Annotated in this window: 58 protein-coding genes (1 of these 58 cut by a window edge); 18 read left to right on the forward strand and 40 right to left on the reverse strand. The window is 59.9% G+C overall.

Going from position 1 to position 56,647, the window contains the following annotated elements:
• Positions 1–127 precede the first annotated feature (127 nt).
• From murI to KTN04_RS12145, 19 genes are all read right to left on the reverse strand, one after another.
• Entirely contained in the window at positions 128–1,009 is an 882-nt protein-coding gene (gene murI / locus KTN04_RS12055) for a glutamate racemase (RefSeq protein WP_217335483.1), read from the reverse strand.
• 4 nt (positions 1,010–1,013) lie between these two features.
• Positions 1,014–2,456 (reverse strand): ribosome biogenesis GTPase Der, encoded by a 1,443-nt coding sequence (gene der, locus KTN04_RS12060; protein WP_217335484.1) that lies wholly within the window; start codon positions 2,454–2,456, stop codon positions 1,014–1,016.
• Positions 2,457–2,532: 76 nt separating this feature from the next.
• Entirely contained in the window at positions 2,533–3,690 is a 1,158-nt protein-coding gene (gene bamB, locus KTN04_RS12065) for an outer membrane protein assembly factor BamB (protein ID WP_217335485.1), read from the reverse strand.
• The gene (locus tag KTN04_RS12070) at positions 3,687–4,352 is read right to left on the reverse strand and encodes a YfgM family protein (RefSeq protein WP_328515985.1); all 666 of its coding nucleotides are present in this window, start codon (positions 4,350–4,352) and stop codon (positions 3,687–3,689) included. The genes bamB and KTN04_RS12070 overlap by 4 nt, the downstream gene beginning before the upstream one ends.
• Before the next feature lie 38 nt (positions 4,353–4,390).
• Positions 4,391–5,632 carry a histidine--tRNA ligase gene (gene hisS, locus KTN04_RS12075; RefSeq protein ID WP_217335543.1) on the reverse strand — a complete coding sequence of 414 codons (1,242 nt, stop codon included), beginning with the start codon at positions 5,630–5,632 and terminating at the stop codon, positions 4,391–4,393.
• A gap of 61 nt (positions 5,633–5,693) precedes the next feature.
• Positions 5,694–6,665 (reverse strand): RodZ domain-containing protein, encoded by a 972-nt coding sequence (locus KTN04_RS12080; protein ID WP_217335486.1) that lies wholly within the window; start codon positions 6,663–6,665, stop codon positions 5,694–5,696.
• A complete protein-coding gene (gene pilW, locus KTN04_RS12085; protein ID WP_254262533.1) occupies positions 6,662–7,408 on the reverse strand; it encodes a type IV pilus biogenesis/stability protein PilW in 747 nt (248 codons plus the stop codon). Before pilW ends, KTN04_RS12080 begins: the two co-directional genes overlap by 4 nt.
• A 33-nt stretch (positions 7,409–7,441) precedes the next feature.
• Positions 7,442–8,575: a 23S rRNA (adenine(2503)-C(2))-methyltransferase RlmN gene (gene rlmN, locus KTN04_RS12090; RefSeq protein WP_217335488.1), complete on the reverse strand. Its 1,134-nt coding sequence runs from the start codon at positions 8,573–8,575 to the stop codon at positions 7,442–7,444.
• A 61-nt stretch (positions 8,576–8,636) separates the two neighbouring features.
• Positions 8,637–9,044 (reverse strand): nucleoside-diphosphate kinase, encoded by a 408-nt coding sequence (gene ndk, locus KTN04_RS12095; RefSeq protein ID WP_217335489.1) that lies wholly within the window; start codon positions 9,042–9,044, stop codon positions 8,637–8,639.
• 127 nt (positions 9,045–9,171) lie between these two features.
• Positions 9,172–9,372 carry a Fe-S cluster assembly protein IscX gene (gene iscX, locus KTN04_RS12100; RefSeq protein WP_217335490.1) on the reverse strand — a complete coding sequence of 67 codons (201 nt, stop codon included), beginning with the start codon at positions 9,370–9,372 and terminating at the stop codon, positions 9,172–9,174.
• Positions 9,373–9,382: 10 nt separating this feature from the next.
• Positions 9,383–9,721 (reverse strand): ISC system 2Fe-2S type ferredoxin, encoded by a 339-nt coding sequence (fdx, locus tag KTN04_RS12105; RefSeq protein WP_217335491.1) that lies wholly within the window; start codon positions 9,719–9,721, stop codon positions 9,383–9,385.
• Complete coding sequence (gene hscA / locus KTN04_RS12110; protein ID WP_217335492.1) at positions 9,721–11,601, reverse strand: Fe-S protein assembly chaperone HscA; 1,881 nt, start codon at positions 11,599–11,601, stop codon at positions 9,721–9,723. The genes fdx and hscA overlap by 1 nt, the downstream gene beginning before the upstream one ends.
• Before the next feature lie 10 nt (positions 11,602–11,611).
• A complete protein-coding gene (hscB, locus tag KTN04_RS12115; protein ID WP_217335493.1) occupies positions 11,612–12,142 on the reverse strand; it encodes a Fe-S protein assembly co-chaperone HscB in 531 nt (176 codons plus the stop codon).
• A 14-nt stretch (positions 12,143–12,156) separates the two neighbouring features.
• Positions 12,157–12,480: an iron-sulfur cluster assembly protein IscA gene (gene iscA / locus KTN04_RS12120; protein ID WP_217335544.1), complete on the reverse strand. Its 324-nt coding sequence runs from the start codon at positions 12,478–12,480 to the stop codon at positions 12,157–12,159.
• A 41-nt stretch (positions 12,481–12,521) separates the two neighbouring features.
• Positions 12,522–12,905 carry a Fe-S cluster assembly scaffold IscU gene (gene iscU, locus KTN04_RS12125; protein ID WP_217335494.1) on the reverse strand — a complete coding sequence of 128 codons (384 nt, stop codon included), beginning with the start codon at positions 12,903–12,905 and terminating at the stop codon, positions 12,522–12,524.
• 29 nt (positions 12,906–12,934) lie between these two features.
• The gene (locus tag KTN04_RS12130) at positions 12,935–14,149 is read right to left on the reverse strand and encodes an IscS subfamily cysteine desulfurase (RefSeq protein WP_217335495.1); all 1,215 of its coding nucleotides are present in this window, start codon (positions 14,147–14,149) and stop codon (positions 12,935–12,937) included.
• 20 nt (positions 14,150–14,169) lie between these two features.
• Positions 14,170–14,664 (reverse strand): Fe-S cluster assembly transcriptional regulator IscR, encoded by a 495-nt coding sequence (gene iscR, locus KTN04_RS12135; RefSeq protein WP_217335496.1) that lies wholly within the window; start codon positions 14,662–14,664, stop codon positions 14,170–14,172.
• Between the two features lie 75 nt (positions 14,665–14,739).
• The gene (gene cysE, locus KTN04_RS12140) at positions 14,740–15,585 is read right to left on the reverse strand and encodes a serine O-acetyltransferase (protein WP_254262534.1); all 846 of its coding nucleotides are present in this window, start codon (positions 15,583–15,585) and stop codon (positions 14,740–14,742) included.
• Positions 15,578–16,339 (reverse strand): RNA methyltransferase, encoded by a 762-nt coding sequence (locus tag KTN04_RS12145; RefSeq protein WP_217335497.1) that lies wholly within the window; start codon positions 16,337–16,339, stop codon positions 15,578–15,580. Before KTN04_RS12145 ends, cysE begins: the two co-directional genes overlap by 8 nt.
• Positions 16,340–16,467: 128 nt before the next feature.
• On the opposite strand from KTN04_RS12145, the gene KTN04_RS12150 reads away from it, so the two are divergent.
• Complete coding sequence (locus KTN04_RS12150) at positions 16,468–17,283, forward strand: inositol monophosphatase family protein (protein ID WP_254262535.1); 816 nt, start codon at positions 16,468–16,470, stop codon at positions 17,281–17,283.
• Positions 17,284–17,366: 83 nt separating this feature from the next.
• Here the strand turns inward: KTN04_RS12150 and KTN04_RS12155 are convergent, their stop codons facing one another.
• The 11 genes from KTN04_RS12155 to KTN04_RS12205 all read right to left on the reverse strand — a co-directional run bounded on the left by KTN04_RS12155 (position 17,367) and on the right by KTN04_RS12205 (position 29,989).
• Positions 17,367–18,662, reverse strand: coding sequence for an adenylosuccinate synthase (locus tag KTN04_RS12155; RefSeq protein ID WP_217335498.1), 1,296 nt, complete (start codon positions 18,660–18,662; stop codon positions 17,367–17,369).
• Positions 18,663–18,704: 42 nt separating this feature from the next.
• Entirely contained in the window at positions 18,705–19,886 is a 1,182-nt protein-coding gene (locus tag KTN04_RS12160) for an ATP phosphoribosyltransferase regulatory subunit (protein WP_217335499.1), read from the reverse strand.
• Between the two features lie 111 nt (positions 19,887–19,997).
• Entirely contained in the window at positions 19,998–20,882 is an 885-nt protein-coding gene (hflC, locus tag KTN04_RS12165; protein WP_217335500.1) for a protease modulator HflC, read from the reverse strand.
• Entirely contained in the window at positions 20,882–22,072 is a 1,191-nt protein-coding gene (gene hflK / locus KTN04_RS12170) for an FtsH protease activity modulator HflK (RefSeq protein WP_217335501.1), read from the reverse strand. The genes hflC and hflK overlap by 1 nt, the downstream gene beginning before the upstream one ends.
• A 36-nt stretch (positions 22,073–22,108) precedes the next feature.
• Positions 22,109–23,437 carry a ribosome rescue GTPase HflX gene (gene hflX / locus KTN04_RS12175; RefSeq protein WP_217335502.1) on the reverse strand — a complete coding sequence of 443 codons (1,329 nt, stop codon included), beginning with the start codon at positions 23,435–23,437 and terminating at the stop codon, positions 22,109–22,111.
• Between the two features lie 8 nt (positions 23,438–23,445).
• A complete protein-coding gene (gene hfq / locus KTN04_RS12180; RefSeq protein WP_209286407.1) occupies positions 23,446–23,685 on the reverse strand; it encodes an RNA chaperone Hfq in 240 nt (79 codons plus the stop codon).
• Between the two features lie 116 nt (positions 23,686–23,801).
• On the reverse strand, positions 23,802–24,707 hold the full coding sequence (miaA, locus tag KTN04_RS12185) for a tRNA (adenosine(37)-N6)-dimethylallyltransferase MiaA (RefSeq protein ID WP_217335546.1): 906 nt from the start codon (positions 24,705–24,707) through the stop codon (positions 23,802–23,804).
• 41 nt (positions 24,708–24,748) lie between these two features.
• Positions 24,749–26,635, reverse strand: a complete 1,887-nt coding sequence (gene mutL / locus KTN04_RS12190; RefSeq protein WP_217335503.1) for a DNA mismatch repair endonuclease MutL — start codon at positions 26,633–26,635, stop codon at positions 24,749–24,751.
• A 13-nt stretch (positions 26,636–26,648) separates the two neighbouring features.
• Positions 26,649–27,983, reverse strand: coding sequence for an N-acetylmuramoyl-L-alanine amidase (locus KTN04_RS12195; RefSeq protein WP_217335504.1), 1,335 nt, complete (start codon positions 27,981–27,983; stop codon positions 26,649–26,651).
• 8 nt (positions 27,984–27,991) lie between these two features.
• The gene (gene tsaE, locus KTN04_RS12200; RefSeq protein WP_217335505.1) at positions 27,992–28,471 is read right to left on the reverse strand and encodes a tRNA (adenosine(37)-N6)-threonylcarbamoyltransferase complex ATPase subunit type 1 TsaE; all 480 of its coding nucleotides are present in this window, start codon (positions 28,469–28,471) and stop codon (positions 27,992–27,994) included.
• A gap of 12 nt (positions 28,472–28,483) precedes the next feature.
• Positions 28,484–29,989 (reverse strand): NAD(P)H-hydrate dehydratase, encoded by a 1,506-nt coding sequence (locus tag KTN04_RS12205; protein ID WP_217335506.1) that lies wholly within the window; start codon positions 29,987–29,989, stop codon positions 28,484–28,486.
• Positions 29,990–30,055: 66 nt separating this feature from the next.
• Between KTN04_RS12205 and queG the strand changes: the two genes are divergently transcribed.
• The gene (queG, locus tag KTN04_RS12210) at positions 30,056–31,186 is read left to right on the forward strand and encodes a tRNA epoxyqueuosine(34) reductase QueG (RefSeq protein ID WP_217335507.1); all 1,131 of its coding nucleotides are present in this window, start codon (positions 30,056–30,058) and stop codon (positions 31,184–31,186) included.
• A 17-nt stretch (positions 31,187–31,203) separates the two neighbouring features.
• Here queG and orn read toward each other — a convergent pair whose 3' ends face one another.
• On the reverse strand, positions 31,204–31,746 hold the full coding sequence (gene orn / locus KTN04_RS12215; RefSeq protein ID WP_217335508.1) for an oligoribonuclease: 543 nt from the start codon (positions 31,744–31,746) through the stop codon (positions 31,204–31,206).
• A gap of 96 nt (positions 31,747–31,842) precedes the next feature.
• On the opposite strand from orn, the gene rsgA reads away from it, so the two are divergent.
• The 7 genes from rsgA (at position 31,843) to KTN04_RS12250 (ending at position 38,809) form a co-directional block, all read left to right on the forward strand.
• Entirely contained in the window at positions 31,843–32,868 is a 1,026-nt protein-coding gene (rsgA, locus tag KTN04_RS12220) for a small ribosomal subunit biogenesis GTPase RsgA (protein ID WP_217335509.1), read from the forward strand.
• A gap of 3 nt (positions 32,869–32,871) precedes the next feature.
• Positions 32,872–34,533, forward strand: coding sequence for an HDOD domain-containing protein (locus KTN04_RS12225; RefSeq protein WP_217335510.1), 1,662 nt, complete (start codon positions 32,872–32,874; stop codon positions 34,531–34,533).
• 65 nt (positions 34,534–34,598) lie between these two features.
• Positions 34,599–35,417 (forward strand): sulfurtransferase, encoded by an 819-nt coding sequence (locus KTN04_RS12230; RefSeq protein ID WP_217335511.1) that lies wholly within the window; start codon positions 34,599–34,601, stop codon positions 35,415–35,417.
• A 37-nt stretch (positions 35,418–35,454) separates the two neighbouring features.
• A complete protein-coding gene (asd, locus tag KTN04_RS12235) occupies positions 35,455–36,315 on the forward strand; it encodes an archaetidylserine decarboxylase (RefSeq protein ID WP_217335512.1) in 861 nt (286 codons plus the stop codon).
• 77 nt (positions 36,316–36,392) lie between these two features.
• Positions 36,393–37,388 carry a CAF17-like 4Fe-4S cluster assembly/insertion protein YgfZ gene (gene ygfZ, locus KTN04_RS12240; RefSeq protein ID WP_217335513.1) on the forward strand — a complete coding sequence of 332 codons (996 nt, stop codon included), beginning with the start codon at positions 36,393–36,395 and terminating at the stop codon, positions 37,386–37,388.
• Between the two features lie 311 nt (positions 37,389–37,699).
• On the forward strand, positions 37,700–38,245 hold the full coding sequence (locus KTN04_RS12245) for a hypothetical protein (protein ID WP_254262536.1): 546 nt from the start codon (positions 37,700–37,702) through the stop codon (positions 38,243–38,245).
• Between the two features lie 12 nt (positions 38,246–38,257).
• Positions 38,258–38,809 carry a FlgO family outer membrane protein gene (locus tag KTN04_RS12250; RefSeq protein ID WP_217335515.1) on the forward strand — a complete coding sequence of 184 codons (552 nt, stop codon included), beginning with the start codon at positions 38,258–38,260 and terminating at the stop codon, positions 38,807–38,809.
• Positions 38,810–38,871: 62 nt separating this feature from the next.
• On the opposite strand, the gene ung is transcribed toward KTN04_RS12250, so the two are convergent.
• From ung to prfB, 3 genes are all read right to left on the reverse strand, one after another.
• The gene (gene ung, locus KTN04_RS12255; protein WP_217335516.1) at positions 38,872–39,567 is read right to left on the reverse strand and encodes a uracil-DNA glycosylase; all 696 of its coding nucleotides are present in this window, start codon (positions 39,565–39,567) and stop codon (positions 38,872–38,874) included.
• A 180-nt stretch (positions 39,568–39,747) separates the two neighbouring features.
• Positions 39,748–41,250: a lysine--tRNA ligase gene (gene lysS, locus KTN04_RS12260; RefSeq protein ID WP_217335517.1), complete on the reverse strand. Its 1,503-nt coding sequence runs from the start codon at positions 41,248–41,250 to the stop codon at positions 39,748–39,750.
• 24 nt (positions 41,251–41,274) lie between these two features.
• Positions 41,275–42,369 carry a peptide chain release factor 2 gene (prfB, locus tag KTN04_RS12265; RefSeq protein WP_217335518.1) on the reverse strand — a complete coding sequence of 365 codons (1,095 nt, stop codon included), beginning with the start codon at positions 42,367–42,369 and terminating at the stop codon, positions 41,275–41,277.
• A gap of 150 nt (positions 42,370–42,519) precedes the next feature.
• On the opposite strand from prfB, the gene nhaD reads away from it, so the two are divergent.
• On the forward strand, positions 42,520–43,968 hold the full coding sequence (gene nhaD / locus KTN04_RS12270; RefSeq protein WP_217335519.1) for a sodium:proton antiporter NhaD: 1,449 nt from the start codon (positions 42,520–42,522) through the stop codon (positions 43,966–43,968).
• Between the two features lies 1 nt (position 43,969).
• Positions 43,970–44,647 (forward strand): cytochrome b/b6 domain-containing protein, encoded by a 678-nt coding sequence (locus KTN04_RS12275; protein ID WP_217335520.1) that lies wholly within the window; start codon positions 43,970–43,972, stop codon positions 44,645–44,647.
• Between the two features lie 61 nt (positions 44,648–44,708).
• Here KTN04_RS12275 and KTN04_RS12280 read toward each other — a convergent pair whose 3' ends face one another.
• A complete protein-coding gene (locus KTN04_RS12280) occupies positions 44,709–45,152 on the reverse strand; it encodes a c-type cytochrome (RefSeq protein WP_217335521.1) in 444 nt (147 codons plus the stop codon).
• 162 nt (positions 45,153–45,314) lie between these two features.
• Here KTN04_RS12280 and KTN04_RS12285 point away from each other — a divergent pair, with 162 nt between their 5' ends.
• Entirely contained in the window at positions 45,315–46,544 is a 1,230-nt protein-coding gene (locus tag KTN04_RS12285; RefSeq protein WP_217335522.1) for an MFS transporter, read from the forward strand.
• On the opposite strand, the gene KTN04_RS12290 is transcribed toward KTN04_RS12285, so the two are convergent.
• Entirely contained in the window at positions 46,517–47,032 is a 516-nt protein-coding gene (locus tag KTN04_RS12290; RefSeq protein ID WP_217335523.1) for a flavodoxin, read from the reverse strand. The genes KTN04_RS12285 and KTN04_RS12290 overlap by 28 nt on opposite strands.
• A gap of 75 nt (positions 47,033–47,107) precedes the next feature.
• The gene (locus KTN04_RS12295) at positions 47,108–47,425 is read right to left on the reverse strand and encodes a phasin family protein (RefSeq protein ID WP_254262537.1); all 318 of its coding nucleotides are present in this window, start codon (positions 47,423–47,425) and stop codon (positions 47,108–47,110) included.
• Positions 47,426–47,561: 136 nt separating this feature from the next.
• On the opposite strand from KTN04_RS12295, the gene gloA reads away from it, so the two are divergent.
• Positions 47,562–47,960, forward strand: coding sequence for a lactoylglutathione lyase (gene gloA, locus KTN04_RS12300; RefSeq protein ID WP_217335525.1), 399 nt, complete (start codon positions 47,562–47,564; stop codon positions 47,958–47,960).
• Positions 47,961–47,981: 21 nt separating this feature from the next.
• On the opposite strand, the gene KTN04_RS12305 is transcribed toward gloA, so the two are convergent.
• Positions 47,982–49,616 carry a methyl-accepting chemotaxis protein gene (locus tag KTN04_RS12305; RefSeq protein WP_217335526.1) on the reverse strand — a complete coding sequence of 545 codons (1,635 nt, stop codon included), beginning with the start codon at positions 49,614–49,616 and terminating at the stop codon, positions 47,982–47,984.
• Between the two features lie 256 nt (positions 49,617–49,872).
• Between KTN04_RS12305 and KTN04_RS12310 the strand changes: the two genes are divergently transcribed.
• From KTN04_RS12310 to KTN04_RS12320, 3 genes are all read left to right on the forward strand, one after another.
• Positions 49,873–50,679 (forward strand): tetratricopeptide repeat protein, encoded by an 807-nt coding sequence (locus KTN04_RS12310; RefSeq protein ID WP_217335527.1) that lies wholly within the window; start codon positions 49,873–49,875, stop codon positions 50,677–50,679.
• A 134-nt stretch (positions 50,680–50,813) separates the two neighbouring features.
• Positions 50,814–52,034 carry a YeeE/YedE family protein gene (locus tag KTN04_RS12315; RefSeq protein WP_217335528.1) on the forward strand — a complete coding sequence of 407 codons (1,221 nt, stop codon included), beginning with the start codon at positions 50,814–50,816 and terminating at the stop codon, positions 52,032–52,034.
• 84 nt (positions 52,035–52,118) lie between these two features.
• Positions 52,119–52,598: an RDD family protein gene (locus KTN04_RS12320; RefSeq protein ID WP_217335529.1), complete on the forward strand. Its 480-nt coding sequence runs from the start codon at positions 52,119–52,121 to the stop codon at positions 52,596–52,598.
• Positions 52,599–52,609: 11 nt separating this feature from the next.
• On the opposite strand, the gene lptG is transcribed toward KTN04_RS12320, so the two are convergent.
• Complete coding sequence (gene lptG, locus KTN04_RS12325) at positions 52,610–53,674, reverse strand: LPS export ABC transporter permease LptG (protein WP_217335530.1); 1,065 nt, start codon at positions 53,672–53,674, stop codon at positions 52,610–52,612.
• Positions 53,674–54,786, reverse strand: coding sequence for an LPS export ABC transporter permease LptF (lptF, locus tag KTN04_RS12330; protein ID WP_217335531.1), 1,113 nt, complete (start codon positions 54,784–54,786; stop codon positions 53,674–53,676). Before lptF ends, lptG begins: the two co-directional genes overlap by 1 nt.
• A 189-nt stretch (positions 54,787–54,975) precedes the next feature.
• Here lptF and KTN04_RS12335 point away from each other — a divergent pair, with 189 nt between their 5' ends.
• Both KTN04_RS12335 and KTN04_RS12340 read left to right on the forward strand, forming a co-directional pair.
• A complete protein-coding gene (locus KTN04_RS12335) occupies positions 54,976–56,505 on the forward strand; it encodes a leucyl aminopeptidase (RefSeq protein ID WP_217335532.1) in 1,530 nt (509 codons plus the stop codon).
• Positions 56,506–56,508: 3 nt separating this feature from the next.
• Positions 56,509–56,647, forward strand: partial view of a DNA polymerase III subunit chi gene (locus KTN04_RS12340; RefSeq protein ID WP_217335533.1) — the 5' end (the start) only. The gene runs 293 nt beyond the window's last position; only the first 139 of its 432 coding nucleotides appear in the window; its start codon is at positions 56,509–56,511; its stop codon lies off the right edge, out of view.

Here is a 56,647-nt window from a genome sequence, read left to right on the forward strand (position 1 = left end):
TCCCCGATGCAGAGTCAACACCCGTGCGCGTAAAAGTTTCAAAAAATGAAACCAAGCTAAAACCACCGCCCCTTAACGCAAACAGGCGCCCCTGATATTGAGGCGCCCATTCATGAACAAGGAAACACTATACGCAGTTTGCCGGTTTGCAGGCCGCAGCAACCGTACCCGGTGAGACATGCTGAATATCCACCAACTCTACAGCTGCCGGGTCAATCGTCTCATCAAAGAAGTTATTGGCCACACGTGCAAAGCGTTCCGGACCATCCGTGACCAAAAAAGTCAGATACCCCGGCTCGCTACCTGGGTTCAGTAGCCCTTCCTTCGCCAGTTGCTGCTTGACCACCACGGCAGTGGTCTGTGCAGAGTCCACCAAGCAGATCCCGTCACCGACTACTTGTTTGATGGCGTGGCGTAATGTCGGAAAATGCGTGCACCCTAACACCAGAGTATCCAGAGCCTCCTGTGATTCGACATCCAACAGCGGTGAAAGACAACGCGCCACGATTTGCTCTACCAGCTCACCCTTGTGCCACCCCTCTTCTGCAAGGGCGACAAACAATGAACATGCCTGGGCACGTACCCGGGCAGCAGGTAGCCGCTCGAGAATCGCTTTTTGATACGCCTGGTTATGCGTAGTGCTTTCTGTTGCAATCACACCGATATGGCCGCTTCGGGTGGTCTCACAGGCCGCATTTGCCCCCGGCTCGATGACACCTAGTACCGGTATATCCGGATAGCAGGCCTGCAGGTGCTCAAGTGCCATAGCAGAGACCGTGTTACACGCAATCACGATCGCCTTGATATGGCGACCATGCAGCGCTGCGGCCGCCTGCTCGGCATAGCGCATGACCGAAACCGCACTCTTGGTACCGTAAGGTACGCGTGCAGTGTCACCTAAGTACACCAGATGTTCGTTCGGCAGCACAACCCTCAGTGCATTCAGCACCGTGAGCCCCCCCACCCCCGAGTCGAACACGCCAATCGCTGCACCGGCGTCCAGCGACATTTGATCAGTCATTGCCGCGACGCGCCTTCTTCTTCGCCTTGTGCTTGAGTGTTTTGATATGCTGACGCTGACGCTCTTTCTTGGCCTGCTGGCGTGGCGTCAACGTGTTCTTGCGGTTAGCGAAGGGGTTCTCGCTGGTCTTGAACTCGAACCGGATCGGGGTACCGCGCACCTTCAGGTAACGGATAAAGCGGTTTTCCAGATAGCGTTTGTACGATCCAGGCAGCGCTCCAGTCTGGTTACCGTGTACGACAATGATCGGTGGATTGGAGCCCCCTTGGTGGGCATAACGCAACTTGATGCGTCGATTGTTGATCGCCGGCGGCTGGTGATCTGCCACCACATCTTCCAGCAAACGGGTCAGCTGGTTGGTCGACCATTTCGCCATCGCACAGTCGTAGGCTTCGTTGACCGAAGCATACAGATCGCCTACACCCGAGCCATGCAGCGCAGAAATGAAGTGGAAACGGGCGAAGCCGGCAAACTCAAGTCGGCGCTCCACCTGTCCTTTGACATGATCACGCTGATACGGGGTCATGCCATCCCACTTGTTCAGGGCTACCACCAACGCACGCCCGGAGTCGATCACGAAGCCGAGCATGCTCAGGTCCTGCTCCGTCACTCCTTCACGGGCATCAATAACGCTGATGACGACATTGGCATCCTTGATCGCCTGCAGCGTTTTGACGATGGAAAACTTTTCCACCGCTTCAGTGATGTGCTTGCGACGACGCACCCCGGCCGTATCGATCAGGGTATATTTCTGCTCATCCCGTTCATAGGGTATATAGATGCTGTCTCGGGTAGTGCCGGCCTGGTCATACACAACCACACGATCTTCACCCAGCATGCGGTTCACCAGTGTCGACTTGCCCACATTAGGTCGGCCAATCACCGCAATACGGATGCTGTCATCCTTTTCGGCCGCCTCTGCCGCTGCCAACTCTTCTTCGTCCGGCACGAAGGGCGCCAGTACTTCGTCAATCAACGAAGTCACGCCACGCCCATGTGCAGCTGCAATCGCTACCGGCTGACCGATACCCAGCGCATAAAAGTCGGCCATCGCCGTATCCGGGTCGATGCCATCAGTCTTGTTGACGACCAGCCAGCATTCCTTGTTGTTACGGCGCAAGTGATCCGCAATCATCTGGTCGGCCGGGTTCAGCCCGGCACGGCCATCAACCAGGAACAGCACGATATCAGCTTCATCAATGGCCAACAGAGACTGTTCTGCCATGCGCTGATCGATACCGGCCTCGTCCCCCGAGATTCCGCCCGTATCGATGACGATATAGTCACAGTCGCCTACCCGCCCTTCGCCGTATTTACGGTCTCGGGTCAGGCCCGGCAGGTCGGCAACCAGTGCATCGCGCGAACGGGTCAATCGGTTGAACAGTGTCGATTTGCCCACATTGGGACGACCGACCAAAGCGATTACGGGTAACATAGGGTTTCACCTGAAAACAACACGGCGGCACTCTGCACATTCACAGAGGCCGCCGCGGATGGAAATTCAATTTTGCTTACTGCAGCTTCAATGCGGTTAGACGGCCATCGTCGCTCAGTGCATAGAGTACATCATCTTTAACCAGCAGATCACTCTGCACGCCCGCTGAAGCCAGCTTATAACGGCCGGTAAAATGACCGTCAATCTGCGACAGCAAATGCAAATAGCCTTCACCGTCAGCAACGGCCAGACTGTTGCCCAGCACAGCCGGTGTCGTCAAACGCCGATAGGTCAAACCATCCTGGCGCCACACACTGGCACTGGTGCGGGCATCATACGCCAACAGGCTATCATCGGCACTGACAGCGTACACATTGCCGAAGCCTCCGGCCAACCCTCGATAACTGGACAAATCCTGTGCCCAGACCAGCTGACCATTGGCAGGGTTGACCGCAGCAAGGCGGCCCTGATAGCCCGCCACATACACCAGACGATTGTACACCAGCGGACGTGCATCGATATCAATGATCCGCTCCAGTTCCGAGCGCCCTTCTGCCAGTGTAATGCGCTGCTCCCATACCGGACGCCCGCGGCGGTTTTCCAGCGCAATCAGCTTGCCATTGGCAAAGCCGGCCAGGGTGATGTCGGCGGCCACGACAGGCGCTGCAGTACCACGCAGACTCAGACGCGGAATCTGGCTATCGTAGCTCCAGCGCAGCTTGCCACTGTCCTGCTCCAGTGCCGTCAGCTTGCCATCCAGCTGCTGAACTACAAGCAGATCGGCATTCATTTGTGGTTGGCTGACCACTTCGGATGACGCCTGATGACGCCAGCGCTCGCTGCCATCATCTGCCGACAGAGCCACGACCTCACCCGAAAGGGTACTGAACACTACCAGCCCGTTGCCGGCACCGACACCACCGATGATCTCTTCTTCAATATCCCGCCGCCAAAGTGCTTCGCCGGTTGCAAGATCGGCTGCCACAACAGTGCCCTCGGCACTGGCGGCAAAAATGCGATCATTGCTGATGGAGGCCACTAGCTGATGGTGCTTTTCACCCAGGTCCCCCCCCAGGCTCAGACTCCAGAGCTTCTGCAGTGTCTGTTCCTGCTCGAAGGAAACCAACTCCGCCGGCTGGCGTGTCTGTTCGCTGCTGAACATGCCACAGCCGGTCAAGCTCGCCCCCATCACGGCAACGGCCAGCAATGACTTGAGCTTACCGGTTGCCTTCATGAGTTTACTCCTGCCAAATCATCACGCTTGATCTTGATCAGCGGGCGGTTGGACTCACCCCCGGCAGCAACCAGTGCCGCATCATATGCCTGACGGGCCTCAACTGGCTTTCCCTGGGACAGATACAGATCGCCCAACAGCTCCTGCTTCTCAGCCTCATAGCTGCCGGCGTCCAGCGCCTCCAGCAGGGTCACTCCCTGATCTGCCTTACCCTGCTGCTGCAGAACCGCAGCCTTACGCAACGTCGCAACGCGTACCAGGCTATCAGTATTTTCAGCATCGGCCAGCAGCCAGTCGAGTTCAGCCAGGGCGGCATCATACTCGCCCTGTTTCACTTCCACGGCCGCCAACATCAGAGCTGCGTAGCGTGCGTAGCTGGCCTTGGTGAAGTCGGTTTTCAACTGCTCGGCCAGGTGACGAGCGGTCGCGGCCTGGCCCTCGTCAGCCGCACCACTTGCCTGCTGCAAACGGATGGCCTCTGTCAGATTCTGATACAGTGCCGAAGCCGTAGCCGCCTGCTGTTCCTGACGGGCCTGCCAGCCCTGCCAGCCCAGTACCAGTGCAACAGCCAGACCGACACCCAGCACCAGTGACTTGCCGTTCTCCTGCCACCAGCCTTTCAAGGCCTGCAGCTGCTCTTCTTCCGTTCGCAATTCAGCCACGCTTCGACTCCTGATTATTCTGTTGTCGCAGTTGTTGTTTAAGCACCGAACAGTACAAGCAGCCGCGCCTTCAGCTGCTCCGGCACCAGATCATACTCGGTCTCATCGTTACACCACAAAGAGCCCTGCAATTCACCACCGTCCAGCTGCTTCAGCAGGATAATGGCTGGGGCACCGGTCTGGCGCGCCTTGGTGGCAATGTTTTTCAGGCCGGCACAATGAGTGCGTACACGCAAACCCGGCACGGTACGGCGCAACTCTTCCGCCATCAGCATGACGGCGGTCTGGATACCCTTGTGCTCGGCAGCCAGGTATACATCGAATGTCTGACGCGCTGATACCGGAACCAACTCCATCGCCTCGAGCAACAGGATCAGGCGCTCCAGCCCCATGGCAAAACCGACTGCCGGGGTGGGCTTGCCACCCAGCTGCTTGACCAGCCCGTCATAGCGACCACCCGCACACACAGTACCTTGAGCCCCCAGAGCATCAGTCACCCATTCGAATACGGTCTTGCAATAGTAATCCAGACCACGCACCAGGTAGGGGTTTACTTCGTACTTGATTCCGGCTGCGTCCAGAATTTCTCGCAACTGAGCAAAGTCACGTGCGGATTCTTCATCAAGATAATCCGTCAGTACCGGCGCCTGTTCCAGAATGACCCGCGTAGCTTCATTCTTGCTGTCGAGAACACGCAACGGGTTACTGTCCAGACGACGCTGACTGTCTTCATCCAGGGCATCGAAATGTTCGCGCAGGTAGGTGACCAGAGCGTCGCGGTAGCGGGCCCGTGCCTCGTTGCTGCCCAGCGAGTTCAGCTGCAAAGTCACCGCGTCATTCATGCCCAGCTGACGCCAAAGTTCAGCGGTCAGCAGAATCAATTCGGCATCCACATCAGCACTGGCCATGCCAAAGGCTTCCACACCGACCTGGTGGAACTGGCGGTAGCGCCCCTTCTGCGGCTTCTCGTACCGGAACATCGGCCCCATGTACCACAAACGCTGTGTCTGGTTGTACAGCAGGCCATGCTCTTCTCCAGCCCGCACGCAGCAGGCGGTCCCTTCCGGACGCAGAGTCAGGCTTTCCCCGTTGCGGTCGTCGAAGGTGTACATTTCCTTCTCAACGATGTCGGTCACTTCACCGATGGAACGCTTAAACAGGTCTGTCTGCTCGACGATTGGCATGCGGATTTCAGAGTATCCGTACGCGCCCACTACACGCTTGATGGTGGCTTCAAGATACTGCCAGACTGGGGTGTGCTCCGGCAGTATGTCGTTCATGCCGCGAATGGCTTTAATCTTTGTCAAAACGTCAGCTTTCCTGTCATGTGATATGAATGGTTTACAGTGGGAGTCTCAGGCGGGCGACATTGTCATTGCTCAGAGGCGCCAGATCAATGGACTGGCCACCATACCGAATATCGGCCACGGCACTGACACGGCCAATTACCAGTGCCAACGGCTCGGCACCTTCCAGAGCCAGCGTACTGCCCCCCTTGGCTACGCCACTGTACAAGGTGCGACCTCGGGCATCCTTCACGCTCAGCCAGCAATCGTCGCTGAACGCCAGCTGCAGTGCCGGCTCGATGCCCGCGACTGGAGCGGCCTCGGCGCGCGCCTTTTCCTCAGCGGGAGTCGATGGCTGAGCGTCTGCGGACACCGTTTCAAGTGCAGACACTTCATCAGCCGGGAGATCAACAGGGCCCTCCGACACCACCGCATCGGCCTCGGGCAGGCGTACATCCTCCGCTGCCGGCAAGGGTGCCAGTGCATCATCCGTCAGTGCTGCCAAGGACTCATCGTCCGTGACAGACAGCTGCGGCAAAACCAGTGTTGTGCCGTCGGTCGTCTCTACCGATACGGGCAGATCATCAACCGCAGCACGACCGCTCTCATCAAAGCCGTACTGCGCTTGCCACCACCACAGACAAGCCGCCACCAGCACGAGCCCAAACAGCCAGCTGCCGATGCGCAGCAGCGGGTGACCTGGACGACGACCCGGAGTGGTCGATAGTGTACCGATGGCCCGTACCTGACCGGTCGTCATCAGGTTACCGGTTTGCTGGTTATAGGCTGCCACCATGGCGTCAGCGTCCAGCTTGAGAAATCGTGCATAGGCCCGAACATAGCCACGCGCAAAGACGGGGTCGCCAAGCGCATCCAATTCGCCGCTTTCGATATACCGAACAACCTCCTCGGACAGGTGCAATTGACGGGCCACCTGATCCAGCGACAGCTCCAGGCCGGTACGTGCCTGAGTAAAAAGCGCGCCCTGAAATAGGGGCTCGAAAACAGCCGGGGTTTCTTCACTCACTGGGCGCTCTCCTCATAGCGGCGATACTCCTCCGACTTGGGGAACATGTTCTTGAGCAGCAGCGCATAGGTCGTGGCCCGGGACACGTTGCGATCGAGGCGCGCCAACTGAATACCTACCCAAAGGCTCTTGGGGTAGTGCTCCACTTGCTTGCGTTCAACCAGCTGCCGGAAGCGTTCGAAGTAACGCCCCGCCATTACGGGGTCACCTTGGTCCAACAGCACCTGAGACAACTCAACCAGAGCTACCGGACGATTGCCGTTTATGGCGAGAGAACGCTTAAATGCCGTTGCAGCCTGGTCGGGCGCATCGATCAACGTGTAACAGCGCCCCAGGTTTTCCAGTGCCTGGGCACGCTGCGGGTAGAACGGGTCCTGAGCAGCCTGATCCAGTTGCTCACAGGCCTCGGGATAGCGTTGACGGGAAAAAAGGAAAGCACCGAAGTTGTTGCGCACCATCGCCGAATCCGGCTCAGCCGACAGCGCCTTGCGGAAGTATTCCTCTGCCAGGCCGTACTCCTGCTCGACCTGAAACACCAGTGCCATAGCGTTATAGGCCGGTGCATGATCCGGATCGATTTCCAACGCCCGTTGCAGGGACATCTTGGCATTCACGGTATTGCCGGATTGCAGGTACTGCAGCCCCAGCCCCGTGTATGCCTCAAGTGCTTCACCGGGCTCGCTGCGCGAACCACCCACCGACTGCGATGCGCAGCCGGACACCAACGCTGCTGCAAGCAGCAACGAAACCAAGCCGCAGCCTTTCACTCGTCCCCCTTAAACCCTGTCAGTCTTTCCGTGATCAGGCTCCTCTTGTACCACAGGAATGTATTTTTGGCTACGACGGGTACGGTCTTCAACTTGGCCCACCAGCTGCCCGCAGGCCGCATCCACGTCATCCCCGCGGGTACGACGAACGGTGGTAATGATAGACGCACGCACCATGATATCCTTGAAGCGCTGGATCGCGTCTTCGCTCGGGCGGCGGTAGCCGGAGTTGGGGAAAGGGTTGAATGGAATCAGGTTCAATTTGCAGGGCAGCTGTTTCAACAGCTTTGCCAGTGCACGCGCGTGTTCCGGCTGGTCATTGACACCATCCATCAACGTATATTCGATCGTGATCACACGCTTGTCATTTAAGCTGCTCAGGTAGCGTTGACAGGCCGCCACCAGCTCCTCGATCGGGTAGCGCTTATTGATAGGCACCAGTTCGTCACGCAGCGGGTTGTTCGGTGCATGCAGCGAGATTGCCAGGGAAACATCACTGACTTCACGCAAACGATCGATCGCCGGCACTACGCCGGATGTACTCAGCGTGACTCGACGTTTCGAAAGACCATAAGCGTTGTCATCCATCATCAATTCAATGGCGTCGACAACGTTTTCAAAATTCATCAACGGCTCACCCATACCCATGAAGACCACGTTACTGACGCGGCGTTCGTTGGGGTCAAAGGGGCCAAAGGCGCGAATGGCAACGCGCAGCTGAGCAATGATCTCAGCCGTTGACAGGTTACGGTTGTAACCCTGCTTGCCGGTGGAGCAGAAACTGCAGTCCAGCGAGCAGCCGACCTGTGAAGAGACACACAGCGTGCGTCGGTCACCATCGGGGATCAACACCATTTCGATTGCAGAACCACCATCCATGCGAATGACCCACTTGCGGGTCCCGTCCTTTGAGGTCTTGTCCAACAGCACTTCAGGCTCACGCACTTCGGCCACTTCGGCAAGCTTGGCACGCAAAACCTTGCTGATATTGGTCATTTCATCGAAGCTGGAGGCACCCTGCTGATGCAGCCACTTCAGTACCTGGGTGGCACGGAATCGTTTTTCACCCAACTGATCGAAGAAGGCTTCCAGCTTGGCCGGCGACAGTCCCAGAAGGTTGATTTTGGATGGGGTCTCAGACATATCGTCGCATTACTCATTCAGGATGGAAGGCTGCCCGGACGGGCAGCCCTGGGGGTATCGATCAAGCGCCGAAGAAGTAGGCGATTTCACGCTCTGCAGAAGCGGCAGAGTCGGAACCGTGAACGGCGTTGGCGTCGATGGATTCAGCGAAATCACGACGGATGGTGCCTTCAGCCGCTTCTTTCGGGTTGGTTGCGCCCATCAGATCGCGGTTCATGGCGATAGCGTTCTCGCCTTCCAGTACCTGAACAACAACCGGACCAGAAGTCATGAAGGCGACCAGGTCAGCGAAGAAGGGACGTTCTTTGTGCTCGGCGTAGAAACCTTCAGCGTCTTCCTTGCTCAGCTGCTTCATCTGCATAGCAACGACTTTCAGGCCGGCTTTTTCGAAGCGTGTTACGATTTCACCGATCACGTTCTTAGCAACGGCGTCCGGCTTGATGATGGAAAGAGTACGTTCAACTGCCATAGGTAAAATCCCCAATCTTAAATGCTATAGGTCAATAAGGCGCAACATTATACGCAAAGCACCGGGCAGTGAACAGACAACACACTGACGTAAAAAAGCCCGTCCGGGGACGGGCTTGCTCACGCACTTATTCAGCTTCCTCAATCCAGGCCATCTGAATGGCTTCCAGGATTTTTTCACCGCAGTGATCCGGGTCATCATCGAACTCATCCAGCGCCATCACCTTGGCATACAGGTCCGGAAAACTGATCTGTAACGGATTTACGTCCGGGTATGCCTCGCACAGTTCGATCGCAATATCGTTGACGTCTACCCATTTAAGGCTCATGGCCATCACCTCAATGCTGTTCGGATACCTGGTTAATCGTGTACTTCGGGATCTCGACCACCAGGTCTTGATCGCCGATCAGGGCCTGGCAGCTCAGGCGTGACTCCGGCTCCAGCCCCCAAGCCTTGTCGAGCATGTCATCTTCCAGCTCATCCGCTTCATTTAGCGAATCAAAGCCTTCACGAACGATCACATGACACGTCGTGCAGGCGCAGGACTTTTCACAGGCGTGTTCGATCTCGACCCCGTTTGCCAGCGCCAAGTCACAGATGGTGACACCGGCATCCGCTTCAATCACCTTGCCTTCTGGACAAAGCTCTTCATGTGGCAGAAAAATTACCTGGGGCATTAACGCGCCTCCTTATCTAGTTCATCAACCGAGTGGCCGGACAGGGCTCGAGAAATGCTCTGGTCCATGCGTCGCGAAGCAAAGAAATCGCTGGCCTTGGCCAATGCTTCGATGCCCGCCTCAATGCGGCGATAGTCCGCTTCCGCAACCAGTGACTCCATTGCCGCAATCGCCTGATCAAGCCCCTCGCGCTCATCAGCCGTGAGCAGCTCACCATCCTGCTCCATGGCCGCACGCAGGGCCGCCATGATCCGCTCGGCTTCCACCTGCTGCTCACGCAGATTGCGCGCTTCCAGGTCTTCGGCCGCATGACTGTAGGATTCCTTCAGCATGCGCGCGATTTCGTCATCGCCCAGACCGTAGGACGGTTTCACCTGAATGCTGCTGGTTACCCCGGTGGATAACTCCTCGGCCGCTACGCTGAGCAGTCCATCCGCATCCACCTGGAAACTGACTCGAATCTTGGCCGCACCGGCCGCCATCGGCGGGATATCACGCAACACAAAACGCGCCAGAGAGCGGCAATCCTGTACCAGCTCACGTTCGCCCTGGACCACATGGATCGCCATGGCAGTTTGACCATCCTGGTAAGTGGTAAACTCCTGCGCCCTTGCCACGGGAATCGCGGTGTTGCGGTGAATGATTTTTTCCACCAGGCCGCCCATGGTTTCCAGACCAAGCGACAGCGGGATCACGTCCAGCAGCAACATGTCGCTGTCCGGCTTGTTACCGACCAACACATCGGCCTGTAAAGCGGCACCAATGGCAACAACGCGGTCCGGGTCGATATCAATATGCGGTGCACGACCAAAGAAATCGGCAACAGAGTCACGCACCAGCGGCACACGCGTGGAGCCACCGACCATCACTACTTCACCGACTTCGTCCACCGCGACGCCGGCGTCCTTGAGGGTACGACGACAGGTGCGCAGCGTACGCTTGACCAGCGCCCCGGCAAGCGCATCAAACTGGTCGCGAGTAACCTCGACACTGAAGTCGCGCCCGTCCAGCTGCACCGTTTCGGTTACGACCGGCTCATCTGTCAAGCGCTCCTTGATGCGGCGCGCCATGCTGGTCAGCGTGCGTGCCGAGGATGCGTTCAAAGAGGCTCCCAGGCCGGAATGAACCAGCAGCTCTTCGGCCAGCAGACGGTCGAAGTCGTCGCCGCCCAGCGCCGTATCACCGCCGGTAGCCAACACTTCGAAAACGCCTCGATTCAGACGCAGAATGGAGATATCAAAAGTCCCACCACCCAGGTCATAGACCGCGATGACGCCTTCACCCTGCTGATCCAGACCATAAGCAACCGCCGCGGCAGTCGGCTCGTTCAGCAGGCGCAGTACCTTCAGGCCGGCCAGCTGCGCGGCATCCTTGGTGGCCTGGCGTTGGGCGTCATCGAAATACGCCGGCACAGTAATCACTGCCCCCTCCAGCTCGCCCCCCAAGGCCTCGCGGCCGCGGGCAGCCAGAGCACCCAAGATATCGGCCGATACCTCGACCGGACTCTTGTCCCCGGCGGCGGTCTGCAGGTAAGGCATGCCGGAGTCCGAAGCCCGAAAACGGTACGGCAGTGATTCGCCCAGCCCCTTGACGTCTTCCACGCCACGCCCCATAAGGCGCTTGACCGAAATGATGGTGTTGTACGGATCCTGCGAGGCCTGGGCCATCGCCTCCGCTCCAACCTGTGGTGCTTGATCCGATTGATAACGCACTACCGATGGCAGCAAGTGCTGCCCGGCGGCGTCGGCCAGCGTAACGGCGTCGCCGCTGCGAACCGAAGCGACCAGTGAGTTGGTGGTGCCCAGGTCAATCCCGACCGCCAGCTTACGCGCGTGCGGTTCGGGGCTCTGACCGGGTTCAGCAATTTGCAGTAGTGCCATAAAACTTCCGTTAGTCGTCGAACAATCTGTCTTCCAGCGCTTCGATATCACTTTGCAGCTTGGCGCTGAATTGCATTTTGCGAACCAGCAGTTCGGCCTGCTCCAGCTCTCCTGCCTCCCAAGCGACGGCGAAGCTCTGCTGCAGTTGCTTGAAGTCGCTACTGACGTAGGCTTGGAGCGCATCCAGCTCGGCCTCGGGATCGTCATGCTCGACCGCTTCAGCCGCACGCTCACGCAGCTCCATCTGCTCCATCAGGAACATGGGATCAAGCTGATTGCTGGAATCGGACAGGGTATCGATACCCTTGAGAGACAAGAGATACTGGGCACGTTTGAGTGGTGACTTCAGTGTCGCCAACGCTTCATTCAGGTAGGCCGTATACTGTACAGCAAGCCGCTGCTCCCGTTCGGACTGATGTGAATGACGGTCCGGGTGCAGTTGCTTCTGCAAGTCGCGGTAGCACTCGGCCAGCCGAGCCTGATCGACATCAAAGCTTACCGGCACACCGAGAAATTCAAAGTAGTTACGCGTGATGTCCATCTACCAGCCTCGCCTCAAATGTTGAAGCTTTCACCGCAACCACACTCATTACGCACGTTCGGGTTGTTGAACTTGAAACCTTCGTTCAACCCCTCGCGGACAAAGTCGAGTTCGGTGCCATCAAGGTAGGCCAGGCTTTTGGGGTCAACCACCACCTTGACACCACCAAAATCGAATACTTGGTCTTCAGGCTCGGTTGCGTCCACGAATTCCAGCACGTATGCCATACCAGAGCAGCCTGACGTGCGCACACCCAGACGGATGCCAGCGCCATGGCCACGCTTTTCAAGGTAGCCCGCGACATGATCAATCGCGGCCTGTGTCATGCTAATCGCCATAATTACCTCAAGCACGGAGGGCAGCGCCCTCCGTTACGGTGTCACGCGCCCTGTTTCTTGCGGTAGTCTTCAACCGCTGCCTTGATCGCATCCTCGGCCAGTACCGAGCAGTGAATCTTCACCGGCGGCAGTGCCAATTCTTCTGCGATCTGAGAGTTCTTCAGCTCAGATGCCTGATCCAGCGTCATGCCCTTGACCCACTCGGTCACCAGGGAGCTGGACGCGATGGCGGAACCGCAGCCATAAGTCTTGAAGCGCGCATCTTCAATCACGCCATCGTCACTGACGCGAATTTGCAGGCGCATGACGTCGCCACAGGCCGGAGCCCCGACCATGCCGGTACCGACATGAGCGTCTTCGGCGTCCATCTTGCCGACGTTGCGCGGATTTTCGTAATGATCAATAACCTGTTCACTGTAAGCCATGATAAACCTCCAAAAACGTCTTCGGGATCTTAGTGGTGGACCCACTCAACCTTGCTCAGATCAACACCATCCTTGAACATGTCCCACAACGGGGACAGCTCACGCAGCTTGTCCACTGCATGACGTACTTGCTCAACGGCGTAATCCACCTCTTCTTCAGTCGTGAAACGCCCCAGAGAAAAACGGATTGAGCTGTGAGCCAGTTCGTCATTCAATCCCAGCGCACGCAGTACGTAGGACGGCTCCAGGCTTGCCGAGGTACAGGCAGAGCCGGAAGAGACAGCCAGATCCTTGATGGACATCAGCAGTGATTCGCCTTCGACAAACGCAAAGCTGATGTTGAGAATGCCCGGCACGCGCAGCTCGGTAGAGCCATTAACGTGCACTTCTTCCATATCCTTGACGCCATCCCACAAACGCTGGCGCAGACTTTCAAGACGCTCGGTCTCGGCAGCCATCTCTTCACCGGCAACGCGGAAGGCTTCGCCCATGCCTACGATCTGGTGGGTCGGCAGCGTACCGGAACGCATACCACGCTCATGGCCACCACCGTGAATCAGGGCTTCCAGACGCACGCGCGGCTTGCGGCGTACGTACAGCGCACCGACACCTTTGGGGCCGTAGATTTTGTGCGCGCACACCGACAGCAGGTCGACCTTCATGGTGCTCATGTCGATCGGCAATTTACCAACGCTCTGCGCCGCATCCACATGAAAGAGCACACCCTTATCTCGGGTGATTTCCCCGATGGCAGCGATATCAGTAACCGTACCGATTTCATTGTTCACGTGCATCAGCGACACCAGAATGGTGTCGTCGCGCAGCGCATCGGCAACCTGTTGCGGCGTGATGATACCGTTACTGTCCGGCTCCAGGTACGTGACCTCAAAGCCCTCACGCTCCAACTGGCGGCAGGGATCCAGCACTGCTTTATGCTCAATCTTGGAGGTGATGATGTGTTTGCCTTTCTTGCTGTAGAAACGCGCCACGCCCTTGATCGCCAGGTTATCAGACTCGGTGGCACCAGAAGTCCAAACGATCTCGCGTGGATCAGCACCCAACAAATCGGCGACCTGACGGCGTGCGTTTTCCACTGCCTCCTCGGCCTTCCAGCCAAACAAGTGCGAACGCGATGCCGGATTACCGAAATTGCCATCCGGCGTCAGGCATTCAACCATTTTCTCCGCCACACGCGGATCGACCGGTGTGGTAGCAGCATAATCAAGGTAGATCGGCAGTTTCATCTTCATATCTCCAAAAAACTCTATACAGCGGTCTTACTGCGCACTGATTGTTCTTTACTGCTGGCGATCAGGTGTTCAACCTGGCGCTGCTGGCGGCCGGCCACTTCCTGTACGTCGCGACGGGCAACCAGATCAGCCAGACTAATGCTGCTCAGAAAGCCGTGGATCTGATCACTCAGGTCACACCACAGGTGATGTGTCAGACACACCTCCCCTCCTTGGCAGTTACCCTGGCTGTTGCAACCGGTGGCATCGACGGACTCATTGACGGCATCGATCACTTCGGCCACATTGATCAAACCCTGCTCACGCTTGAGCTGGTAGCCACCACCTGGGCCCCGTACGCTGCGCACCAGTTCATTGCGCCGCAGCTTGGCAAACAGCTGCTCCAGGTAAGACAGCGAGATCCCCTGACGCTCGGAAATATCGGCCAGACTGATTGGCCCTTTCCCTTCATGCAGTGCCAGGTCCAGCATCGCTGTCACGGCATACCGCCCTTTCGTTGTTAATCGCATAGTATTCCTCATACCCACGCTTTAGAGCATGTGGACCATTATGCGATTCCCTAGTAAAACAGTCAACTATTTAACCTACTTGCTCCCTTGGTCTTTCTCGGCAACGACTTCAGACCTGCTATCCTCCTCCGGTGCGGCCGAAGGCATGCCACTGGCATCATCGACCGCCGCCTCGAAATCCGACGATTTCAGTTCCGGCAGCTGCTCGTCGCAGTAGCTCGGCTTAATCTCGCACAGCGCCTTGCCCATGGTATCGACCTTGTGATCCATGGCCTGCATGTGGTCCAGCAGGCAGCGAATGGCATGCGCAACCGGGTCCGACACTTCTCTGGTTACGGCATAGGCATCAAACCCGACCTTGTCGGCCATCTGCCGGCGCTTCAACTCTTCGGGACTTTCTTCTTCCGGCTGACGCTTGATGATCCGCCCTGGAATACCAACCACGGTTGCATCACTGGGCACATCCCGGGTCACCACCGCATTGGAGCCGACCCGCGCACCGGCACCGATCGTAATAGGACCCAACACCTTGGCGCCGGCACCGCAGACCACGCCACTACCCAGGGTCGGATGACGCTTGCCCTTATTCCAACTGGTACCGCCCAACGTTACACCGTGATACAGCGTGACATCATCACCAATTTCAGCGGTCTCCCCGATCACCACACCCATGCCATGATCGATAAAGAAACGGCGTCCGATAGTGGCACCGGGGTGGATCTCGATCCCGGTCAACCAGCGAGCAATGTTGGACACCATGCGTGCCAGCCACTTGAAATTGCGGCGCCACAGGGCATTGGCAGCACGGTGACACCAGATCGCATGCAGCCCCGGGTAGGCCGTCAGCACTTCAAAGGCATTGCGCGCGGCCGGATCACGGTGGAATACCGACCGTATATCTTCACGGATCCGATCAAACATCATTACCCCCTTTTGAGGCTTGCAACTCCACCTTTCGCTCCACCGCCTTGAGAATGCCGCGCAGCACATTCACTTCAACCTTGTCCGGCACCGCCCGCTGCAACAGCCGGCGCAGACGCGGCATCAGCTGACGCGGATTATCAGGATCCAGGAAATCGATGCCGATCAATGTCCGCTCCAGGTGCTCGAACAACAATTCAAGCTCACGGTGCTCGGCCAGTTCGATATCCCAGTCGGTCCCCCACTGCGGCTTGCTGCCAGCCTCAGCGGCCACTTCCGCCATGCGCAGCTCGTAGGTGATTACCTGCACAGCTGCCGCAATATTGAGCGAGCTGAAGCTCTCAACTGCCGGAATATGCACGTGATGGTGACAGCGCTGCAACTCCTCATTGGTCAACCCGCGGTCTTCTCGACCAAACAGGATCGCGACCCGCGACTTGCCTTTCAGCGGCGCCGCAATGGCCGCCAGCTCACGCGGGTCAACCAGCGGCCAGGGGATATGGCGCTCGCGCGCGCTGGTGCCGAACACCAGTTCACAGTCGGCAATCGCCTCATCCAGCGAGTCGACCACGCGGGCAGATGCCAGCAGATCTGTCGCGCCGGAGGAGCGCGCCTCGGCATCCGGGTGCGGGAACAGTTTGGGGCTGACCAGACAGAGGTCGCTCAGGCCCATATTCTTCATGGCACGCGCCACACCGCCGATGTTGCCGGGGTGTGTCGTATTCACCAGTACAATGCGGATATGGTCAGACATGGAGTTACGCCGTTAAAAGCCGAATATTCTAACAGAACATGATTCAGTTGCGGACCACCTGTTCAGCGCAGCGCCGGTCTGAGCTACAATAGACCTTTGTCAACCCTGAACACTGGACACCCACACTGATGCAACCAATGGTTAATATTGCCCTGCGCGCGGCCCGGCTCGCAGGCGAACAGGTATCACGCGGTCTTGAACGGCTGGACCTGATCAAGTCCGAACAGGCCGATGTCGCAAAGTTCATCAGTGAGCTCTGCACCCAGGCCGAACGCACCATCGTCAATGGCATCCAGAAGGCTTATCCGCAGCACAGCCTGATCGGCGAGTATAGCGGCCACCACGCCCCGATCGGTGAAGGCCCCGGTAACTGCGAGTGGCATATCAGCCCGCTCGATAGCCTGACCAACTTCTCTAACGCTCTGCCGATGTTTGCACTGAGCCTGACCGGCTTTATTGATGGCAAGGCCGAGCACTGTGTCGTACTGAACCCGGTTTTCGGTGAAGAATTCACTGCCAGCCGCGGCAAGGGCGCTCAGCTCAACGGCAAGCGCCTGCGTGTCGGCAACCGCACATCCCTGGAAGGCGCCGTTATCGGTACCGGCTACCACGCCCGCAGCAGCGACAAGCCCTGGATGGAATCCCATGCCCGCATGATGCAGCAGGTCATGCAGTCTGGCGCCACCCTGCACAATAGCGGCTCTCCGGTTCTAAGCCTGGCCTACACCGCGGCCGGTCGCCTGGACGGCTTCTATCAGATCGGCCTGAGCCAGACTGAATTATCGGCAGGCCTGCTGCTGATTCGCGAAGCTGGCGGCCTGGTCGGCGATTTCTCCGGCGGCACCCGCTATAGCGACCACGGCAACCTGGTTGCCGGCAACACCAAGGTACTCAAGGCCTTGCTGCGCACACTACACCCGGTCACTGCGGAAGGCCTGCGCTGATACGCAGCCCCCTGACGCAGCGGCCCAGCGCCGATACAAAAAAGCCGCATCACGGGATGCGGCTTTTTTTATGTGCCCCTCACTCAAACTTCGAACGGGTGACGCAGCACGATGGTTTCATTGCGATCAGGACCGGTCGAAATAATATCGATCGGCGCTTCGACCAGCTCTTCCAGACGGGCAATGTAGGCACGAGCATTGGCCGGCAGCTCATCCAGACTCTTCACGCCAACGGTCGACTCGGTCCAGCCCGGCACCTGCTCATAGATCGGCTCGACCGCTTCATAATCTTCACTGCCATTCAGCGCGCTGACCGGGTTGCCGCTGGCATCCTTGTAGCCGGTGCAGATGTTAATCTGCTCCAGACCATCCAGCACGTCTAGCTTGGTCAGGCAGATACCGGAAACGGAGTTGATCTGAATCGCATGCTTGAGCGCAACCGCATCAAACCAGCCGCAGCGACGAGCACGCCCAGTGGTCGCACCAAACTCGTGACCGCGCTCAGCCAAGCGCTGACCCACGTCACAGTGCAGCTCGGTCGGGAAAGGACCGCCACCAACACGTGTCGTGTAAGCCTTGGTGATGCCCAGAATGTAATCCAGGTACAACGGACCAAAACCGCTGCCGGTGGACGTGCCGCCAGCCGTGGTGTTGGAGGAGGTAACATAGGGGTAGGTGCCGTGGTCGATATCCAGCAGCGAACCCTGCGCGCCCTCGAACATGATGCTGGCACCCAGCTTGCGCAGCTCGTGCAACTTGGCGGTCACATCGGTGATCATCGGTACCAGTGTCTTGGCCATCTCCATGCAGTCATCATAAGTCTGCTGGAAGTCGATCGGCTCGACCTTGTAGTAGTTCTGCAGCATGAAGTTGTGATATTCCAGCACTTCCTTCAGCTTGGTCGCGAAACGCTCGGGGTCCGCCATGTCACCCAGACGCAGACCACGACGCGCCACCTTGTCTTCATAGGCCGGGCCGATACCGCGACCGGTGGTACCGATCTTGGCATTGCCGCGCGCCAGCTCGCGCGCCTGGTCCAACGCCACGTGACTGGCTAGAATCAGCGGACAGGCCGGGCTCAACTGCAGGCGATCGCGCACCGGCACACCTTTCTCTTCCAGCTCGGCAATCTCTTTCAGCAGCGCCTCCGGCGACAGCACAACGCCGTTGCCGATCAGACACAGCACATTCTGACGCAGAATACCGGAAGGAATGAGATGAAGAACGGTTTTTTCCCCGTCGATCACCAGTGTGTGTCCCGCATTGTGCCCGCCCTGGAAGCGAACGACGGCAGCGACCTGCTCGGTCAACAGATCAACGATCTTACCCTTGCCTTCATCACCCCACTGGGTGCCCAGAACAACGACGTTTTTACCCATTGCTGTCTCGAATACTCGTTAATTATCAAAAAATTTTTGCGATCACAGATCAGTCAGGACCCAGTCGCCACCTTCATGCACCAACTGCTGACGGTAGCGACCGCCACAATTCGTTTCACCTTCCAGCTGCTGCACTACACGCGTGCCCGACTTGCGCAACTCGGCGATGGCGGCCTGCAGGCCTTCTGCCTCGCCGGCCGGCGCCAGCACCACGTCATCAGCCTGCTCGACCAGCTGGCCGGACAGGTCCATCAATGTTTTGAGATCGGCACTGAAACCGGTCGCCGGGCGCGCCCGACCAAAATCACGACCGATGTTGTCATAGCGCCCGCCCTTGGCCAGCGCCTGGCCGAAGCTCGGTGTATACGCGGCAAAAACAATGCCGGTATGGTAGTGGTAGCCGCGCAGCTCACTGAGATCAAAATAGGCATCGACCGAGGGGAAGCGCGCCGCAACACGCTGCGCCAGGTCGGACAGGTAATCCACGGCTGCCAACAGGGCATCATCACCTGCAAACAGGGTCCGGGCACGGGCCAGCGTCTGCGCACCGCCATTCAGGCGCGGTAACTCGCACAGCCAGCTGCGCTGGGTATCGGACAATACTTCGAGACCACCGATGAAGCGATCAATTTCAGGCAACGCCTTGCGTTGCAGCATGTCCTGATAATCCGCCTGCTGCTGGGCTTCGAGGCCACACAGCTCCATCAGGCGACTGAATACCCCCACATGCCCCAGATCCAGACTAATACTCCCCTGCACACCGACTTCGTCCAGAGTTGCCAACATCAATGCGATCACTTCCACATCGCTGTCGGGTCCGGCGTGACCATACAACTCGGCACCCAACTGCAGCGGGTTGCGCGAGGCCAGCATGTTGGCGGCGTGCGTGTGCAGCACCGAACCGCAATAGCACAGGCGGCTCGGACCCTCGGTGCGTAGGCGGTGGGCATCGATGCGCGCCACCTGAGGCGTCATGTCCGCACGCACCCCCAGGGTATGACCACTGAGACGGTCGGTCACCTTGAAAGTATTCAGGTCGAGGTCATGACCGACTCCGGTCAGCAGGGACTCAAGATGTTCCGCGATCGGGGGCATTACCAGCTCGTATCCCCAGCGGTGGTAGAGATCGAGCACCTTACGGCGCATCAGTTCAACCTGCCGCGCCTGCGGCGGCAGCAGCTCCATAATTCCGTCGGGCAGCAACCAGCGATCTGCCAAGGCCATGCGTTACTCCGGTGTCATCAGGTGGTCTGAATCACAAAAAAACCGGGCACAAACCCGGTTGATTAACTATATCACGAAACCGGGCGCCAAAGGCACCCGGTTTTCGTTGCACTATTGGGTAACAGAAGTACCGGTCGCGCTGTTGAGGTAGCGGAAAAATTCGCTCTTCGGATCCAGCACGAACAAGTCACCACCACTGGAAAAAGACTCGCGGTAGGCTGTCAGGCTGCGATAGAAAGCGTAGAACTCCGGGTCACGCTGGAAAGCTTCGGCATAGATGGATGCAGCCAGCGCATCACCTTCACCACGCAACGTTTCCGCTTCACGGAAGGCGTCCGCCAGGATCACTGTACGTTGACGATCAGCATCGGCCCGAATACCTTCTGCCAACTCCTTGCCGCGCGCGCGCAGTTCACGCGCCAGACGCAAACGCTCGGTGCGCATGCGCTCATACACAGAGGAGGATACTTCCTGCGGCAGATCGATACGCTTGACGCGCACATCAATGACTTCGATGCCCAGCTCGGACTGCGCCAGATCACTCAGGGCACGAATAACATCCCCCATCACCTCTTCACGAGCGCCGGACACCACTTCGGTCAGCGTGCGCTCACCAAACTGGTTACGCAGACTGGTTTCGATACGCGTCGACAGCAGGTCGGCTGCACGGAACTCGTCACCAGAGGTCGCCGTATAGAACTTCTGCACGTTATCGATGCGCCATTTGATAAAAGAGTCCACGATCAGACGCTTCTTCTCCAGCGTCAGGAATGCCTGCGGACGCGCATCCAGGGTCATGATACGCCCTTCAAAAGTACGCACCGTATTCACGAATGGAATCTTGAAGTGCAAACCCGGCTTGATATCAGCCTCGACCACTTCACCAAAGCGCAGCTTGATGGCGCGTTCCGTTTCCTTGACGATGTACACCGACTTGGAACCGATCATGACCACCAGCAGCAGCGCGATCAGCCCGAACATGGATGTAGGTTTCATTAACGTCCCTCCCTCAGGCCGGAAGTGGTCTGTGAACGCTGACGCGTCTCTTCGAGCACCTGGTCGGTAATCTGGCGCATGGTATTGTCATCCAGACTGATGCCACGACCACTGCTGTCACGTAGCGGCTGCTTCTCGGTCAGACGATCCAGCGGCAAATACATCATGTTATTGCCGCCCTCGACATCCACCATGACCTTGCCAGTGCGGGCCAGCACTTCCTGCAGCGTATCGATGTAAAGACGTTCACGCGTAACCCGGGGTGCTTTCTGATACTCGGCCAGCAGCGCCTTGAAGCGGCTTGCTTCACCGGTTGCCTTGGCAACCACCTCTTCACGATAGGCATTGGCCTCTTCCAGCAAGCGCTGAGCACGGCCACGCGCCTCGGGCACGATGCCGTTGGCATAAGCTTCGGCTTCGTTTTTGGCTCGCTGCTCATCTTCTCGCGCCTTGATCACATCATCGAAGGCGTCCTGCACCTGACGCGGCGCCTGAGCATTCTTGATGTTGACCTTGGAGATGGTCAGGCCCGTGGTGTAGTTTTCCATGTATCGCTGCAGACGTGCCTGCACCTGCAGGGCCAGCGTATCACGCCCTTCGGTCAGGATGCCGTGCATGTCGGAAGTACCCACCACATGACGCAATGCAGATTCGGATGACTGCGCCAAACTGTCACTTGGATCACGCACTTTCAGGGTAAACTGTGCAGGATCCGACACCACATACTGCACCGTCATGTCGACATCAACGATGTTTTCATCGGCCGTCAGCATCAGTGAACGATGATCATAAGTGCGCAGACGCGTGGTGTTAACCTTGGTCACTTCATCGATCAGCGGCGGATTCCACTGCAGACCCGGCTGCACAGTGTCGTGATACTTGCCAAGGCGCAGCACGATGCCGCGCTCCTGTTCATCGACGGTATAGAATCCCATACCGGCCCAGAACAGACCCGCCAACACGACCAGAACGACAAAGAAACCGCTGCCGCCGCCCTTGCCGCTGCCACCACCTGAACCGCCTCGCTTGCCGCCACCAAAGATGCCACCAAGGCGGTCCTGCAACTTGCGCAGCGCCTCATCGAGATCGGGCGGCCCCTGATCGTTGCCGCCGCGCTTGCCGCGGTTATCGCCGCCGCCACTCCAGGGGTCATGGTTGTTACCATTACCGCCAGGCTCATTCCAGGCCATAGTGCTCTCCGTTATAAACCGCTTGATTAACTTTTATTAGAGTCCAGCTTCGTCGCTGTCGAATGCCCAATCGACCTGTTCCCTCAGGTATCGTTCCCGAGGAATACTCAACCGACTGAGAATACGCTTGAAATCCTTCAACTGCAGGCGCACGTCCAGTGCCATGTTGCCCTGCTCATCCACTGTCTCTTGCACCACGGCTCCCTGCGCATACAACTGCGCCCTGAGGTTGCCATCCGAAGGTGCAAGCGTCAGCGTGTCATGAAACATCTCCTCACCCAGACGCTCACTGATGGCATCGAACAGCAAATCAATGCCCGCACCACTCACGGCCGACACCCAGACACGCCAAGGGGCGCCATGCTCGTCCCGATCGATCCGGGGCTCCATGTCCTCCAGCTGATCGATCTTGTTATACACCTGTAATACGGGAACCTCTGCCGCACCGATCTCCTCGAGCACGGTCTCGACCTGCTCGATGTGCCCCAGGCGCTCCTCATCGTAACAATCGATTACATGCAACAACAGGCCAGCATCAGTTGTTTCCTGCAGCGTAGCACGAAAGGCTTCGACCAGCTTGTGCGGCAGGTGACGAATGAAACCGACGGTATCCGCCAGAATCGCCTGCCCAACATCCTTAAGCTCGATCTTGCGCAGTGTCGGGTCCAGGGTCGCAAACAGCTGATCGGCAGCATACACCTCGGCTGTCGTCATGCGATTGAACAGCGTGGATTTACCGGCATTGGTGTACCCCACCAGCGATACCGTCGGCACTTCCGCACGCTGACGCGCACGCCGTCCCTGGTCACGCTGCTTGCGGACCTTGTCCAATCGCTTGAGAATGGATTTGATGCGAGCCCGCAACAGACGACGGTCGGTTTCCAACTGGGTTTCACCGGGACCGCGCAAGCCGATACCGCCCTTCTGGCGCTCAAGGTGGGTCCAGCCACGGACCAGGCGGGTCGACATGTGCTCGAGCTGAGCCAACTCCACCTGCAGCTTGCCCTCATGCGTGCGTGCACGCTGGGCAAAGATATCCAGAATCAGGCCGGTACGATCCAGCACTCGGCACTGAAGCTCGCGCTCCAGGTTGCGCTCCTGCGCCGGGCTCAAGGCATGATTGAAGATCACCAGCTCGGCCTCGTGCTCACGCACCAGACCCACTAGCTCCTCTACCTTGCCCTTGCCAAGAAAGAACTTCGGACTGGGGTCAGCGCGGCTACCGGTCAAAAACTCGATCGGATCGGCACCGGCCGACAACGCCAGCTCTTCCAGTTCTCGGGGGTTCTCGCGATCGGCCTCACTGGCCAGGTCGATATGGACGAGGATCGCGCGCTCGCCGGACTCGGGACGTTCGAAAAACAATTAATACCTCATTCAGCAGGCTTGTCGTCGGCCACAGGCAGCTTGACCGGACGGGCAGGCACTACTGTAGAAATCGCATGCTTATACACCATCTGGCTGACGGTATTTTTCAGCAGGATCACGAATTGGTCAAAGGACTCGATCTGGCCCTGCAGCTTGATGCCGTTGACCAGAAAGATGGATACCGGAACACGCTCTTTGCGCAGCACGTTAAGGTAAGGGTCTTGTAGTGATTGCCCTTTTGACATTGCAAACTCCTTCCAGGAATGGAAATCAATTTATAGTGTAGTTATGTTCGGAATATAAAGACTCGGCGTCATACAGCTGCATGAACAGAGTTTGCGCGCGATCATACCGGATTTCATTATATAACGGCAGGGTCAGAGAGTTTCAAGGCATCGGACACTAAATTCGAATCCGTGCTCTCGAGCCAATGCACGCCCTCACGCCCCCTCAGCCAGGTCAGCTGTCGCTTGGCCAGCTGACGGGTGGCAACGACTGCCTTGTCACGCATGGTGGCGCGATCATATTCCCCTTCGAACCAGGCCCACATCTGCCGATAGCCGACGCAGCGAATGGAGGGCATGCCAGCATGCAGATCACCACGTTCCCAGAGCGCCCGAACCTCCGCTTCGAACCCGCCCTTGAGCATAAGTTCAAAACGCTGTTCGATGCGGCGGTGCAACAACGAACGGTCGGCCGGAGCCAACGCCAGCGGAATAACGTCGAACGGCAGCTCAGCCTCGCGCTGCTCGCGCCAGTGCTCACTGATCGGCTTGCCGGTCAGCTCGACCACTTCCAGCGCCCGCTGCAGACGCTGTGCATCATTGGGCTTGAGCCGTTGCGCGCCTTCCGGATCCAGACGTGACAGGCGCGCATGAATCGCCGGCCAGCCTTCAGCGGCTGCCTGGGCTTCGATGCGAGCCCGCAGCGCCGGGTCGGCTTCCGGCAGCTCGGCCAGGCCCTGCTGCAGGGCGTTGAAATACAGCATGGTGCCGCCCACCAGTACCGGCACGCGCCCGGCCTGCTGGATGTCTGCGATTTCGGCCAGAGCATCGATACGAAACCGGGCCGCCGAATAGGCTTCGGCCGGATCCAGAATATCCACCAGCCGATGCGGGTAGGCGGCCAGCTCCTCGGCGTTCGGCTTGGCCGTGCCAATGTCCATACCCCTGTACACCATGGCCGAATCCACGCTGATCAGCTCACAGGGCAAATGATCACACAGGCGCATGGCCAAGTCGGTCTTGCCGGAGGCGGTGGGCCCCATCACGAAAATCACTTTGGGCTTGTCTGTCGCCACGAGGTGCCTCATTGTCCACGCAAAAAGAGTTTGTCCAGCTGGGCCAGCGACAGCTGGGTCCAGGTCGGACGTCCATGGTTACACTGACCGCTTCGCTCGGTCTGCTCCATGTCGCGCAGCAGAGCGTTCATTTCAGGCACGGTCAACTGCCGATTGGCACGCACCGCGCCGTGACAGGCCATAGTGGCCAGCAGTTCGTTCAGGTGGGCCTGAATGCGGTCACTGGTGCCCACCTGCAGCATATCCGCCAGCACGTCTCGCACCAGCTGCTCGACATTGGCTCTCGCCAGCGCCACCGGTACTTCGCGGATGACCAGCGACTCTTCGCTCATACGCTCCAACCGAAAACCCAGACGGTGAAACTCGTCAGGGCACTCCTCGGCCATGTCCCCTTCACGGGCACTGACGGCCAGGTTGACCGGCACCAGCAGCGGCTGACTGCGAATACGGTCCTGCTCGAAGGCAACCTTCATGCGTTCATAGACGATGCGCTCGTGCGCCGCGTGCATATCCACCAGCACCATGCCTTCGGCATTCTGCGCCAGAATATAGATACCGTGCAGCTGCGCCAGGGCATAACCCAGCGGCGGTACATCCTGCTCCTCCGACGGCACGGTGGACGGCGGGACAGTCAGGGGACGGTTTCCTGCCAGCATGCCGCTGGCCGCACCTCCGCCCGCAGCGGGAACAGGCCCGGCCGGGCGATGCAGCGCCGCGTAGCCCTGGATCTGCTCCTGCACCTGTCGTGCTTCAGGCGCCTGCCCGAACCCCAGCCCCATGGAGCTCTGGCGCAGTCCGGAAAGATCCTGACCGGGCACGGCCGCTTCCCCCGGCCCCGCACCGACCTCGGCTTCGGGCGCCCCCTGAACCGGCGCCACATCCTGCGGGCGCAGATCCGCGATAACACGGTAAAGCGTGCGGAAAATGAAGTCATGTACCAGCCGGCTTTCCCGGAAACGGACCTCATGCTTGGTCGGATGCACATTGACATCCACCAGTGACGGATCCAGCTCCAGATACAACACATAGGCCGGATGGCGCCCATGAAACAGCACGTCCTGGTAAGCCTGACGCACCGCGTGGGTCACGACCTTGTCGCGAATGACACGGCCATTGACGAAAAAGTACTGCTGATCGGCCTGCGCCCGTGAAAAGGTTGGCAGCCCCATCCAGCCCCAGAGCCGCAGCCCGGAGGCCTCGGCCACCACATCCAGCGCCACGGACTCGTTCACGAACGCCTTGCCCAGCAGTTGCCCCAGCCGCTGCTCCCGCGCCGCTTCGCTGTCAGCTGGTCGCAGCTGGTGTACTGCCTTGCCGTTGTGGCGCAGACCGAAGCCGACGTCATAGCAGCTCAATGCCAGCCGCTTCACCACCTCTTCCAGATGGCGAAACTCGGTTTTTTCGGTTTTGAGGAACTTGCGCCTCGCCGGAGTGTTGAAAAACAGATCGCGCACTTCAACCGTGGTACCCGGCGGGTGCGCCGCCGGTACCACATCCGCCATCATGTCACGCCCCTGGGCGGAGACAGCCCAGGCGTTATCCTGCTGCAGCGGCCGCGAAGTAAGCGTCAGGCGAGACACGGAGCTGATACTGGCCAAAGCTTCACCCCGGAAGCCCAGACTGCCGACCGCTTCCAGGTCTTCCAGCGCCGTAATCTTGGAAGTGGCATGACGGCTCAGCGCCAGCGGCAGGTCGCCCTTCTCGATGCCGCGCCCATTATCACGCAGCCGGATCAATTTGACGCCACCTTGCTCCACATCCAGCTCCACCCGGTCGGCACCGGAGTCCAGGCTGTTTTCCAGCAACTCCTTGACCACCGACGCGGGCCGCTCGACCACTTCGCCTGCCGCAATCTGGTTGGCCAGCTGCGGCGATAAAAGATGAATTCGTGACATGTTATCCTGAGGTTTAACCGGCGGGGATTCGCAATACTTGACCAACACGGATGCGGTCACCGTTGAGCTGATTAGCGCGGCGAAGCTTCTGCAGAGAAACGCCATTGCGCTGTGCTATGACCGACAGGGTATCACCCGAGACCACCTTGTACAGACGCTCGCCACTGGCGGGGGCCTTACCGGACTGTTTCTGCCAGGCCACGTAAGTGGCCGCCGGTGGCTTTTCCCAAAAGTGATCGATAATGCCCCGGTAGATCGCCTGCGCCATTTTGTTCTGATAGGCTGACGTACGCAGCTTTCGGGCCTCGCCAGGGTTAGAGATAAATCCGGTCTCAACCAGGATGGAAGGAATATCCGGCGATTTGAGCACGACAAACCCGGCCTGCTCGACATGCTTCTTATGCATGCGGGCAAAACGATCCATGTTGCCGTGAATGCGTGACGCAACCTGATGGCTGTCCTTGCGACTGGCGTTCATTGACATGTCCAGCAACACACTGGCCAGCACATCATCCTTGTCATCCAAGCTCAGGCTGCCGACTCCGCCGATCAGGTCTGCGCTGTTTTCGCTGCGTGCCAACCAACGGCCCATTTCCGAACTGGCGCCACGGCCGGACAGAACCCAGACGGACGCACCACGGGCACGGGGATCCTTGAAGGCATCCGCATGAATGGAAACAAACAGATCGGCGTTGCTCTTGCGCGCCTTGCCGGTCCGTCCGCGCAGGCTGATGTAGTAATCACCGGTACGTGTCATGACCGCCCGGTAGCCCTTGTGCGCATCAATCAGCCCTTTCAGCTTTTTGGCAATGGCCAGCACCACATCTTTTTCGCGCACACCGCCAGGGCCGAGGGCACCGGGGTCTTCACCACCATGACCGGCATCGATCATCACCACGATGTCGCGCTTGCCGCCTTCACCCGGCACCGGCACCACCGTCTTGGTGACGACCGCCTTCTCCCGCATGGCCAGATCCACCACCAGACGATGGCCATACTGATCGTTAGGCTTGAGATCAAAGCTCTTGGGACGCACCTTTTCCGTCAGGTCCAGCACGATGCGCACGCCCTGACCACGCTTACTGTGGCGGATGCTACCAATCGGACTCTTGTCCAGGTCCAGCGCATCCAGCGAGGCGTTCAGCCGCGTCTGCTCGATATCGATCACCACCCGATCCGGATTGGCCAGGGTGAACAACTTGTGCTGTACCGGGCCGGACAGGTCGAAGACCAGCCGAGTGTTGTCCGGCGCCAGCCAGGCACGCACATTGCGGATATCACCTGCTTGGGCAGTTAGCGTCATCAGGCACAGCAGCAATGGCCACAGACGTTGTATCAGTTTTCTCATCGGCCCTTTCATGTTCCTTCGGCGGTTACGGCCAGGCAGTCTTTCAATCGATCGACCATGACCTGTCCTTTTGGAGTTTGAGCGGTCAACGTCAATTCACGCCCCTGACCATGCAATGACAGCCGAATCTCCATATCCGCCGCGGGCAGCATGCCTGCCCCCTTGTCTGGCCACTCCACCAGACAGAGCGACTTTTCTGTGAAATAGTCGCGAATGCCTAAATATTCCAGCTCTTCCGGGTCGGACAAACGATAAAGATCAAAGTGAAACACCGGCCCCTGTGGGGTTTCATAGGGCTCTACCAGCGTATAAGTCGGGCTCTTGACCGAGCCGGCATGACCACAGCCGCGCAGAATACCTCGGCTAAGCGTGGTCTTGCCCATGCCCAGATCTCCCACCAGAAAGACCACACCGCCTCCGCGCAACGCCTGCGCCAGCTGAGCACCGAATACGGCCATCGCCTGTTCATCGGGAAGAATCTGTTTCATTCGCTGTTTCCTTCAATCAAGACTGCTGAGAACACGGCGCACCCGAGCGATCAAGTCGGTGGCCAGCAAACCGCGCTCTCCCTGATCCGCCGCGCACAGATCGGCGGCCCGCGCATGGGCGTATACCCCCGCACGCGCAGCATCCACGGCACTCAAGCGCTGGGCACGCAAGGCTCCGATAATACCGGAGAGCACATCCCCCATGCCACCGCAGGCCATGCCGGGATTACCCGCGCTGCACAGATGCACGGCATCGCCGTCACAACTCAGGCTGCCGGCTCCCTTGAGTACCACAGTGCCGCCGAACCGCGCCTGAAGCGCCCGCACGGCAGCGAAACGATCCTGCTGAACTTCATGTGTTTCCCAACCCAGCATCCGTGCCGCCTCGCCCGGGTGCGGCGTCAGGATCCAATCGTGCTCGCGCCCGGCCAGATTCCGGTGTGCCAGCAGATTTAACGCATCCGCATCCAGCACCAACGGCAAGCCGGTATTCAGGGCCTGCTGCAGCAGCTGGTCAGCCCAGGCGCTTTGACCCAGCCCAGGCCCCACCACCAGTACATCCGGCCGCGCCAGCAATGGCTGAATGTCCTGGCCGGAATTGACGCCGGCCACCATCACCTCGGGCGCGCGTGTCAGGGCAGCCGTCACGTGCTCGGGACGGGTCGCCAGCGAAACCAGGCCCGCACCGCTGCGCGCGGCCGCTTCAGCCGCCATCAGCGCAGCGCCTCCCATACCGTGATCGCCGCCCACCACCATGACATGACCGAACTGTCCCTTGTGTGACGAGCGTCGACGCGGTGGTAGCAGCTTGGCCAGATCATCACGGTCGGTACGAAAGGCGCTCATCGCCACCTCTTCATAGACCTCGTCCGGCAACATCAGGCTGTCAAACAGCACCTGGCCACAATGGTCCACCCCTTCATGCGTCAGCAGCCCCTGCTTGAGGGCAATGAACGTCAAGGTCAGATCAGCCCGCACCGCCACACCCAGCACCCGACCGGTGTCGCTGCACAGCCCGGAGGGAATATCGACCGCCAACACCGGCCGTGTTGACCGGTTCAGCTGAGCAATCAGTTCGGCGCTCTCACCCCGCACCGGCCCGGTCAGTCCAGTGCCCAGCAGCGCATCCACCAGCACCTCGCCCTGCAGTTTCAGCCCCGGCTGCCAGCGCGTCAGCTCTACACCGACCGCCTGTGCCCATTGCCAGGCCGACAGCGCTTCGCCCTGCAAGCCGTCTTCGAAATGATCCCGCACTACCAGAACCTGCACTTCCAGCCCCTGCTGCCGTGCCAGCCCCGCCATGATCAGCCCATCACCACCGTTGTTGCCACTGCCGACCGCCACAGTCAGGCGACGCAGGCCGGGCCAGTGCGCCATCAACTCGACGAAGGCGGCGTGGCCGGCACGCTGCATCAGCCGAAATCCAGGAATGCCGAACTGCTCGATAGCGGTTCTATCCAGGGCACGACTCTGCTCCGCCGTGTATAATGCCCCCGGTAGCTCTGCTCTGTTCAACATGGCTTTCTCCTTTCTTATCAGTTCATTATAGAAGATGGACTGACCCGTACACAGCCGGTTCCGTCTATGTCAGCACCCAATATCGAACAGCTTCATGATCTTGCGCAGGCTCTCAAGCAACAGGCACGTACCCTGGGCTTTGCCGACTGCGCCATCACCCTGCCGGATGCCTCACGAGAAGCCGAAAAACTCCAGGCATGGCTGGACAAGGGATACCACGGCAGCATGGACTATCTGGCCCAGAACGTCGACAAGCGCCTGGACCCGACCCTGCTGGTGCCGGGCACACAGCGCATCATCATGCTGCGCATGGATTACCTGCCGGCTGAAACCCCGATCACCGGCACCCTGCGCAATCCGGACAAGGCCTATGTGGCGCGCTACACCCTTGGCCGGGACTACCACAAGCTGATTCGCAAGCGCTTGAAGCAGCTAGGCCAGTGGCTGAACGAGCAGATTGACGATGCCACGGTGCAGTTTCGCCCGTTCACCGACAGCGCACCCGTACTGGAGCGGCCGCTGGCGCGCAATGCCGGGCTGGGCTGGGTCGGCAAGCATACCCTGCTGCTGAATCGCCAGGCCGGCTCCTGGTTTCTGCTCGGCGAACTGTTCATCGACCTGCCACTGCCGATCGACCCGCCGGAAACCGAATCCCACTGTGGTCGCTGTTCGGCCTGCATCGACATCTGTCCGACCCAGGCCTTTCCCGAGCCTGGCGTGCTCGACGCCCGACGCTGTATTTCCTACCTGACCATCGAATACCGTGGCAGCATTCCGCTGGAGTTGCGCCCGCTGATGGGCAACCGTATTTTCGGCTGTGATGACTGCCAGCTGATCTGCCCCTGGAACCGGTTTGCCAAACGCAGTGACGAACCGGACTTTCAGCCCCGTCATCGCCTGGACCAAGCCGACCTGCTGGAACTGTTTCTATGGGAGGAAGCCACCTTCCTTAAGCGTACTGAAGGCTCGGCCATCCGCCGCACCGGTTACGAAGGCTGGCAACGCAACCTGGCGGTGGCACTGGGCAACAGCCGAGGCGGTAATGCCGTCATCACCGCCCTGCGCGCACGCCGTGACGGCAGCAGCGCATTGGTACAGGAACATATCGATTGGGCGTTGGACCGACTGCAATCGGCAGAAGGCCCACGCCCACTGCCGATTCTGGCACACCCCGGCGCACGGCGACTGCCAGAGTAGCGATGGCCGGCACAACGTCAAAGGCGGAAGAAATGACGGCGGTAGTGACGCAGTTCCTCAATGGATTCGCGGATATCGTCCAGCGCCAAGTGCGTGCCCTGCTTCTTAAAGCCCTCCAGGGCTGACGGCTTCCAGCGTCGCGCCAGTTCCTTGATGGTACTCACATCCAGGTTGCGGTAGTGGAAAAAAGCCTCCAGCTCAGGCATATAGCGCCAGAGGAAGCGCCGATCCTGGCCAATACTGTTGCCGCACATGGGCGAGGCGCCCTGCTCGCTATGTTCACGCAAAAAGGCCAGCAGCGTTTGTTCGGCTTCGGCCTCCGAAATGGTGCTGCTGCGCACCCGGTCGGTCAAACCGGACTGGCCGTGAGTGCGCGTACACCACTCGTCCATGCGCGACAGCACCGTGTCCGGCTGATGTACGGCAATCACCGGGCCCTCGGCAATCAGATTCAAATCAGCATCGGTGACGATGGCGGCCATTTCAATGATACGGTCGGTGTCCGGGTTCAGCCCGGTCATTTCCAGGTCGACCCAGATCAGATTGTCCTTCAGTGCCATGCACCTTTTCTCCTCTGGCAAACTGTCAATTTAACTCGGATTCGAATACCTTAGCACGTCAACGACAATAGCCGTGAGCGAGTGATCCCGACGGGTATGGCAAAACGCAAGGTAAACCGGCGCCAAGCCTGGCGCATCAACAAGATTCAGGAAGAACGCGCCGCGCGCGCCGAGCGCCGTGACGCCCTGATCGAAGACAAACTCGAAGGCGGCGAACTGGGCCCGGAGCAGCAGGGACTGATCATTTCCCATTTCGGCCGCCAGGTCGACGTCGAAGTGCTGGAGGGCGAACACCAGGGCGAAATCCAGCGCTGCCACATGCGCACCCATCTGGGCCAACTGGTCACCGGGGATCGCGTCATCTGGCGCCGCTCGGCCGACAGCGGCGTCGTGGTCGCGGCCCAGGAGCGCCACAGCGAACTGCTGCGTCCGAACAATCACGGCGAACTCAAACCCGTAGCCGCCAACATCGACTTTATCGTCATCGTCATCGCGGTCGAGCCCTACGCCCATGCCAACCTGATCGACCGCTATCTGGTTGCGGCTGAAGCCAGCGGCATTGAACCGGTACTGCTGCTCAACAAGGCCGACCTGCTGGATGATAACAACCGCCAGCGCCTGGCCCCCCTGCTCGAACAGTATCGTTACCTGGGCTATCGCACCCTGCAGGCCTCCACAGCCAGCAGCCACGGTCTGGACGCGCTCAAGGCACTGCTGGCCGACCACATCAGCGTGTTCGTCGGCCAGTCCGGTGTCGGCAAATCATCGCTGATCAACAGCCTGCTGCCCGGAGCCGATCTGAAGACCGGCGCGCTGTCGGAACAGAGCCGCAAGGGGCGACATACGACCACCACAGCACGCCTGTTCCACTTCCCGGAGGGCGGCGACCTGATCGATTCGCCTGGAATCCGCGAGTTTGCGCTCTGGCACATGACTGAAGACCAAGTGCTGGAGGGCTTTCGTGAACTGGCCGCACTGCGCGGCTACTGCCGTTTCCGCGACTGCCGCCATGAGCACGAGCCCGGGTGCGCCTTCCTGCATGCGCTGGACGAGGGCCTCATTAGCGAAAGCCGCTTCAACAGTTATCAACAGATTTTGAACTCCATGCAGGACAGCCGCTGACCGATGGGACAGAGCCAGCCAACGCCCCCACAACCGCTCCATGGCATTGATGCCTGGGCCGATTACCTGGAGCACCGCCCTCTGCCGGTGCGGGCAAGCGTCCTGGCCCGTTTCAAGCGCCTGCTGGCCAGCGACCGCACCACCCTGCAGCAGCTGACCCAGCTGGTCAGTTCGGACCCGGTCCTGAGCTTGCATGTCACGCGTCTGGCCCAGCAGCGCCACGCCGAAAAAGGTACGTCCGTCACCGGCATCCAGCATGCGGTCGGCTCGATTGGGCTGGAAACCCTGATCAACCTGGGACACGAGCTGACCAGCCTTAAGGTTAACCCCACCAGCATGCAGCAGAAGATGTATTTTCGCGCCATCGCCGATAGCCTGCACGCGTCTTGGCAAAGTGCCGAACTGTGCCGCCAGCGCGGTCTGCCGTTTGTCGAAGAGGTGCGCCTGGCGGCCCTGCTGTACGGCTGCATTCACTGGCTGGCCTGGCTGCACGCGCCCTTGCACAAGCAACGTTACCAGGAGCGGGTACTGCTCAAGGGCGTTGATGTAGCTCTGGCTGAAGCGGATATCTTCGGCTGTACACTGCAGTCCCTGGGAGCCGAACTGAGCCGACGCTGGCGTCTGCCGCCATTGACCATCGAGGCACTGAACCATGCCACCTCGCCGGACCGCAAGGCATTGCAACAGCTGCACCGCCGCGCATTGCAGGACCCCAGTCTGGGCCACCTGGAACAGCGCGATATCAACCAGCTGACCCAACAGCGTTTTTTCCCGGTCAAGCTGGGCAACTGGCTGGCGCTGACAACAACGCGCAGCTGGCAAACCGACAAAGCCGCACGCCTGATCGATATTATCGCCGATTACCTGAGCAGTGATCCGGACCGCGTCCGCGCCGGCCTGCGCCGACACTGCGCTGAAGCTGCACGCTGCTACCATGTAGCCGGCACGCTGAGCCCAGCCAGCGAAATGATCATGCTGCCATCTGCCAGCCCCCGTCCGCTGACCGGCCTGATCTCGGATGCCGAGCTCAAGCAGTTGCTTCAGGGCCAGAGCCCGCGGCCGGAAGTGCCGCTGCCCAAAGCTAAAGCCAAACCGGAACCGGCACGCCCGGCGCCCGCTGCCCCTCCACGGCAAGAGCCCGCACCGGTCGAAACATTGCTGGATCCCCACTGCCATGCACGCCTGCTGGCGCGCCTGACCGACCCCGAACAGCGTTTCGACAAACCTGCCCAGGTACTGCATCTGCTGTTGCAGGCCATACAGCAGGGATTGGGGCTGGAGCGCCAGGCCCTGTTTCTGATCAAGCCCGGCCAGCAGACACTCTACTGCGCCCATGGCGTGGGATTGTCGGACAATCATCCGTTACGGGGTGTCAAGCTGAACCTGGCCGTGCCCAGCCTGTTCAAGCGCCTCAGCGAACGCCCGGCAGGCATTTGGTTGCACGCCCGCAACCGTAAGGCGCTGGGCAACACTCTGCCCGAGTCGTTTACAGCCTGCCTGGATGGCGGTGATTACGCGTTGATGTCGGTGTTTCAACGCAACCGTCCCCTGGCCGTGGTGTATGCGGATAGCCAGCCGGGCCATCCGCGGCTATCGAACGTCCAGTTCGAACATTTCAAGGCGCTCTGTGCCGCCGCCACTCAAGCCATGCGCCGAGTCGGCTAAGGCTTTGCGCCAACCGCCGGCTTCGCTATGATCCTGACATCATCGAACACCTGACGGATACTCTTATGCAGTCATTTCCCCTGGTTATTTCACCCACCGAGCTGCATGCCCGGCTCGACACACCTAACCTGCTGATTCTGGATCTGTCCAGCGCCGACCACTACGCCGCCGGCCATGTACCCGGAGCCGTTCATCTGGACCCGTCACGCCTGCTGCGCGGAGAAGGCCCGGTGCCGAATCTGATGCCGACATTGGCCCAGCTGCAAACACTGTTCAACGAACTGGGTCTGACCCCGGACACCCGGGTGGTTGCCTATGACGACCAGAAAGGCCCCTGGGCCGGACGCCTGATCTGGACCCTGCACAGTGTTGGCCACCGTGCGACCAGCTTCCTCGACGGCCAGTTCGAAGGTTGGAAGGCTGAGGGCCTGCCACTGGAGCAGACCACGAACCGGGCCACGCCGGGGAACGCGCAGCTGAACCCGGATCCGACACTGCGCATGAGCGCCGACGACATAGCGGCGGCCCTGCCGGATGGCCGGCTGTGCATCTGGGACGCCCGCTCGGCGGCCGAATACACTGGCGAAAAGGTCATCAATGCCCGTCGCGGCGGCCATATTCCGGGCGCCCGTCACCTGGAATGGACCGACCTGTTGCAGGACGGCCCGGTACCGGCACTGAAGCCCCGTGACGTCCTGCTCAAGCTGCTGGCCGCACACGGCATCACGCCCGACCGCCCGATTGTCACCCACTGCCAGACCCACCGCCGCTCCGGCCTGACCTGGCTGGTCGGCACTTGGCTGGGCCTGCCGCAGCTGGCCTGCTATGACGGCTCCTGGTTCGAATGGGGCAACCGTGACGACCTGCCGGTTGAAGCCGACTGATTTTCGATCACATGGGACACCAACTTAGGACATTGCCTTGAAAGACTCCCTGTTTATTCTGTTGCAACACCTGCTGCCCCAACACCTGCTGTCACGCCTGGTGGGCTGCCTGGCCGAGTGCCGCACGCCCTGGGTCAAGAACCTGTTCATCAACTGGTTTCGCAAGCGCTACCGCGTCGACATGAGCCAGGCACTGCAGCCGGACCCCGAGGCCTATGAGCATTTCAACGCCTTTTTCACCCGCGCACTGAAGGCGGATGCCCGGCCGCTGGACAGCACCCCCGGCGCTATTCTGTCACCGGCCGACGGCGCCATCAGCCAGCTGGGCCCCATCGAGCATGGCCGCATCTTTCAGGCCAAGGGCCACAGCTACGCCCTGAGCACCCTGCTGGGGGGCGACCTGGAACGTGCCGCGCCCTTCATCAACGGCCAGTTCGCCACCGTTTATCTGTCACCGCGTGACTATCATCGCGTACACATGCCGATTGCCGGCACCCTGCGCGAGAGCATTTACATCCCCGGCGACCTGTATTCGGTCAACCAGGTGACCGCTGCCGGCGTCGATAACCTGTTCGCCCGTAACGAGCGCCTGGTCGCCATTTTCGACACCGAGCTAGGCCCCATGGCCATGGTGCTGGTAGGCGCCATGATCGTAGCCGGTATTGAAACCGTATGGCAGGGCCAGGTCGCCCCGTTGCCGCGCCAGCCTCTGGTGCTGACCCCGCCACCGGGACAGGCACCGGTCGAACTGGCCGCCGGCGAGGAGATGGGGCGCTTCAAGCTGGGCTCCACTGTCATCCTGCTGTTCGGCCCCGACGTGATGGAGTGGGCTGACACTTTAGGCTCCGGGGACAGCGTGGTCATGGGACGCGGCATCGGCCACCTAAAAGCGCAATAACCCCTGCGAGCGCGGGCTGATAAAGCGACGCAGATTGTTTAGACTCAATGCCATCTGGCTTTGAATGGAGATTCACCATGCACGAACACTGGCTTGAATGGCTGCAGCAGCCGGGTATCCAGCTGGACAACGACGCTGTCAGCGCCGCCCCTACACATGACCGGCCAATGACGCTGGTCCCGCTGACGGATGCCGCCATCATCCGGGTGGCCGGTGCGGACGCCCAACGCTTTCTGCAGGGCCAGCTCAGCTGTGACCTGGCAGACGTTGACCGCCGCGGCAGCCTGCCCGGTGCGCATTGCAACATCAAGGGACACATGCACAGCCTGTATCAGGTGATCCATGCGGGCCCCGACTGCTACTGGCTGCGTACCCGCCGCGACATGACGGCCGATGCCCTGACACTGTTGAAAAAGTACATCATCTTTTCCAAAGCCGAAGCAGAACTGAGCAATGACCTGCTGGGCTTTGGCCTGATCGGTACCGGTGCGGCAGCGCTGGCCGAGCAGCTGAGCGAACACACGGACACCGCCGCCGTGGTTCATGCGGATGGCCTGGCCGAGGTCTGGTGTGGCGCCGAGGTGCTGGAAGCACTGCTGACACAGGTGAGCCAGCAGGCTGGCCTGGGCACTCGCAACGACTGGGAGCTGGCGAACGTCAACGCTGCCATTCCCGAGCTGTTCCCGGCGACCCGGGAAGCCTTCATTCCACAGATGGTTAACCTGCAGGTATTTGATGGCGTCAGCTTTACCAAGGGCTGCTACACCGGGCAGGAAATCGTGACCCGCCTACAGCACCGAGGTCAGCTTAAGCGCCCCATGTACCTGGCAGAAGTGGCAGCTGATACCTGTCCCGCTGCCGGCACCACACTGGCCAGCGGCAACAAGGACAATGTCGGTAAAATCGTGCGCAGCGCAACATGCGCAGCAGGCCGTTATCGCGTGCTGGCGGTGATCGTCAAGGATCAGGCCGAACAGCAGACCATTCGCCTGGAAACGTCAACAGGTCCGGTACTGACACTGGCCACGCTGCCCTATGAGCTGGACCCGCAGTTGTTTGAAAGCAAGCGCTGATAAAATGCCGCTCAATCGCGCATTTTATTGACCTTGATCGCACGACAGGCGTCATGGCTTTGCTACCCTGACGCCTGCAGAGTGACAGCGACTCAGGTCGTCGGCACCCGTTTTTTCACTCAACCGGACTTATTTTCCGAGCAGATTTTGCGCTATCCTCTGCTCTGGACCCACTTAACATGAAGGAACACACCATGCTTCGGAAGGTATGCCTCCTGGGCATCGGCAGCACATTGCTTGCAGGATGCTTCGCGACGAACACATCACAAGCTCCGATCGCCTCCACTTATCCCATCACTGAGCAGCAGAAGATGCAGGCTGCCCATCACTGGGATGTGCTGGCACAGCATCAGGCCGAACTGCTGACCCAGAACGACCTGCTGAAGAGCCAGCCGCTGTACATCAAGGGCGCCGACCAGGTGACTCCGTTCAGTACCGCCTTTGACAGCCTGCTGACCAGCCAGCTGGTCGAGAAAGGGGCTTACGTCAAGACCAGCGCGGCCCAAGCTGCGCAGATCAGCTACAAGGTACAGGTCGTCAAGCATGATGACCGTGGAGCCATCCGCCCGCCCAAGGGTGCACTGACAGCACTGGCCACCGGCATCGCCGTTGCCACCATTCCCTTCAATCACTGGGGTGAACCGGCACTGGCACTGCTGCCCGCAGCTGGTGCAGCGGATCTGTTCGGCGGCAATCTGACCAGCGAAACCGACCAGGAAGTGGTCATTACCACTCAGGTCACCATGGCTGACCAGGTGGTGTACTCCAACTCCAGCATCTACTACATCAACCCGGGTGACAACGGTCACTACAAGCCTGCTCCGGTGAAAAACGTCAACGTTAGCAATGAGTGGTAAGGAGTGCCCGTCATGATGAAGCATTGCAAGAAAGTTCTGGCCGCTTCCGTGGTGGCTGTCGCCCTGGCGGGCACGGCCGGTTGTAGCACAACGAAGCCGCAGTCTCCGATGTCCGTTCAGGTTGATCTGATTGCGGAAATCAAGACGGCTGCCACTCAGCTGATGGGTAACGCCCGCGGCTTGCACACCGACAGCCCGGTATTGGCCGCAACGTTTGCCGACATTGATGATTTACAGCAATCGTCCACGTTCGGTCGCACCCTGTCCGAACAGTTCACCAGTGCGCTGTCGAATCAGAACCTGCCGGTGATCGAGGTGAAGATGCGCGACAGCCTGTTCGTCAAGGAACGGACCGGTGAGCTGATCCTGTCTCGCAAGTTGCACAGCCTGGTGCAGGCGCATGATGCGCAGGCCGTATTGCTGGGCACCTATGCTATCGGCGGCCACAATGTCTACGTCAACGTACGCATTGTCCGCACCAGCGACAACATCATCCTGGGCTCTCACGACTTCAGCTTGCCACTGAACCGTGACATCAAGGCCATGCTGCCGCGCAAGCGCTAAGCGATCCGCGTCTTGCTCAGGTAGAAAAGCCGGCGTAATGCCGGCTTTTTGGTTTCTGTGGTTCAGCCACCATCAGCGGGATCAACCGGCAGCTGCCAGTCAATCTCTTCCCGCCCCTGCGCCTGTAGCCAGGCATTGGCCTGACTGAAGTGCCGGCAACCGAAAAAGCCGCGATAGGCCGCCAGCGGCGAAGGGTGCGGCGCTTTCAGCACACAGTGCCGCTGCTGATCGATACCGGCCCCCTTCTTCTGGGCATGACTGCCCCAGAGCATGAACACCACCGGCTCGCATTGCCGGTTGACCACATCGATGATCCGGTCGGTAAAGGTTTCCCAGCCACGCCCCTGATGCGCACCGGCGTTACCCTGTTCCACTGTCAGCACAGTATTCAACAGCAGTACTCCCTGCCGTGCCCAGTGCTCCAGATAGCCATGCCCCACCGGCGCAATGCCCAGATCGGTCTGCAACTCCTTGTAGATATTGACCAGCGAGGGCGGTACCTTGATGCCGGGCTGCACCGAAAAGCACAGCCCGTGCGCCTGTCCCGGCTGGTGGTAGGGGTCTTGCCCCAGAATCACGACCTTGACCTGCTCCAGCGGCGTTGCTTCCAGAGCATGGAACCAGTTCGACGAGTGTGGATAAATCACCTTGTGCGCCGCCTTTTCGGCCTGCAGAAACTGCTTCAGCGCCTGCATGTAGGGCTGATCGAACTCCGGTTGCAGCCAGGACTGCCAGCTGGGTGCCTTATCCAGTGCCATAGAGCCTCCTGAAAATAATCGCCGCAAGTAGCTGTTTCTGTACGTCCCTGCGCCCGCGGCATAAGTACGTTTTTACACAAACGCTGACTCTGCACCATCATGTACTCGCAGCATAAATACATGTACAAAAAGGGCCACTCGAAGTGGCCCTGTGGATAACTCGCTACGTTCTATCAGCGATCAGCCGCGCGGGCGCATGGCCGGGAACAGTAGCACATCGCGGATTGACGGCGAGTCGGTGAACAGCATCACCAGACGGTCGATGCCGATGCCTTCACCGGCCGTTGGCGGCAGGCCGTATTCCAGTGCCTGCACGTAGTCGGCGTCAAAGTGCATGGCTTCGTCGTCACCGGCGTCCTTCTCTTCCACCTGCTTCATGAAGCGTTCGGCCTGGTCTTCGGCGTCGTTCAACTCCGAGAAGCCGTTGGCCAGTTCACGGCCAGCGACGAAGAATTCGAAGCGGTCGGTGACATGCGGGTTGTCATCGCTGCGACGGGCCAGCGGGCTGACTTCGGTCGGGTACTCGGTGATGAAGGTCGGCTGCTGCAGACGATGCTCGACGGTCTTCTCGAAGATCTCGATCTGCACCTTGCCCAGACCCCAACCATCCTTGACATCGATGTCCATGCGCTCGGCGATCTGGCGCGCTGCGGTTTCATCGGCCAGGGCTTCAGCGGTGATATCCGGGTTGTAGTGCAGGATGGAATCAAACACGCTCATGCGGGTGAACGGCTTGCCCATGTCGTATTCAAAGGTTTCCAGCACTTCGCCGTCTTCGTTGCGCACGGTGTTGGTCACCACGGTGGTACCCAGCACGTTCTGCGCCACGGTCCGCAGCATGTCTTCGGTCAGATCCATCAGGTCATGGTAATCCGCATAGGCCTGGTAGAACTCGATCATGGTGAATTCCGGGTTATGACGAGTGGAAAGCCCCTCATTGCGGAAGTTGCGGTTGATTTCGAACACGCGCTCGAAGCCACCCACGACCAGACGCTTCAAGTACAGCTCCGGCGCAATACGCAGGTACATGTCCAGATCCAGCGCATTGTGATGGGTGACGAACGGACGCGCAGTTGCACCGCCGGGAATCGGGTGCAGCATCGGCGTTTCCGCTTCGATGAAGCGGCGCTCGATCAGGTACTGGCGGATACCGGACACGATCTTGGAGCGCATCTCGAACACCCTGCGCGACTGATCGTTCATGATCAGATCGACATAGCGTTGACGGTAACGCATCTCCATGTCCTGCAGGCCCTTGAACTTGTCCGGCAGCGGACGCAGGCTCTTGGTCAGCATTTCGAACTCGGCCATGTCGACGTAGAGGTCACCCTTGCCGGACTTGTGCAGCACACCGCTGACACCAATGATGTCGCCCAAGTCTACGGACTTGGCGAAGGGGCGCGCCGCCTTGTTGACATACAGCTGAATACGGCCGCTCATGTCCTGCAGCACCATGAAGGCACCACGGTTGAGCATCACTCGACCGGCGACGGAGACGCGAATAGCGGCGGCTTCCAGTTCTTCCTTGCTCTTGTCGCCATGGGCCTGCTGCAGGTCTTCGGCATAGCTGTCGCGACGGAAGGTATTGGGGAAGGCATTCCCCTCCTGACGCAGCGCGGCGAGTTTTTCACGACGCTCGGCGATCAGGCGGTTTTCATCTTGCTGCACGTTGTTGTCTGACATCGGGATTACCTTGAAACGAGTGCTTTACAGGCCGGCCTTGAGGCTGGCTTCGATAAACTGGTCCAGATCGCCGTCCAGAACGCGATCGCAGTTGGAAGTCTGCACGTGGGTACGCAGGTCCTTGATGCGCTGGTCATCCAGCACGTAGGAGCGGATCTGGCTGCCCCAGCCGATATCGGCCTTGGTGTCTTCCACTTCCTGTGCGGCTTCGCGGCGCTTCATCATTTCCATTTCATACAGCTTGGCGCGCAGCTGCTTCATACAGGTATCACGGTTCTGATGCTGGGAGCGCGCGGCCTGGCTCTGTACCACGATGCCGGAAGGCTCATGGGTGATACGTACCGCCGACTCGGTACGGTTGACGTGCTGACCACCGGCACCGGAGGCACGGTACACATCGACACGCAGGTCGGCCGGGTTGATTTCGATCTCGACGTTGTCATCGATTTCCGGTGACACGAAAACGGACGAGAAGGACGTGTGGCGGCGACCGCCGGAGTCGAACGGCGACTTGCGCACCAAACGATGCACGCCGGTTTCAGTCCGCAGCCAGCCAAAGGCATACTCGCCTTCGAAGCGGACCGTCGCCGACTTGATGCCGGCCACTTCACCACCGGAGACTTCCAGGATCTCGGTCTTAAAGCCCTTGCTTTCGCCCCAGCGCAGGTACATGCGCAGCAGGATTTCGGCCCAGTCCTGCGCTTCGGTACCGCCGGAGCCGGCCTGAATCTCCAGGAAGGCATTGTTGCCATCGGCTTCACCGGCAAACATGCGGCGGAATTCGAGCTGCTCCAGCATAGTCTTCAGTCGTGCCACGTCGGCTTCGACTTCCACAACGGTATCCTCGTCATCCTCCTCGACGGCCATGTCCAGCAGGTCGCCGGCGTCACTGATGCCGGTTTCCAGCTCGTCGATGGTCTTGACCACGTTCTCCAGTCCGGCCCGCTCCTTGCCCAGCTGCTGGGCGTTTTCCGGGTCGTTCCAGACATTGGGATCTTCCAGCTCACGCTCGACCTCTTCCAGGCGCTCGCGCTTGCCGTCGTAATCCAGGTAGGTGCGCAGCGCTTGAGTACGCTCGCTGAACTCTTTCAGACTGTTGAGAATCGGATTGATTTCCATCGTGGTACTTGGATACTCGCTGCTTGGAAAAAGGGAAACATTCTAACCGATACCGGCCGCTGTTTGAATGATTGTACCTCAGGTCGGCACCACTCGACTTGCCCCTTCCCCTAAGCGAGAATGCCCCCTGACGGGCAAAGGAACAGGATGATGAAACGGACGCTTGCACTCCCCGGCGCACTGGCTCTGCTGGCCACGCCTTCGGCCTGGGGAACCGGCCATGGTACCAGCACGCTGATCGACCTCAGCACCAGCGTATACGGGTATCTGGCCCTGCTGATCTTCCTGCTGGGCTACATGTTCGTGGTGCTGGAAGAGCACCTGGCCCTGCGCAAGTCCAAGCCGGTGATCGTCGCCGCCGGCCTGATCTGGATTCTGGTCGGCCTGGCCTACCGGCAGCACGGCGATCCACATACCGCCGGCATCGAGTTGCGCCGCTACATTCTCGATTATGCCGAGCTGTTCCTGTTCCTGCTGGCGGCGATGACGTTCGTGAACATGATGGAAGAGCGGCGCGTGTTCGTGGCGCTGCGCACCTGGCTGGTCTCGCGGGAGTACTCGCTGCGCACCATCTACTGGGTCACCGGCGGGCTAACCTTCATCATCTCGCCCATTGCCGACAACCTGTCCACTGCCCTGCTGATGGGCGCGGTGGTATTGGCCGTGGGCGACCACAACTATCGTTTCATCTCGGTGGGCTGCATCAACGTGGTGGTGGCCGCCAACGCCGGCGGCGCCTTCAGCCCGTTCGGTGACATCACGACGCTGATGGTCTGGCAGAAGGGTGCGGTACAGTTTGTCGAATTTTTCGAGCTGGTGCTGCCAGCACTGGTCAACTGGCTGGTACCGGCGCTGCTGATGAGCCTGACCGTCGAACGCTCACAACCTGTTGGCGAGCGTCGTCATCAACGCATGAAAAAGGGTGGCGTGACCATCATGCTGCTGTTTCTAGCCACCATCCTGCTGGCAGTCATGGTACACAGCCTGCTGCATCTGCCCCCTGTGCTGGGCATGATGACCGGCCTGGGGGTGCTCAAGATCTATGGCTATTACCTAAGCTACCATGATCCTGTGTTTCGTGAGCAGGGGCACATCACCCACCACCATGCCGAGAACACCACCAGCCACAGCATGCTGCGCGGCGACCATACCGGCGTTATCCGGCGCTTCGATATCTTCAAGGTCGTCGAGCGCGCCTCCTGGGACACGCTGATGTTCTTTTATGGTGTGGTACTCTGTGTCGGCGGACTGGCAACGCTGGGCTACCTCAGTAACCTGTCGGTACTGCTCTACGGCAGCTTGGGCGTGGACCTGGCCAATGCCATCATTGGCCTGTTGTCATCGCTGGTGGATAACATTCCCATCATGTTTGCCGTGCTGGCCATGGATCCGGGCATGAGCCTGGACCAGTGGCTACTGGCGACACTCGCCGTCGGTACCGGCGGCTCCCTGCTGTCGATCGGCTCCGCTGCCGGGGTTGCACTGATGGGGCAGGCTCAGGGAACCTATACCTTCATGAGCCATCTCAAGTGGAGCTGGGCGATCCTGCTAGGCTATATCGCCAGCCTTTTCTGTCACCTTTGGTTAAGTGGATTCTGACATGACCCGACAACCCGTCACTGTAGAAAGCAAACCGGTCTGGGACATTTTCGTGCGTCTGTTTCACTGGTCGCTGGCGGCCAGTATTCTGTTTGCCTGGTGGAGCGGCGAACAGGGCGGCAACTGGATGGAGTGGCATATGTACGCCGGTTACAGCGTGCTGGGGCTGGTACTCTTCCGCCTGATGTGGGGCTTTGCCGGTAGCCATTATGCCCGCTTTGCCGAGTTTGTTCGCTCACCGGTCCATACCCTGCGTTACGGCTTGAAGCTGGCACGCCATGAGGAGCCGCACTATACCGGCCACAACCCGCTGGGCGGCTGGATGGTGCTGGCCCTGCTGCTGCTCAGTGCAGCACAGGCTGGCACCGGTCTGTTTGCCAACGACGAGATTTTCACCGAAGGCCCGCTGGTGCACCTGGTGAGTTATGACCTAAGTGTTGAAATCACCCGCTGGCACAAGCTGATCTTTGACGGCCTGCTGATTGCCATCGGCCTGCATCTGCTCGGTGTGCTGGTACACCAGGTATTCAAGCGCGAGAAGCTCATCCAGGCGATGCTGCACGGCCGCAAGCCGGTCGGCATTTCGGAAGAGACCCATGCGTACGCTCCCCTTGTTCGCGGACTGGTACTGGCACTGGTCGCGGCGGCAGTCATCTGGGCCATGCTCAACCTGCTGTAAAACAGCATCAAAAAAGGGCGCCGCAGCGCCCTTTTCTACAGTCTGATGCAGATGCCGCGCATCAGTCCTTGAAGTTGTCGTGGCAGCCCTTACAGGTTTTGCCCACTTCACCGAAGGCCGGCTTGATCTGGTCCATGTCACCGGTTTTAGCCACTTCGGCCAGTTTAGCTGAACGCTCAACCAGTGCGTTCATGCCGCCCTCAAACTTGTCCCACTCGTCTTCGATTGCCGGCAGTGCATCGGTTTCACCGCTGTAAGTGCCGGGCATGAAGCCTTCCATCGGCAGCTTGCTCAGCTGGGAGACGATCTCGGCACGGCGACTGAAGTCTTCTGCATCATAGTCGACCTTGCCCTTGACCATTGCACCCATGGTGCCGAAGTGCCAGGCCATGGCGCTGAACGTTCCCTGACGGTAATTGATCGCGTCTTCCGGCTTGGCCGCAATTGCAGTGGTGCTGGCCGCCGCCAGCATGCCCGCCAATCCCAGTGCAGCAATTTTCTTCATGGTATGTCCCTTTCTCAGTGAGTGTGGCTGTATTTTATATTAGATTGCGCTAATTAGAAGATTTAATCTTGCCGTTGAATCAGCCCTTTGTGCTGTCAGGCCATGATAAAATCCGTTCTAATGTAGGCTTTCACTCTGGCCCTGACAAGGATGCAAAGTTCCATGCCGCTGACCCTCCGCCTGCTGATTCCCTTTGCACTGGGGTACTGGCTGTCCTACGTTTTTCGCGTGATCAACGCCGTTGTTGCACCGGATATCATGGCCGAAATGACACTGGACAGCGCGACTTTGGGACTGGTGTCCAGCGCCTACTTCCTGACCTTTGCCGCCTGCCAGATTCCGCTGGGCATTGCGCTGGACCGCTACCAGACCCGCACCGTGGCCGCCTTTCTGCTGTTATTTGCCGCCCTGGGCAGCCTGGTGTTTGCACTGGCGCAGAACAGCCTAGGCCTGTGGCTGGGGCGCGGCCTGATCGGCATTGGCGTCTCCGCCTGCCTGATGGCCGCTTTCAAGGCCTACGCCAGCTGGCTCAAGCAAGAGCAACTGCCGCTGATCAACGGCCTGCAACTGACCAGCGGGGGGCTGGGCGCACTGACGGCCACAGCCCCGGCACAGACCCTGCTCCAGCTGACTGACTGGCGCGGCCTGTTCCTGCTGTTGGCACTGGCCAGTCTGTTGATCGCAGTCCTGGTGCGCATCACGGTGCCGGCACGCCCCCTGCCAACCAAGCATGACCGCATTGGCGAACAGCTGCGCCAGACTCTGGCGGTCGTGCGCACGCCAGCGTTTTACCAGCTGGCACCAGCCAGCATGCTGTCGCAGTCGGTGTTTATTGCCACCCAGTCGCTCTGGGCCGGGCTATGGCTGCAGCAGGTCAACCAGCTGCCTGCACAGGCGGCCGCCGACATGCTGTTCGTCTCGGCCGCCAGCATGGTGGCCGGCTTTCTGGGGCTAGGGGTGATTGCAGCCCGGCTCAATAGGCTGGGCATCAGCACCGAACAGGTCAGCGCGGGGGGTATGGCGTGCTTTCTGCTGGCACTGCTGTGGATACAGTGGCATCCCGAACGGGCGCAAATCCTTGCCTGGGTGGCATTCGGCTTCTTCGGCACATCGGGCACGCTGATGTTTGCCGGGCTGGCACAGCGCTTCCCGGTCGGTATCAGCGCGCGGGTCAGTACGAGCCTGAATCTGGGCATTTTTCTGGGCGCATTCGGGGTGCAGTGGGGCATGGGATGGATCATCGGTACATGGCCGGCCATCAGCGAAGGCCTCTACCCGCCCGAGGCCTACCGCACGGCGCTGGCCGTTGCGACCGCCCTGCAGGCGAGCAGCCTGCTCTGGTACCTGGTCTGCCGGCTGCGGCCTCAGGCGTCGAAGGCTGCCAGTACCTGAGGCAGCCAGGCCTGCAACCGCTCTTCGGTCTCACCGTGCTGGCCGTCTTCATCCAGCGCCAGCCCGACGAAATGCCGGCCGTCGGCCGTCAGGGCACGCGAGGCCTCGAAGCTGTAACCCTCGATTGGCCAGGGCACCACTACCTCGGCACCAGCCGAGCGCACCTGCTGAGCCAGCAGGCCCATGGCATCCTGAAACCATTCGCCATAGCCCAGCTGATCCCCCAAGCCAAACAGGGCCACGCGCTTGCCACCCAGATCGAGCGCGGCCAGAGCGTCCCAATGCTCGTCCCAGTCTTCCTGCAGCTCACCGAAATCCCAGGTGGGGATACCCAGGATCAGACAGGTGTACTCCACCATGGCGCTCACGCCTTCCACGGCAATGTCATGCAGGCGGATGCGCTCCGGCAGCTGCGCCGCGATCTGGTCGGCAATCTGTTCCGTGTTGCCGGTGGTACTGGCGTAAAACAAACCGATGCTGACGGCCATAGTCTCCATCTCTTCAACAATAAAAAAGCAGCCTCCCGGGGCTGCTTCGTCTGGTCAGTGTATCAGTGGCGCACTTTACTGCTTGCCACTGAAAGCCTCAAGTGAGCCCTGCGCCAGTTGCTGCATTGCCTGCTGGGCTTCGGTCAACGCCTTCAGGTTCTGCTCATTGGCGGCTTTCAGAGTTGTTTCAAGTTCCTTGGCGTACGCCTGCTGCAGCTCGATCAGATCGTTCGGGTTCTTGCACTTCTGCAGCTCGCTGGACTGCTGCATGGTCGCTTCCAGACAGGCCTTGGTGCACTCCATCTGTTGACGAGTCAGCTCTTCCAGCATTTTGGTCTGAATGTTGACCAGTTCACGGAATGGCGCCATGGATTCGTTGAATTGCTTGGTCATGTCCTGAAACATCGGTCAGCCCCCCTTGGCTATTGTTATTAATACTTCCAATTAATCATTGTAGACTGAAAGCCGCAAGCAGATTCTGCTGCGTTCACGATGTAGATCACACACGATACACTGACGAGGTACTTTCATGCGCATGCTGCATACCATGTACCGGGTTTCCGACCTGGACAAATCCCTGGCGTTCTATACCGAAGTACTGGGCATGCGCCTGCTGCGGCGCAAGGACTACCCGGAAGGCAAATTCACCCTGGCCTTCGTCGGTTTCGGTGACGAAGCGGACAACACGGTGCTGGAGCTGACCCATAACTGGGAGACAGATGGCTATGATCTGGGCAACGGCTACGGCCACATTGCCATCGAGGTGGACGACGTCTACGCCGCCTGCGATCAGATCAAGGCACGCGGCGGCGATGTGGTGCGTGAAGCCGGGCCGATGAAGAACAGCAACTCGGGGACCATTCTCGCCTTCGTGCGTGACCCAGACGGCTACATGATCGAGCTGCTCAGCCCCGAACGCAAGGACTGAGCAGCGCAGGCCAGGGTTGCCTCAGACGCGAAAGCGTGTGGCAGCCGCCTGCAGGTCGGTGGCCAAGCGCGCCAGTTCATGGCTGGCGCTTTCCGCCTGGGAGGCACCGGCGGATGACTCCTGAGCCCCATCATTGATGGCCACCAGAGAACGGTTGATCTCTTCGGCCACACTGCTCTGCTCTTCCGAGGCACTGGCAATCTGCGCGTTGAGATCGGTAATGTGCTGCACCGCCGTGGAAATACGGCGCAGCGCATCACCGGCTTCTCGGGCCTCTTCCCCGGTCTGTTCGGCCCGCGTCTGGCTCAACGTCATCGCCTCCACCGCCGTGCGCGTGCCCTGCTGCAAACGTTCGATCACCGCCTGAATCTCGGTGGTGGACTCCTGGGTACGCTGTGCCAGCGAGCGCACTTCGTCCGCCACCACGGCAAAGCCACGCCCCTGATCCCCGGCACGCGCCGCCTCGATGGCCGCATTCAGCGCCAGCAAATTGGTCTGCTCGGCAATTTCGCGGATGACGTCCACCACGGTACCGATGTTTTCGCTATCCCGGCCCACCACGGCCACCTGCTCTGCAACCTGCGCAACCTGTTGCACCAGCTCCTCGGTTGAAGCCGCCGCACGCACCACAACGGCATCACCGGTACGGGATTCTTCCAGCGTTGCACGTGCTTCCCGATCCGCATTCTCGGCACTGCCGGCCACTTCCTGCACCGTCGACACCATTTCATTCATGGCGGCTGCCACCTGTTCAACCTCGGCCTGCTGCCGGTTGATGGTCTGGCTGGAATGGCTGCTGATGCTGCTCATCTCTTCCGCGGCAGTGGCCAGCTGGGTTGTCGCGTGGGTGATCTGTCCGACCAACTGCTGTACCTGTGCCAACATGTGGTTAAAGCTGGTGGCCATCCGGCCCAGCTCGTTATCCCCCTTGATCTCGGCACGTGCCCGCAGATCAGAATTGGACGCCACCTGATTCATCACACCCTGCAGGTGTTCCAGCGGCTGACGGATAGAGCGATAGTTGTACCAGCCCAACAACGCCAACAGGATCACCACCACAGCAGCCAGGCCAATCTGTAGCTGCCGGTTGTGCTCGTAATTGGCACGCATCTGCTGCCGCATCTGATCCGCTTCCGACAACTGCAAGCCAACCAGCTCGCTGACCTTGCTGCTGACCGGGTCAATGGTGCGGTATAGAGCGCCGTTGAACTCCGCCGTCAGCTCGCCCTTGCTGGTGCCGCTGAGCGTTTCCAGCTTGCGCGTGAGGCGCTCGATATCGGCATTGGCCGCTTCCAGCCGCTGTTCAACCTGGCTGACCAGTCGCGATTCCTCGGGCGTCAGGTCCGTCGAGCGATAGGTCTGCCAGTTGCGCGCGATCAGGCGCTCGGCCTCGCGCACCCCCTGCAGCGCCGCCTCCGCTGTCATCAGCCCCTTGTCGACCTTGTTGACGGCGTCGATAATATTGACGGCATAGAGATCGGAAACCTGTTTGAGTTGCTCCAGCGGTACCACGCGATCCCGGTATAAGCGGTCCACATTACTGTTGGCACCACTCAGCTCGCTCAGGGAGTTCAGCATCATCAGCAGCAGCGCCAGCACAGGCACAATGGATCCCAGCAGCAGCTTGTTGCGTATCGTCATGTTTGATAAGAGCATTTGAACGAGGCTCCGGCAGGCACAGGAGGTGCTTGGCCACGGGTGCCGTGACACACACTTTTCCTGTACAATAAATTAGATTCACCTTATTAACGCACAAGGTACTGAGTTACAAAAGAGTGTCGCAGGTGGGGATCAATATTATGGCATTCCCGGCTCCGTCACCACAATACTGTTCTGGCTGTAAACAATTTCGGCGGAAGCCGTCCTGAACGACTTCCTGAATGCATCACATGATGACGAAGGCATGGCTTTAATGAACAAATCCGCATTTTTTGCAGCGGCCGGGCTGCTGTTCACCCTGCATACCACCTCTGCTTTAGCAGCCAGTGTTGACGCCGCCAAGCGCGCGCTGGATGCCGGTGACTACACCAAGGCACAGGCAGAACTGGAAAGCCTGGTCAAGAACCAAGACCCGGCTGCCCTGAATCTGCAGGGCCAGATGTATGAAAATGGTTGGGGTGTCGAGCAGGACACCGAGCGTGCCCGCAAGCTGTATGAACAGGGGGCGCGCCAGGGCCACCTGGAAAGTGTCAACAGCCTGCGCGCATTGAAAAACAAGGAATACACGGTCGAATTTAACCGCCTCAAGCCACTGGCCGAACAGGGTGACGGCGAAGCCCAGAACCGCATTGGCGAGATGTACGAATTCGGCTATGGCGTTGAACGCGACAGTGATGCCGCCCTGCAGTGGTACCGTAAGGCCGCCGACAACAACGTCGTGGCCGCCTGGCACAACCTGGGACGCAGCTATAACTTCGGTACCGGTGTCCAGCAGGATTACGCCGAAGCCGAGCGCTGGTACCGCAAGGCCGCCGAGCAGGGTTACATGGAATCCATGTTCTTCCTGGGCACGCTCTACTCCAATGCACATGGCCAGGATAACAGTGTGGACACCAACATTGCAGCCTATGCCTGGATGCATAACGCGGCCCTTCTGGGCAACCGCACCGCTGCAACCATCGAAACCCGACTGTTGCTGAAGCTGGAAGACAGCCAGCTGAAAGAAGCCAAGGCGCTGGCCGAGCAATACAAGACGCAATATGTCACGCCCTTCCAGTAAGTCATGTCGGGAGAGCCTTCCACTCTCCCGCACCTATTTATAACCAATAGTAATATTGAAAGAGATTATATTCTTAGATCTCTTTTAACGGCTTCGTTAGACTCGCCTGCATTTGAGCCGACACGAGTGACACGATGACCGCCCAACAGCTCCCCGCCTCGACTTCTGCCACCGCTATCCAGAGCCCGCGCCAACCGATCGCACTGCTGGTATCGCTGCTGATGACAGCGGCTCTCGCCAGTTACCTCTATACCGTGCAGGACAGCCATGCCAGCCTGGTCATGCTGCTGGGCGCGGCACTGGGGGTGGCGCTATACCACGCCTCCTTCGGATTCACCACAGCCTGGCGGACGCTAGTGGTAACCGGACGGGGCCGTGCCCTGCGTGCCCAGATGCTGATGCTGGCCGTCGCGGTCTGCCTGTTCTTCCCCACCCTCGCCGCAGGTGAGCTGTTTGGCCAAAACGTTATCGGCTTCGTGCGCCCGCTGAGCATTTCCGTACTGGTCGGCGCCTTTATCTTCGGCATTGGCATGCAGATCGGCAACGGTTGTGCCTCGGGCAACCTCTACCATGCCGGTGGCGGACAACTGCGCGCCCTGCCCGGCATGGCCGGCTTTGCCGCCGGTGCCCTATGGGCCACGCGAGACTATGAATGGTGGACCACCCAGCCATCGCTGGCACCGGTCAACCTGATCGAACTGCTGGGCACCGGACCGGCCATCGCGTTGAATCTGCTGGTGTTCGCCGCCATCGCCCTGCTGACGCGGGTGGTGGAAAAGCGTCGCCACGGCGACCTCGAAGCCGACGATGCCGGCCAGGGGCAGCCTTGGTCACGGCGCTTGCTGCGCGGTCCCTGGCCGTTCATCTGGGGCGCCGTAGCCCTGGCGCTGCTGAACTTTGCCACTCTGGCCCTCATCGGCCGCCCCTGGGCCGTGGCGCTGGGCTATCCGCTGTGGGGCGCCAAGGCAGCCGAAGCCCTGAACCTGGGGCTGGATATCGACTTCTGGGGCTACTGGCTGCTGCCGGGACGGGATACCGCGCTGATGGGTAGCATTCTGGAAGACAGCGCCAGCCTGATGAACATCGGCGTCATTTTGGGCGCACTGGTCGCGGCCACGCTGGCCGGACGCTTCTCGCTGAGCTGGCGCATGCCGCTGATGCAGTGGCTGGCGGCACTGCTCGGCGGAGTGATGCTGGGATACGGTGCCACCATCGCCTTCGGCTGCAACATCGGCGCCTATTTCGGCGGCATCGCCTCCGGTAGCCTGCACGGCTGGCTCTGGCTGGTGGCGGCTTTTGCCGGCAGCTTTGTCGGCACTTGGCTGCGCCCGCTGTTTGGCATGTCACGCGGCTAAGACCTGCTCACGCCGGGCTTAGCCCGGCTCCGCCTGCGGTGCTACAATCGGCGGCGACATCAGCCGGATTCAGGAAACGACAGCATGCACCGCCCCTTCACACAGGAATTCACTCAGGTTACCCCCGCCGCCTTCATCAAGCGCCTGATGGCCATGGTATATGACGGTCTGCTGGTGATTGCACTCTGGATGGTCATCGGCGGCATCGGGGTGGCCCTGAACGATGGCGAAGCGATCAGCCTGGAGAGCAGTTCACGCATGGCCGTGGCGCTGTTCAATTCGGCCCTGTTTTGCGCCACGTTCCTGTTCTTCGGCTTTTTCTGGACCCGCAACGGCCAAACGCTGGGCATGCTGGCCTGGCGCCTGCGCATTCAGACCATGGCCGGTGGCCGCCTGAGCTGGGGACAAGCGCTGGTGCGCTTCATGCTGGCCATTCCGTCACTGGGGCTGTGTGGTTTGGGCTTTATGTGGATGCTGCTGACGGACGAGCGCCTGACGCTGCATGATCGCTGGTCGGGCAGCTGCATGGTACAGCTGCCCAAGCCGGAGAAGAAAAAGAAGTAAGCCGGCCGGCCTTAACCGGCGCGCCGCAGCAGCCAAACACCGGCCCCGCCGCAGAGCACGATCGGCACCACGATCGCAATCAGCGGCGGAAAACCGAACACGGTACTGGCCGGGCCCAGCAGATCCTGGGCAAACTTGAAGATCAGGCCGAAAATGACCCCCGCGATCACCCGCTGCCCCACCGTCACGCTGCGCAGCGGGCCAAAGATAAACGACACCCCGATCAGCACCAGTGCCAGTATCGCCAGCGGCTGCAGCAGCTTGCCCCAGAAGGCCAGCAGATAGGTGTCGGCATTGACACCCTGCGCCTGCAGATAATGGGAGTAGGACCAGAGTCCACTGATCGCCAGGTCCACCGGTTCCACCACGATCACCGACAGCAAGTCTGGCGTCAGGCCACTTTGCCAGGCTTCGCTCGGCAGATTGGCCACCTCCGTGGTGCCCTGCTCGGTAAAGCGGGTGCTGCGCACCTCTTCCAGCTGCCACTGGCCATCGGCATAATGCCCAACGCGGGCGTAACTGGCACGCTCCAGGCGGTTGTCGTCACTGAAACGGTAACGAGTCACACCGTGGATAACCCGTCCACCCTCGACCACATTGATGTGGATAAAACTGTTGCCTTCCCGGTGCCAGACGCCGTAGCGCGAGCTCATCGCGCTGCCGCCGGACTCCTCCAGCGCACGGAAACTCTGCGCCGCCTGCTCGGTCTTGGGCACCACGAACTGACCCATGGCCAGCGCAATCAGCGCCAGCAGCAGCACCGGCTTGAACACCGCCAGCAGAATACGCCCGGTACCGAAGCCAGCCGCTCGCATCACCGTCAACTCGCTGTGGCTGGCCAGCATACCCAGCCCGATCAGGCAGCCGACCAGGCTACTCAGCGGAATGAACTCGTAGATGCGCTTGGGGATGGTCATGAACAGGTAGATCAGCAGGTCGCCCAGGCTGTACTGGTCGGTCAGATCATCCAGCTGATCCAACAGCGCCGATACCAGATCCAGCCCGACCACCACCAGCAGCACACCGAAGACGGCCCCCATCACATGGCGCGTGATATACCACTCAAGACGCAACATCAGGCACCCCTCCGGCGCGGTTTGGGCAAGCGGGGCACACGGTGCCAGACATGCTGCCAGAAGCGATCGGCCAAAATCAGGTTGGCGGCAAACAACAGGAAGCCGCCGTGAATGGCCCAGAGCACCCACACGGACAGTTTGTCGTCCTCGATGGCTGAACGGGTACTGGTCAGCAGCGACAGATACAACAGATAGACCACGATCGACGGAATCAGCTTGGCAAAACGGCCATGACGCGGATTGGTGCGACTCATGGGCACGGCAATCAAAGTGACGATGAACGCCAGCACCGGCAGCGACAGGCGCCAGTGCAGCCGGGCCTGCTGTTCCGGGCTGTCACTGCCCAGCAGCTGCAGCGTCGGCAACGCATCCAGCTCGGTGATTTCACGGCTGATTTCTGCTTCCGGCAGGCTGATGCCGTAACTGTCATAGGTGGTCTGGCTGTAGGCGGCCTGTCCCGGCGTACCGTCGTAGCGATAGCCGTTCTGCAGCACCAGGAAACGCCCGCCGAACTCGGCCAGCTCCTGGCGCACGGCGCGCTCAGCCATCAGCACGATCGGTTCGCCGCTGGCGTTACGCTGGGCAATGAATACCTCCTGCAGCTGGTCACTGTCGGCATCGTAGGATTCAGCATAGGTGACCTGGCGGCCACGGGTCTGGGACTGGAAACGCCCCGGCGTCAACAGTTCCAGTTCGCTGCGCGCCTCCTGCTGGCTGAAGATCTCTTCCGACTTGGCGGCCCCCATCGGCGCCAGCCACAATGTCATCGACGCGACCAGCGCCGCCACCAGTGCCGCCGGCCCCATGGCATAGAGCGCCAGTCGCTTCTGGCTGATGCCACAGGCACGCAGCACGGCGATCTCGCTGTCCAGGTAGAGGCGTCCGAACGCCAGCAGGATGCCCAGAAACAGGCCCAACGGCAGCAGCAATTCCAGAAAGCCCGGAATGCGCCACAACATGACCCAGAACACGAAGTCGGCTTCCAACTTGCCGGTCGCGGCTTCGGCCAGATATTTAATCAGGCGCGCGCTGGTGATGATCAGCAGCAGAACAGAGGTGACAGCTGCCGTGGAGATCAGGGCTTCACGGGCCAGGTAACGGAAGATTATCAAAACGGATTCCCTTTCACCGCCATGGTTTCCAATCGGAGAAATGGTTTATAGTGCGCCCTACATCAACAAAAGATATCAGCAGTATAAGTGGCGCAAAGTCGATCGGCCCAGAGTGCCCGTGGCACCGAGGCGGCCGAGAATCGGCGCATTATCGCGCAATCAGTCTGTAATGTCTTGTACGGAGTCGTCATGGATTTTGAGATTATCAACGGCAGTGTTGAAGCACTGGAAAGCGAATGTATCGTGGTGGCACTGGATGCAGATGGCACGCTCTGCCCCTCCGCCGCCGCCGTGGACAAGGCCGCCAATGGCTATCTGACCGAGCTGGTCAACAGCGGTGACATCTCCGGCAAGGCAGGCGAGCAGCTGTTGCTGTTCAAGGTACCCGGCGTCGCGGCCAAGCGCGTGCTGCTGGTCGGCCTGGGCACCGCCAAGGAGCGCAAGGACCGCCACTACCGCAAGATGCTCAAGGGCGTTGTCGCTACACTGAAAAAATCCTCCATCACCTCGGTGGTGTTTGCCTTCGACGGCTGCGCCAGCTACCGCGATGACGTCTACCGCGCCACCCGTCAGCTGGTGGAGTGGGTCTCTGCCGAGTTCTACCAGTACGACGAAACCAAGAGCAAAAAGGCCGAACCGGCCAAGCTGGAAACCATCCAGATCCTGCTCGACGAAGACGATATCGAACTGGGTGAAGGCGCGCTGCTGGACGGCGTCGCCATCGCCAACGGCGTGGACACGGCCCGCGAGCTGGGCAACCTGCCGGGCAACATCTGCACCCCGACCTACCTGGCCGATCGTGCTCTGGCGCTGGGCGAAGAGTTCGACGACGTGGATGTCAAGATTCTCGATGAAGAGCAGATGGCCGAACTGGGCATGAATTCCCTGCTGTCCGTGGGCCGAGGCAGCGCCCAGCCGTCACGCCTGATCGTGATGGAATACAACGGCGGCGAAAGCGGCGACAAGCCGCATGTACTGGTCGGCAAGGGCATCACCTTCGACACCGGCGGCATCAGCCTCAAGCCGGGCGCGGGCATGGACGAGATGAAGTACGACATGTGCGGTGCCGCCAGCGTCTTCGGCGCCATGGAAGCTGTGGCCGAAATGCAGCTGCCGCTGAACGTGGTCGGCATTGTTGCCGCGGCCGAAAACATGCCGGGCAGCCAGGCCACCAAGCCGGGGGATATCGTCACCACCATGTCCGGCCAGACCGTCGAGATCCTCAACACCGACGCCGAAGGCCGTCTGGTGCTCTGCGATGCGCTGACCTATGCCGGCAAGCACTACACCCCGGAAACCATCGTTGATATCGCCACCCTGACCGGCGCCTGTATCATCGCCCTGGGCCACCATGCCACCGGCATTCTGGCCAACGACGACGAACTGGCCGGCGCCCTGCTGGATGCCGGTGACTACGCTTCCGACCGTGGCTGGCCGCTGCCGCTGTGGGACGAGTTCCAGGAACAGCTGGACTCCAACTTCGCCGATATCGCCAACATCGGCGGTCGTCCGGCGGGCACCATCACCGCCGCCTGCTTCCTGTCCCGCTTTGCCGAAGAGCAGCGCTGGGCGCACCTGGACATCGCCGGTGTGGCCTGGAACAGCGGCGGCAAGGAGAAAGGCGCCACCGGTCGCTGCGTGCCCATGCTGAGCCAGTACCTGCTGGATCTGGCCGAGCAGGTTGAAGTGGACGAACACGACCACGCCCACGAGGACTGAGCCTTGTCCCGCGCAGACTACTACATTCTGCCGGACAGCGACGCCGACAGCCGGGCCGCCTTTCTGTGCCGTCTGTGCGACAAGATCCTGGGGCTCGGCCTCAGGGTCTTCATCAGCACCGAACACGAAAGCGCGGCCCGGC

It is taken from the genome of Marinobacterium weihaiense (assembly GCF_019061305.1).
GTDB lineage: Bacteria > Pseudomonadota > Gammaproteobacteria > Pseudomonadales > Balneatricaceae > Marinobacterium > Marinobacterium weihaiense.

Coding starts and splice junctions, on each gene's coding strand:
- KTN04_RS12250 (WP_217335515.1), top strand. CDS start 38,258: ATGATGAAGCATTGCAAGAAAGTTCTGGCCGCTTCCGTGGTGGCTGTC.
- KTN04_RS12335 (WP_217335532.1), top strand. CDS start 54,976: ATGGATTTTGAGATTATCAACGGCAGTGTTGAAGCACTGGAAAGCGAA.
- rlmN (WP_217335488.1), bottom strand. CDS start 8,575: ATGTCTGAGACCCCATCCAAAATCAACCTTCTGGGACTGTCGCCGGCC.
- hisS (WP_217335543.1), bottom strand. CDS start 5,632: ATGAACGACATACTGCCGGAGCACACCCCAGTCTGGCAGTATCTTGAA.
- mutL (WP_217335503.1), bottom strand. CDS start 26,635: ATGTCACGAATTCATCTTTTATCGCCGCAGCTGGCCAACCAGATTGCG.
- hflK (WP_217335501.1), bottom strand. CDS start 22,072: ATGGCCTGGAATGAGCCTGGCGGTAATGGTAACAACCATGACCCCTGG.
- KTN04_RS12130 (WP_217335495.1), bottom strand. CDS start 14,149: ATGAAACTGCCGATCTACCTTGATTATGCTGCTACCACACCGGTCGAT.
- KTN04_RS12225 (WP_217335510.1), top strand. CDS start 32,872: ATGGGACAGAGCCAGCCAACGCCCCCACAACCGCTCCATGGCATTGAT.
- hscA (WP_217335492.1), bottom strand. CDS start 11,601: ATGGCACTACTGCAAATTGCTGAACCCGGTCAGAGCCCCGAACCGCAC.
- queG (WP_217335507.1), top strand. CDS start 30,056: ATGTCAGCACCCAATATCGAACAGCTTCATGATCTTGCGCAGGCTCTC.
- KTN04_RS12155 (WP_217335498.1), bottom strand. CDS start 18,662: ATGGGTAAAAACGTCGTTGTTCTGGGCACCCAGTGGGGTGATGAAGGC.
- lysS (WP_217335517.1), bottom strand. CDS start 41,250: ATGTCAGACAACAACGTGCAGCAAGATGAAAACCGCCTGATCGCCGAG.
- cysE (WP_254262534.1), bottom strand. CDS start 15,585: ATGTTTGATCGGATCCGTGAAGATATACGGTCGGTATTCCACCGTGAT.
- KTN04_RS12160 (WP_217335499.1), bottom strand. CDS start 19,886: ATGGCCTTGGCAGATCGCTGGTTGCTGCCCGACGGAATTATGGAGCTG.
- KTN04_RS12195 (WP_217335504.1), bottom strand. CDS start 27,983: ATGAGAAAACTGATACAACGTCTGTGGCCATTGCTGCTGTGCCTGATG.
- tsaE (WP_217335505.1), bottom strand. CDS start 28,471: ATGAAACAGATTCTTCCCGATGAACAGGCGATGGCCGTATTCGGTGCT.
- KTN04_RS12310 (WP_217335527.1), top strand. CDS start 49,873: ATGAACAAATCCGCATTTTTTGCAGCGGCCGGGCTGCTGTTCACCCTG.
- rsgA (WP_217335509.1), top strand. CDS start 31,843: ATGGCAAAACGCAAGGTAAACCGGCGCCAAGCCTGGCGCATCAACAAG.
- KTN04_RS12230 (WP_217335511.1), top strand. CDS start 34,599: ATGCAGTCATTTCCCCTGGTTATTTCACCCACCGAGCTGCATGCCCGG.
- hflC (WP_217335500.1), bottom strand. CDS start 20,882: ATGAAACCTACATCCATGTTCGGGCTGATCGCGCTGCTGCTGGTGGTC.
- hfq (WP_209286407.1), bottom strand. CDS start 23,685: ATGTCAAAAGGGCAATCACTACAAGACCCTTACCTTAACGTGCTGCGC.
- ndk (WP_217335489.1), bottom strand. CDS start 9,044: ATGGCAGTTGAACGTACTCTTTCCATCATCAAGCCGGACGCCGTTGCT.
- KTN04_RS12245 (WP_254262536.1), top strand. CDS start 37,700: ATGCAGGCTGCCCATCACTGGGATGTGCTGGCACAGCATCAGGCCGAA.
- gloA (WP_217335525.1), top strand. CDS start 47,562: ATGCGCATGCTGCATACCATGTACCGGGTTTCCGACCTGGACAAATCC.
- nhaD (WP_217335519.1), top strand. CDS start 42,520: ATGAAACGGACGCTTGCACTCCCCGGCGCACTGGCTCTGCTGGCCACG.
- iscU (WP_217335494.1), bottom strand. CDS start 12,905: ATGGCTTACAGTGAACAGGTTATTGATCATTACGAAAATCCGCGCAAC.
- KTN04_RS12145 (WP_217335497.1), bottom strand. CDS start 16,339: ATGTCTGACCATATCCGCATTGTACTGGTGAATACGACACACCCCGGC.
- KTN04_RS12305 (WP_217335526.1), bottom strand. CDS start 49,616: ATGCTCTTATCAAACATGACGATACGCAACAAGCTGCTGCTGGGATCC.
- hscB (WP_217335493.1), bottom strand. CDS start 12,142: ATGGACATCACGCGTAACTACTTTGAATTTCTCGGTGTGCCGGTAAGC.
- lptG (WP_217335530.1), bottom strand. CDS start 53,674: ATGTTGCGTCTTGAGTGGTATATCACGCGCCATGTGATGGGGGCCGTC.
- fdx (WP_217335491.1), bottom strand. CDS start 9,721: ATGCCCCAGGTAATTTTTCTGCCACATGAAGAGCTTTGTCCAGAAGGC.
- KTN04_RS12320 (WP_217335529.1), top strand. CDS start 52,119: ATGCACCGCCCCTTCACACAGGAATTCACTCAGGTTACCCCCGCCGCC.
- KTN04_RS12315 (WP_217335528.1), top strand. CDS start 50,814: ATGACCGCCCAACAGCTCCCCGCCTCGACTTCTGCCACCGCTATCCAG.
- KTN04_RS12295 (WP_254262537.1), bottom strand. CDS start 47,425: ATGACCAAGCAATTCAACGAATCCATGGCGCCATTCCGTGAACTGGTC.
- iscR (WP_217335496.1), bottom strand. CDS start 14,664: ATGCGATTAACAACGAAAGGGCGGTATGCCGTGACAGCGATGCTGGAC.
- KTN04_RS12205 (WP_217335506.1), bottom strand. CDS start 29,989: ATGTTGAACAGAGCAGAGCTACCGGGGGCATTATACACGGCGGAGCAG.
- KTN04_RS12290 (WP_217335523.1), bottom strand. CDS start 47,032: ATGGCCGTCAGCATCGGTTTGTTTTACGCCAGTACCACCGGCAACACG.
- KTN04_RS12285 (WP_217335522.1), top strand. CDS start 45,315: ATGCCGCTGACCCTCCGCCTGCTGATTCCCTTTGCACTGGGGTACTGG.
- KTN04_RS12275 (WP_217335520.1), top strand. CDS start 43,970: ATGACCCGACAACCCGTCACTGTAGAAAGCAAACCGGTCTGGGACATT.
- miaA (WP_217335546.1), bottom strand. CDS start 24,707: ATGGGGCCCACCGCCTCCGGCAAGACCGACTTGGCCATGCGCCTGTGT.
- prfB (WP_217335518.1), bottom strand. CDS start 42,369: ATGGAAATCAATCCGATTCTCAACAGTCTGAAAGAGTTCAGCGAGCGT.
- KTN04_RS12150 (WP_254262535.1), top strand. CDS start 16,468: ATGCAACCAATGGTTAATATTGCCCTGCGCGCGGCCCGGCTCGCAGGC.
- iscA (WP_217335544.1), bottom strand. CDS start 12,480: ATGGCGATTAGCATGACACAGGCCGCGATTGATCATGTCGCGGGCTAC.
- bamB (WP_217335485.1), bottom strand. CDS start 3,690: ATGAAGGCAACCGGTAAGCTCAAGTCATTGCTGGCCGTTGCCGTGATG.
- ung (WP_217335516.1), bottom strand. CDS start 39,567: ATGGCACTGGATAAGGCACCCAGCTGGCAGTCCTGGCTGCAACCGGAG.
- ygfZ (WP_217335513.1), top strand. CDS start 36,393: ATGCACGAACACTGGCTTGAATGGCTGCAGCAGCCGGGTATCCAGCTG.
- murI (WP_217335483.1), bottom strand. CDS start 1,009: ATGTCGCTGGACGCCGGTGCAGCGATTGGCGTGTTCGACTCGGGGGTG.
- der (WP_217335484.1), bottom strand. CDS start 2,456: ATGTTACCCGTAATCGCTTTGGTCGGTCGTCCCAATGTGGGCAAATCG.
- orn (WP_217335508.1), bottom strand. CDS start 31,746: ATGGCACTGAAGGACAATCTGATCTGGGTCGACCTGGAAATGACCGGG.
- KTN04_RS12280 (WP_217335521.1), bottom strand. CDS start 45,152: ATGAAGAAAATTGCTGCACTGGGATTGGCGGGCATGCTGGCGGCGGCC.
- iscX (WP_217335490.1), bottom strand. CDS start 9,372: ATGAGCCTTAAATGGGTAGACGTCAACGATATTGCGATCGAACTGTGC.